The sequence below is a fragment of the Marinobacter sp. EhC06 genome (assembly GCF_001650915.1).
Lineage (GTDB): Bacteria > Pseudomonadota > Gammaproteobacteria > Pseudomonadales > Oleiphilaceae > Marinobacter.
The window spans coordinates 1-46,577 of record NZ_LXYO01000009.1 but is presented as its reverse complement, the minus strand read 5'-3'; the positions used below and the strand labels follow the sequence as shown (position 1 = coordinate 46,577).

Here is a 46,577-nt window from a genome sequence, read left to right as displayed (position 1 = left end):
CCTATAGTGAGGTGGGCAGTTACACAGATTTATTTACAGGCTCTGAAGTTGTGATTCACAGATCCTTCGACACAGCCCGCTTCGTCTGAATTAAACTCTATGTCAACGAGTTGATGGAGCGGCTTTTCCGGGGCCTGAAATCTGAATGGATACCAGCCTTGGGGTACCGAAACCTGCCTAAGGCAAAAAGGATAATGGTGGATATCTGATGGGCTACTACAACCGGCAACGACCTCACACATTCAATGGCGGTGTTTCCCCGTTGCAGCCGAGGAAAATCTCAGAATACTATCCGGAACCAGTTGATCACTAAAGACAGGCACGGTCTGATTAACCAGCGCCTGTCTGATAGGACGCCATAGGGAACATCAAGCTAGAAGCTCATCCGATCATATTCCCTCAAATTCACACAAACGTTTCATAATACAAACCCAGCTCATCGTAGCAAGCCTCGTTGCCAATACCTTAGAGGGCACATCAATACCAGCACGAGCAGCGTAGGTGCGGGCTGACTGAAGGAGTTTTTCGGTGGGCTGCCGAATCCTTTGGTAGTGATCCAAAAAAGCGCTACAGCAGTTTTTTTCTCGTAAGACACGAGAAGGAATCTCTACGGAAAACTCTCTGGCTAAAGCCTGCGCGAATTTAAGCATCCTTTCACTCGGAATGCGCGAATCAAATGCCTCAGGGTAGCCAAACGCTGGGTTCTCGATAAAATACGCTATTTCCTCCACCATGCTATTCCAGTGATGCATTAGGTAGTTATTCCCAATGATTTTCAAAGGAGGGGCAAGCCCCGTTCTCTCTTCAAGCTTTTCAGAGTTGTAGAGTTGCTTATCAGTAGACGGCAGGTTCTTCTGATAGTATTCAACAAACTCTCTACAGGCCTCTGCCTCCAGAAAAACCTCTTTCTTCGGGATCACAAAATGATATTTTACGATCCCCTTGGCGGTACGGAGAAGTTTCTCCGACGGCTTTCGCGTCTTCTTTTTGACCATGGATTCACCTATTTAACCTATAGTAGGGAGAAGTTCCTTCCGCTCGGTAGAGCGGATACCTCACCATGGCTTCGGATAGTCAAAAATTAGAGGACGCAAATTCAGCGTGTGGTCAGTACAAATCTGTCATTTCGACACATTGAGTGAGAGTGACCCACCAAACCCTTCATAAAAACTAATATTCCTCGCGATCACCTTCCCCTTCAGATGGAGCTGACTCTTGATTTTTTTCGATCAATGAAACGTAAGTGTCTGGGCATTGCACCTTGTCAGGTTGATTTGCATAGGTCCAAAGCCCAAGCTATGGTCGCAAAGCGAACGTTCAGGCAAATAGATTTTGGAATATGCGCAGTAGACGGGTAGGCACTCTGCGAATGATCGTGATAACCGGCAAAGACGTGATAGCAAGGTGCCAGGCCGAATCCTGGCACCTTGCTATCGGCGTTACTCACCAAGAGTTCGCTGTTTCCAGAGATAAAAGAGCACAGGAATCACCAGCAGCGCCAGAATGACAGCGGAAATCATACCGCCCACCATAGGTGCCGCAATCCGGCCCATCACCTCCGACCCTGTACCGGTGCCAATCATAATGGGCACAAGCCCCCCGATAATGGCGGCCGCCGTCATCATGATTGGCCGAACCCGCATACCGGCACCGTGTAGTACGGCATGGCGGAGGGTTTCTCGCCTTGGCGTCAGCCCTTTGTCATCACACGTTTCCAGCATTGCGTTATAAGCCTGATTCAAATACACCAGCATGATCACCCCAATCTCTACCGCAACGCCGGCCAGCGCAATGAAACCGACACCGACGGCTACCGAAAAATTATAACCAAGCAGATACATCAGCCAGATAGCACCGATCATCGCAAACGGTAGCGTGCCCATAATAATCCCCACTTCGGCAAAACGGCGGAAGTTAAGAAACAGCAGGATGACGATGATGGCCAGCGTTAACGGCACCACATAGGTCAGTTTTTCCTTCGCACGGAGCATGTACTCATACTGACCAGACCAGTTGATTGAATAACCGGGAGGTAGATCCAGCTCTTCACTCACGGTAACCATGGCCTGTTCAACATAGGTGCCTACGTCGACACCCTCAATATCCACAAAGGTCCAGCCGTTCAGGCGGGCATTCTCACTCTTAATGGCCGGCGGGCCATCCTCCACGCCGATCTCCGCCACATCTGCCAGGGCAATGCGCTGGCCGGATGCGGTCACGATGGGCAGTTGCTCCAGCTTCTCGGGCGAATCCCGGTAGTCTTCCGGATAACGAAGATTAATGGGATACCGCTCAAGTCCCTCGATGGTTCTGGAAACGTTGATTCCACCAATAGCGGAGGCCACTACCTGCTGAACATCAGCGATATTCAGCCCATAACGAGCGGCACGCTCACGATCAATATCCACCTTGATGTAGCGGCCCCCAGCGACTCGCTCAGAGTAAACGGAGGCTGTACCGGGGATGTCGACCATGACTTCCTCAAGGCGTTTACCGATGTTCTGGATGACGGTAAGGTCCGGACCGGCAATCTTGATGCCCACCGGCGTTTTAATACCCGTTGCCAGCATATCGATGCGCGTGATGATTGGCATAACCCAGGCATTGGTTACCCCCGGGAACCGAATCAGAGTATTGAGCTCCTGCTTCAGCTTTTCGGTGGTCATGCCTTCCCGCCATTGATCCCTCGGCTTGAGCTGGATGAAGGTCTCGATCATCGTCAATGGAGCCGGATCGGTAGCGGTATCCGCCCGCCCCACTTTGCCGAACACGGTTTCGACTTCGGGTACGGTGGCAATCAGCTTGTCCGTTTGCTGCAACAGTTCCCGAGCCTTACCAATGGAGATGCCCGGGTAGGTGGTGGGCATGTACATCAGGTCGCCTTCATCCAGTGGCGGGATGAATTCACTGCCGATTTTGGTGGCTGGCCAAAGGCCCACAGCCAATGCCAGCAACGCAACAATAACCGTCGTTTTCGGGAAGCGTAACACCAGCTTCAGCACCGGCATATAAACGCCAACCAGCAGGCGGTTCACGGGGTTCTTGTGCTCCGGCAGCACCTTGCCGCGAATGAAATAGCCCATCAGCACCGGCACCAGCGTCACCGCCAGGGCCGCACTCGCCGCCATGGCGTAGGTTTTGGTGAACGCCAGGGGAGAAAACATCCGCCCTTCCTGCGCCTCCAGGGCAAACACCGGCACAAAACTGACGGTAATGATCAGGAGCGAGAAAAACAGCGCGGGCCCGACCTCAGAGGCTGACCGTGCAACGACTTCCCATCGGTTCTCAGACGTTAACGGGGTTCGCTCCATGTGTTTGTGCATGTTCTCGATCATTACAATAGCACCATCAATCATGGCGCCGATAGCGATGGCAATCCCCCCGAGTGACATGATGTTGGCATTGATGCCTTGCCAGTGCATGACGATAAAGGCCGCCAGAATACCCACGGGAAGGCTGAGAATCGCCACCAGCGACGAGCGCACGTGGAACAGGAAGACGATGCACACCAGGCCCACCACCAGAAACTCTTCAAGCAGCTTGAAGCCGAGATTATTGACCGCCCGCTCAATCAGACCAGAGCGATCGTAAACCGTCACCACCTCGACGCCTTCAGGCAAACTGGATTTCAGGTCTTCCAGTTTCGCCTTCACGCCATTAATGGTTGCCTGAGCGTTCTCACCAAAGCGCATCACCACAACACCGCCGACGGTTTCACCTTCCCCATTCAGTTCGGCAACCCCACGCCGCATCTGCGGGCCAACTTCAACGGTAGCCACATCTTTCAGCAATATGGGGGTACCGTTGTCATCGAGTCCTAATGGAATCGACAGAAGATCCTCACGGGACTTTATATAGCCAGACGTGCGCACCATGTATTCCGCCTCGGCCATCTCGATGACGGAGGCGCCCACTTCCTGGTTGCCTCTCTTAATGGCGTTCTGGATGTGAGCCAGAGGAATTCCCAGCGCCCTGAGTTTTTCCGGGCTGACCTTGACCTGGTACTGCTTCACCATACCGCCTAGCGCAGCCACCTCAGAGACACCCGGCACCGTTTGCAGTTCGTACTTCAGGAACCAGTCCTGCAGGCTGCGCAACTGGCTTAGGTCCTGGTTCCCAGTGCGGTCTACCAGCGCATACAGGTAAACCCAGCCAACTCCGGTAGCGTCTGGCCCGAGCTGAGGCCTTGCAGAGTCTGGAAGGCTGGGCGCAACCTGGGACAGGTATTCCAGTACCCGGGAGCGGGCCCAGTACATGTCGGTGTCTTCATCGAAGATCACGTAAACATAGGAGTCACCGAAGAACGAGTATCCCCTGACCGTTTTCGCGCCCGGTACCGAGAGCATGGCTGTCGTCATCGGGTAGGTCACTTGGTCTTCCACCACCTGCGGCGCCTGGCCCGGGAAACTGGTTTTGATAATGACCTGCACATCGGACAGATCCGGCAGAGCATCCACCGGCGTTTGTTTCAGCGAATAAAGGCCGAGCCCTGTGATAAGCAACGTCGCCAGCAACACCAGGAAGCGGTTACGAATAGACCAGTGAATAATAGCGGCAATCATGACTCGCCCCCGCCATGGCTCATGGTGCTGTGATCCATGCCTTCATGATCCATCCCCTGCTCATCCATATCCTGAGGGGATGACATCCGTTGGAAGTCCGAGGTTTTGCTGGATTCCGAATCGATCAGGAACTGGGCGGATGTGACCACCGTGTCGCCTGGCGAGAGGCCATTGAGTATTTCCGCATACTTGTCGCCGACGCGCCCAACGGTCACGTTAACCGACTTGAAGGCGCCCTCTTCCATCGCCAGAACCAGTCGGTCGCTCTGTCCGGTGCGGATGACCGACTCCCGTGGCACCAGAAACTGCCGCTGTCCCCGTTCGCCCTGAACATCCAGGCGAGCGAACATGCCTGGCATCAGGACACCATCATCGTTATCAAAGCGCATCCGCACTTGCGCCGTCCGGGTTTTCGGGTTCACTTCGGGGTAGACGTAATCCACGTTTCCGCGCCACTCGCGACCGGGCATGTAATCCAGTGTCATCTGCACCCGGTTACCAGCCTCTACGGCGGAAAGCTGGCTTTCAAACACTTCGCCGATCACCCAGACCTCATCCAGCGCGGCAATCGATAAAACCCGGTTTCCGGGCTTGATGAACATACCCTCACGAACATTCAGATTCTCGATCACCCCGGAACCCGGAGCGTAAACCGTCATGGTTCTCTGCACTTCGCGGTTTTGGCGCAGTTGGCCGATCAGACCAGCCGGTACGTTCAGCGCCAACAATCGCTCGGTAGCAGCATCAACCAGTCTCTGATTGCCACGGTTCATCGCGAGAAGCAGTTCTTCCTGCGCATTCACAAGGGTGGGCGAGTAAAGCGTGTACAAAGGCTTGCCTTGCTCAACAGGCTCGCCCTCGGCTTTGACATAAAGCGCTTCGATCCAGCCTTCAACACGAGGGTGCACATGGGCCATCTCGTCTTCGTTGTACTGCACGTAGCCTACGGTAGTAATGTTGTTAGGCAGGCGCCCCTGAATCACCGGCTCCGTTCGAACCCCAAGGTTGTTGACGACCGTTGGTGAAATTCGGACCGTGCCGGCTGGATCCTCAGCTGACCCACCCTCCTCGAATACCGGGATTAGATCCATCCCCATCGGGGATTTTCCGGGTTTGTCACTTTTGAAATTGGGGTCCATCGGGGCTACCCAATACAGCGGCTCCTTTAGACCAGAAGCAGTCATTTCAGCTGCAGGCGTCGAAGTCGCGCCAGTGTCAAGCCAGTACGTGGCCCCTGCACCGGCGAGGCCGCCGAGCAATACAAAGCCCAAAGGGCGAGCAAAATTAGCCATGATGGTCAGTCCTGGTAACGATTCAGTGAAAAGGAAGGTATGTCGGAAGTGTCGGACGTCAGATAACGGAAACTCGCCAGATTCTTGGCCCGCTCGGCCATCATCTGTATCAATTCAACCTGGGTATTAAGCTCTGCAATTCGCGCTCGTACCGCTTCGGCGAAGTCGCCGTCATCGTTGTTGTAAGCAGTCAATGCTGCGCTTGCCTGCGCCTCCATTTGCGGCAGCAGGGTCTGTTCATAGAGCTCTATGCGGTCATCCAGTCGTTCGATCCGGGCCACGGCCGCACGGGCTTTGGCCTGAAGTCCCCGGATCTGCAAAATACGTTCTGTTTTTGCCGCCTCCAGTCGCGCCACTGATGCATTCAGTTTTCGATCCTGCCGGTTGCCTGTAAAGATCGGGAGATCAAAGCCAATGCCTACAGAAAACAGGTCGGCCCTGTCCTGACCGTTTGGTGCCCGCTCCCTGTATCCATATTGTGCAGATACTGACCATTCCGGCTTGTAGGCCTGGCGAGCCAGGTCAACGTCAACACTCTGGGCATCAATCAACTGATCAGTCGCGCGGATTGACGGATGACGGATCAGTGCCTCTGCGGATGTTTCAGCCCAGCCCAGAGGAAACACTCTCAGCAACTCGTTGGGTACATCTTTACTGACAGCCAGCTTGGCTTGGTCCGGGCCTATCCACTCTGCCAGCGCCTCGCGGTTCGATGCCTGTTGCAAATGCAGCACCGTCAGCCGGTCCTCAAGTCGCGTCAGTTCCAGCGAGGCACGGATTACATCCTGCTGCCTGGAACCTATGCTTGCTGAGGTATACCCGGCCTCGGCGACATCCTCTAACTGCTGAAACAGAGCACGATTATCTTCAATCAGTTCGATGCTTTGCTGGGTTCGCCAGACCTCAAGCCAGAGATGCGCTACCGATTCCATGACCTGCGCCCGGCGGTTCTCGCGCCGAAAAGGCTGAACGCCTGCCATTTCCTGCTTTTTTTCACTGGCCAGCTGACGGCTATCACCTCGCGGAATTTGCTGGGTAAATCCAATGGTGGCCTGAGTCATTGCCTCCTGTCCGGTATCGAAAGTATCCGTGGGCAAATTCGCGGCACCAAGCGTCATCCGGGGGTCCGGGAGTGCCCCATCGGCAACAGCTTCTTCCAACAGAGCATCTTGCATCTGCACACTCTGACGCAGCCACGGATCGTTCTCGATGGCCGCATCAATCGCGCCGGTTAACTCAAGTCTGGTTGCCGTCCAAGCGGGCAAACTGGTCAAAACCAGAGCACCGAGAAAGGCCGGCTTTATAAGGTGAGGAAGAAATGACAACGTTATATCTCCATTGAAATGTTTCTGAATCGCAATCTTATAGCGCTTATCTGAAACCAAACTGAATTGCAGAACGAAAATGCGCAATTTGATTTATATCAAGATACTGTTATTCCTGAAAAAATTACTTTATTTTAAATTTTCTTGTTTCTTTCAGGATCAATTCAGAAACCGATGCTTTAATTAACTCACCAACCAACTAGGAGGTGTAAGAATGAAAAATTTACTTATATTTGCAGCAGCAGTTACTGTTTCAACGTCCGTACTCGCCGGCAACATGTCAGACAATAAGGACATGAGGGCCATGCACAGCCAAATGATGGACAAATCATCCATTGAAGAAATACTTAAGAATGAAGAGATGCAGCGCTTGCACAGAGACATGACACGTAATGCGATGTCCGAAGGGGGCTTTGAGGCTCGCGTGCAAATGATGACGGAAGAAGGCCGGGCTTATCACAACGCTCTGAAACAAAGGCAAAAAAATACCGCAGGGTAATTCCTGCGGCAAAGTCAACTCGTGGAGACGCAAGCGTCGGCTGGCTCGGGCTTCGAGCAGTCGACGTCCTGATCACGCTCAAGTAAATCACAGAAAACTGAAACTGAACTGAATTTATTGAACGGTTTAAGGCAATTAAGGAGAGCATCATGAAAAAAATCATTATCGCTGCCGCAGCTGCCACTTTATTTTCTACCATGGCCACTGCCAATTCAGGATTGGCCGATCGGATTAATGAAGCGCGCACTTACCCGAACAAAACAGTCGACACGAAAACCAGAATGATGACCTGTATGAAATACATGCAATCTCAAAAAGATATGAAGGGGTCAAATATCAATCAACAAGAAATAAGATCAGGTAGAAATGCACATCACAATCATACTTAAATAATTCCAGAAAGTCAGAGCAAAATCAGTAGTCGACTGTCTCTTAGAACGACAGTCGACTATTTATTCAATTTTTAACATCCAGAAGATACTTTATTTCACTTCCACGGCGCTTCTTCATTTGGCTCTCAGAGTCAACCATCCAAGAAACATCCATTTGACAACCAGGACCGTTATCAGTGGCAAGAAAACCCATTGTGCAAGAGGAAGTACCCCTGTGCCTGTCCATGTGACTACCGACAATAACTCGCTATAATTCCATCTTAAACCTGCCGAACCATCCAGGCCTCCAGGTCCAGAATTCGGTTTCGATACGCATGGTGAAACGGCCGTGGTTGCTGTCCGACCACAGGGTGCCCTCCATCCCCTCAATCAATGATTCCGCCGAGGGCGCACCACCCAGCGCACTGCCCGGAAAAACACTTAGAAAAGCCACCACCCATAAGCATTTCATACACTGCCTCCTTGAGTTAATCGTCTGATTACCCAGAGAAATCAGAGCCCACTCCTTTCAGACCATGCCTCATAGATCCGCTTGTCCCATTTGCTCTGGAAATAGGCGATAGCGGCTTTTTGATCGTCCCTGGAGAGCTCGTCTGCGAAGGCCGGCATTTTCCCACCCATGGGGGCGCCACCTTGACTAATTGTACCCATCAGCGTGTCGAAGGAATGGTGCCAGGCATGACCTGTTCCGTTGAGCGGTGGCGGCGGGTAAGAGCCATCCTTCAGAGTCTTTTTCCAATTGAAAGCGCCTTGGGCATTGCCGCCATGGCAGCTTGCGCAGTTGTCGTCGAACACCACTGCGCCGCGCTCGACCTCAGCCTGTGTGTACCAGCGGTCATCCACCGTCTGTTTACCGCAGCCGCTGATTAGTGCGACTGCAAGAACGCCTACTGAGATAGTTGCCCCATGCATCATTCTTGTTCCTCGATTTCCTTGCGCCTCAAATTCCTCAATTGCGGAATAAAACGGGGAGTTCTGGCTGCATAGGCCCGCCAATCGGAGCCGAACGCTTTTTCTGTTTCACGCTCCTCGTGAATAGACAGGCGCGAGTACATCCACACCAGCACCGGGAACATGGCCAGCGTCAGCAGCGTTGGCCACTGCAGCAGAAAACCGAACATGATGAGCACGAAGCCGGAATACTGGGGGTGGCGAACGTGGGCATACAGGCCGGTTGTGGCCAACTGCCCTGCCTTTTGCGCGGCATACAGGGTACGCCAGCCAGCCGCAATCAGATAAAACCCGAGGCCAATAAACACTGTGCTCAAGAGATGAAACGGCCCAAAGTGTGGGGAACCCTTCCAACCAAACAGCATTTCCAGCAAGTGGCCACTGTCGTGAGCCAACCAGTTCACGTCGGGATACTGGCTCTGCAGCCAGCCGGAGAGGAAGTAGAGCGTCAGCGGGAACCCGTACATCTCGGTGAACAGTGCCACCAGAAACGCGCTGAAGGCACCAAACGAACGCCAGTCCCGGCGGGTCTGCGGTTTGAAAAAACTGAAGGCGAAGAATATGAAAATCGCCGAATTCAGCACCACCAGGCTCCAAAGGCCATAATCCGATGCACCATCAGTCATCACGCTGCTCTCCACTCTTTCCCGGTTGCTCTGCCTGGTGGTTATGTCCTCCATGTTCTCCATGCCCTCCGTGCCCTCCGTGCCCTCCGTGCATAAAAATATGGATCAGCGGACAAGCAAGCAGTATCAGCCAGGGCAAGGCGCCAAGCAGATGAACCTTGTGTTCTCCCCAGAGTAAAACCAGTGCGATAACGGCAAACATTGCCAAGGTAATTTTAAAGCGTCGATCCATGAGCGGTTCCTTTGCGAAAAAGCCAGTGTCAGAACAGGGTACTAATGGGCCTCAAGGGATATCTGATGGCCTATGCCTCTCAGCGCGATCTCATCAACCACATCGAGGGATTCCGGGTCGAGCACCCAAAGCTTGTTCTCTGCCCGACTGGTCACCAGTAGCTGGCCATCGTAGGGAGAGACCGCAAGATGATAGGGCGCAGGAGCCAGCGGCCTGGTGTGGCGGGCGCCGCTGGCTAGCTCAATCCGGACCACCTGGTTGCCGCCCTGGCTGGTGGCATAGAGGGTCTGGCCATCTGCGCTCAAGCCAACGCCATGGGGCGCCTCCCCAACCTCGTACCGGTTCGCCACCGCGCCTTTGGCAAGCTCAAGGACAAGAACCTGGCCGGATGCAGCATCATTCACGTAGAGCCGCTGGTTGCCGGGGGCAAGCACCATATGCTCTGGGTTGCCGTCAACTCGCAAATTGCGCTCGACGAACCAGTGCTCGGCATCCACTTCGCTGACCGTGCCATTACCGGTATTGCTGACCAGAAGGGATTGGCCGTCGTCGGTTTGCACCAGATAGTTGGGGGCCGGCCCCGTCGCCACAGTTTTGACCAACTGACCGGAATCCAGATCCACAACGCTGATACTGCCACTGGCAGGATGCGTGGAAACGGCATAGCGACCGTTGGAAGTCACCAGCACATGGTGCACCGGCCCCGGCACTTCCAGTTTGCGGTCAATCGTCTTTGTGGCCGTGTTCACCAAATAGAGCAGCCCGGTACTCCCTGCTTCCAATTCAGTAGACTTCCCGCCCCCATGATGAGCGGCGTGTTCATCTTCTGAAACGCCTTCGGGGCGACTAACCGGCTCCTGACGATCATGCGCCGACAAACTACCCACCACCAGATGCCGGCCATCCGGGGTCAGTGCCGAACCGTGGGTATTCAGTGTGCCGCCAATGGACGAAGTCACCTTGCGGTTTTCCAGATCAATAACGCCGACGGCATCCGCCGTGCCCATGGGAACAAATGCCCGGTTCGTGTCTGCGGCCACCATCAGCGAAAAACTCATAGCGACACTGGCCGTAATTCCAGCAATCCACTTCTTGCGCAACGAATGTTTCATAGCGTGCCCTTTTTGGTCAGAGGGTTTCAGTAAGATTTCCTCGCCCGGTAAGCAAGATCCCGAACAGGCATGGTCATTACTTGGCAGTCCATCACACCAAGCTGAAACAGGCCTGAAAACAGTTGCGAAACATGCATCCGTTTGACCAGAATCAAGGTGGAACGATTCACAATGACCATGGACACCCAATGCAAGACGTGCCCCAGGAAAACCAGCGAACAACCAAAACCCACGCCGACCAGCTCAACCGGCAGTGTTACTGCATCACTCTTGACCGAAAAGCGCTCACTGACAGCCTCCGGAAGCAGTTTTCAGGCATTGGGAACGAGCTGCCGACCACTCCTGAACTCCTTCATCTCTTTTCAAACACACCGGTTTTCGTTCCCCAAGCGGACATCGCGACGATGAAACGGATTGTTCAGGCGATCGAATTCGCAGCCGAGCTTCCGCCCTATAAGGAAAGAGCTCTGTCCTGGGCGCCGGACATCGCCGGTTTTGACCCAGGCCCCATCGGGGCCTTCATGGGCTACGACTTCCACCTGGGCGAAAACGGACCTCAGCTGATCGAAATCAACACCAACGCCGGCGGCGCATTTCTGAACACGGTATTGGCCCGGGCTCAACACCGATGCTGTGACCCGTCCCAGCAGACCGCTGGCACCAACCGTGCACTGGATGGGTTCGAGGACGCGGTGTTTGCCATGTTCCAGCAGGAGTGGCAACGGCAAGGTGGCGACTCGACGCCCGGTTGCCTGGCCATTGTGGACGATGCCCCTGAATCCCAGTTTATGTTCCCGGAATTCCAACTGGCCCAGCAGTTATTCCAGGCCAGAGGCATTGAGACCTTGATCCTCGACCCATCGGAGCTTGAGTATGTTGATGGCGCTCTGAGCGCCCACGGCAAGCCTATCGACATGGTGTACAACCGCCTGGTGGATTTTGCCTTGGAGGCCCCGGCTCTTGGGGCGCTGAGGCGCGCCTACCTCGACGGCGCGGCGGTCGTCACGCCCAATCCACGCGCCCATGCGCTGATGGCCGACAAACGGAACCTGATCCTGCTATCTGATGCCCAAACCCTGCGCGACTGGGGCCTGAGTGAAACCGAGGCAGGATTTCTGGATAGAGCTGTACCGAAGACCCGGCTGGTTTCAGCAAGTGATGAGGCGGAGTTGTGGAGCAACCGGCGTAAACTGTTTTTCAAACCGGTAGCGGGCCATGGCAGCAAGGGCGTCTATCGGGGCGAAAAACTAACCCGCCGCGTTTTCGAAGAGATCCTGAAGGGTGATTACATCGCGCAGAACTTCGTTCCCGCCGGAGAACGCACCCTGAGAGTGGATGGCACGGTCACCACCAGAAAGGTCGATATCCGTTTGTACACCTATGCCGGGCAACATCTGCTTGCCGCTGCCCGTGTGTACCAGGGCCAGGCCACCAACTTTCGAACGCCGGGAGGTGGCTTTGCGCCCGTCTTTGAGGTGTGAAGGTGAGCCTCAATTGGAAACATTCAAAGGGATTAAGCCGTCAGCAAAAGTGCTCGGATCTCATAGATCCTGCATTCGGCCAACCTGACGAGCCAGTCTCATCGACTCATTTTCCTCCATCGCCAAAAGAGATTCGAACAGCTCTTTTGCTTCTGGAATTTCGGCTTTTCCAATCAGCGTTTTGTAGAGATCAATAATCTGATCATGAAAGTCGAACACTTCCCGGCAGATACCATCAAAATCAAGCTTCGCGTAAGGCTCGTCGCAGGTTCGATGAGTTTTGATCGGATTATGGGACAGGTAGTCGTACACCCGAGTTTCCAGTGCCTTCTTATCCCCTTGGTGCTCAAACTCGTTCACGATCCGCTCTATTTCCGATTCATGAGCTGCCAGATAATCCAAAAGCGCACGGGCCCGTTCTTCCTCGTGCTTTGTTGCGCAATGGGACAGACAGCTCGCCAGATGTGAGTGCAGATCGCGCGTCCAGTCGATCAGTTGTCCAAAAGTCTTTATATCCATATCTTTTTTCCTTTTTTCCTTTTTTCTTCTCCATAATATGACTGACATCAAATAGGTATCCCGTCGTCAAATGAGGAGTCCTATTTGCATTTCCAGTGTTCAGTTGGGCTATGCGCTCGCCTGGCTAATTCGCTAATCCATTGCAAACCGCAGGCACTGCAGCAAATCGACGCCTCTACCGGCTTCAGATCGATTCCACAACCTCAGAGAGCATATCCCTGACCTTCCCGGCAACCTGCTTGAGCTCGTCATTATCGATGGCGCTCATGGAAGCCAATGGATCCACTGCACTTACCTCAATGCCCTCCGAAACCTCACGAAGAATAACGTTGCAAGGCAGCATGGCACCCACGCGAGGCTCCACACCGATGGCTTCCCAGGCCATGCCAGGATTGCAGGCCCCGAGAATCCGATAGGCCAACATATCCTTGTCCAGCTTTTTCTTCATGGTGGCTTTGACATCAATTTCTGTCAGCACACCGAACCCGTGATCAGTGAGGGCCTGACGCGCTCTTCTGTCCACGTCCTCGAAATCGACATCCTTGATAACTCGATCGATCGTGTATGACATAGCTACCTCCAATGATTCAGAAGTTCATTGCTTTGACCCGAGTTTCACCACCCTCAAACGCAGCGCATTCACAATCACGCTGACCGAGGACAGCGACATGGCGGCCGCTGCAAAAATGGGCGACAGCAGTATCCCGAAAAACGGGTACAAAACCCCTGCCGCTATCGGAACACCGGCGGAGTTGTAAACGAAGGCGAAAAACAGGTTCTGACGGATATTGCGCATGGTCGCCAGAGACAAACGGCGCGCCTCGACAATGCCCATCAGGTCGCCGCGTAGCAGCGTAATGCCGGCGCTTTCGATGGCGACATCGGTCCCGGTGCCCATGGCCACACCGACATCCGCCGTTGCCAGTGCAGGCGCATCGTTTACGCCGTCACCCGCCATCACGACAACACGGCCTTCGTCTTTCAGGCGCTGGACGATCTTGCCCTTATCTTCCGGCAGGACTTCCGCTTCCACTTCGTCGATATGCAGTTTTCGGGCAACTGCTTCAGCTGAAGTGCGGTTATCGCCGGTCAGCATGACCACCCGGATGCCGTCTTTTTGCAGCGCGGAAATAGCGGCTTCGGTGGTTTCCTTGACCGGATCGGCAATCGCCAGCAACCCTGCGACGTTTCCGTCGACAGCAGCAAAAATCACGGTAGCACCATCTTTTCGGAGCTGGTCGGCGTCGCCGTCAAATCGCGTGGTGTCGACATTTTCCGACTCCATGAGAAGGCGGTTACCAAGTAGCACCCGCTTGCCGTCTATTCGACCGGTAACCCCTTTACCATTCGGAGAGTCAAAGTCTTCCGCATCCGGAAGCTTCAGGTCCATGCCCTTGGCTTTATCGAGTATGGCGTGAGCCAGTGGGTGCTCACTGCCTTTCTCCAGGCCGCCTGCATAACGCATGAGACTACTGTCATCGAACCCGTTGGCCGCGACAAGCCGGGTGACTTGCGGCTTGCCCTCTGTCAGCGTGCCGGTTTTATCCACCACCACGGTGTCCACCTTCTCCATACGCTCCAAGGCTTCCGCATCGCGAATCAGAACGCCACTTTGAGCACCGCGTCCGACACCCACCATGATGGACATGGGCGTCGCCAAGCCAAGTGCGCAAGGGCAGGCAATGATCAGAACACTGACCGCTGCAATCAGCCCGAACGCCATAGGCGGCGTGGGCCCGAAGAATGACCAGGCTATAAAGGCGATAATGGCGATCACGATCACCGCAGGCACAAAATAACCCGCCACCTTGTCGGCCAGGCCCTGAATGGGCGCGCGGCTGCGCTGGGCGCTCGCCACCATCTGCACAATCTGGGACAGCATGGTGTCACGGCCAACCTTGTCGGCCCGCATGATAAAGCTGCCCTGCTGGTTGATACTGCCGCCGATCACCTGGTCGCCGGATTTTTTGCTGACTGCCAAAGGCTCACCGGTCACCATGGATTCATCCACGTTGGAGCTGCCTTCAAGCACCTCGCCGTCCAACGGCACCTTGTCTCCCGGACGTACCCGCAAGCGGTCACCGACCTTGACCTGATCAAGCGACACATCGGATTCGCTGCCATCGTCGTCCAGTTTTCTGGCCGTCGCCGGTGCCAGATCCAGCAGGGCCTTGATGGCACCAGAGGTTTTCTCTCTGGCGCGCAATTCCAGCACCTGCCCCAGCAGCACCAGCACCACGATGACAGCAGCCGCCTCGAAGTAGACGGCGACCGACCCGTCTTCCTGCCGGAAGGCGCCTGGGAAGATCTGCGGCGCCAGGGTCGCCACCAGGCTGTAGATCAGCGCGACGCCGGTACCAATGGCAATGAGCGTAAACATGTTCAAGTTACGGCTAACCACGGATTTCCAACCCCGGACGAAGAAGGGCCAACCGCACCAGAGCACCACAGGCGTTGCCAGCACCAGTTGAATCCAGTTGGACATCTGCGGGGCTATAATGTGATCGAGTCCGGTGAGGTGCCCACCCATCTCCAGTACCAGTACAGGCAGGGCCAGCACCAGGCCGATCCAGAATCGGCGGGTCATGTCTTTGAGTTCTTCCGAAGGCCCGTCGTCCAGGCTTACCTGCTCGGGCTCCAGGGCCATGCCGCAGATTGGGCAGTCCCCTGGCCCTTGCTGCCGAATCTCGGGGTGCATGGGACAGGTATACATAGTGCCCGGCGCTACCGGCTCTTGCTGTTTCTTTTCCCAATCGAGGTACTGCTCAGGGTCCTCGTCGAATTTGGACTGGCAACGCGACGAGCAGAAGTACCAGGTTTTACCGCCATGCTGGCTGCGGTGTTCCGCGGTATGCGGATCGACTGCCATGCCGCAAACCGGATCCTTGGCGGTGTGCCCGCCAGGTTCTTTATCGGCGTGGTGATCGTGGTCATGGGCGTGATGGTGCTCAGCCATTCTGATCTCCTGTTTTATCGGCGGGCCAGTCTGCAAATGCAATGAAATACAGCAGAACCAGATTGACGATAGGGATCAGTATCAGTACACCCATCCACCCCGGATACCCCGTGCGCTGGCAAATACGCCAGGCCGGAATGACGACCACAATGGCAATCACCAGCATCCACAGCCAGTGGCCTGCCCACATGGTGTTCCCGAACATGTTATCTCCCATCATGGCAATAGCCTCTCTTCCTGATTCTGGTTAATGGTGACGATGCGCGTGACTCTCTTCCTGTTTCGCTTGCGCGGATTCCGGCGATCTTTTCAGGAAAATCTGCTCGGAGACTGCAAGCACAATCATGGTGACCACTGCCACGCCGATGACGAACGGGTCCGTATTCAGTTTTACCCAGACAAAGCCGCCCAGAGCCAAAAGATCCAACAAGATGGCTGTAGTTGGCACCCAGGTGTTGGCCTTAATGTCTTTGCGAAGATAGCGCAGTACACCCCAGTGAATGGCAATGTCCATAATCAGGTAAAACACGATACCCAGCGCGGCAATTCGTGACAGATCAAAGAAGGCGGTGAGGATCAGCCCCAGGACAACGGTATACACCAGTGTGTGTTTCTGGATGCTGCCGGGCATGCCAAAATGCCGATGTGGTACGAGCTTCATCTCCGTCAGCATCGCCAGCATGCGGGATACCGCGAAGACGCTGGCGAGAATACCGCCCGCCGTGGCCATCATGGCAATAGCGACAGTAAACCAGACACCGTAATCGCCGAGAGCGGGACGCGCAGCAGCAGCGAGGGAGTAATCCTGCGTTTCGATAATTTCAGCCAGTGACAGGTTGCTGGCGACCGCGAAGCCCACCAGCGTGTAGATCACCACGCAGGCGGCAATGGAAATCACGATGGCGCGCCCGACGTTTCGCTTTGGGTCTATTACTTCCGAACCACTGTTGGTGATGGTCGTAAAGCCTTTGAACGCCAGAATCCCCAGTGCGGTTGCGCCCAGGAAGTTGCCCAGCGCTCCGGCTTCACCGGGCTCCGAAAAATCAACCGAGACTGAGTCGGCAATCCAGATCCCGACCAGACCGAAAATCAGTATGCCGCCGATTTTCAGGATCCCGATAAAGGAAGCCACCCCCTGAATCATCCGATTGCCGAGCAGGTTGATCAGAAAGGCCGCAAGAATGAGCGCCACGCCGAGAATGGGCACCATGCGGCCACTGTCATCCCCGCCGAATAGTTGCATGGTGTAAGAGCCAAAGGTGCGGGCCAGGAAGCTCTGGGCGATCACCATGGAAAAGTACATCAACAGGGCGTTGAAAGCCGTTGGCAGCCGGTTTCCGTAAGCCTTGTGCAGGTACATGCCGATACCGCCGGCGGACGGGTAGGCATTGGAGATCTTGATGTAGGAATAGGCGCTGAAGCTGACAATCACCGCCGCCGCGAGAAAGGCCAGCGGGAAAAGGACACCGGTCATCTGGGCCATCTGCCCTGTCAGTGCAAAAATACCGGCGCCAATCATGACGCCGGTACCCAGCATGACTGTCCCTGGTAAAGTGAGACTGCCCTCCTGGTAGCGGGTAGTTCGATCTTCCTCCCTGTTCATTCAACCTCCTGTTATTTTTTCATGGGTGGAATCTTGGAACAGCAGAACGGCTCATGCTTGGCATTTGCCCGGACGTTGTCGTCGGTAAACCGGTACCAGGCCAGTTTGCGCCGGGTCCACCATCCGGTTTTCAATTGGCCACCGTAAGCCTTGATCAGTTCCAGTAATTCATCGACGGACCAGTGGGTTCCGTCGTACGTCACCTGCAATGTGCCATTTGGCTTACGCTCGGCGAAATCAACGCAGGGGTGGCGATTAAGATCGTGGATGAGCCCATCCCACTGATCCTCTCCAAGCCCCTCGACGGCCATTTTTCGGCGCAACAAAAACTGCTCCTGATTGGTTGCTTTGTGTGCTTTGGTCATGGGGTGACACCTCTCTTCCTGATGACTTCTCCCTGTATCAAAACACTTCAACCTGAACTGCGACTGAAAATGGACACATGCTTTCGGTGGATTTGAGTTACATCAAATCATAGACGAAAAAGGGCCGTGGGTTTCCCCATGGCCCATCAGCATCAGAATGCGATTCGAGCGCCGATCACGGCAAACCAGTCTTCTGTGCCACCGCCGTCCGCCTCGGCCAGGTCGGCGCTATCGCCATACTTACGCTCGTGCACCACACCCACGTAGGGTGAGAACGCACGGTCGATCAGGTCGTAGCTGAGCCGGAGGCCGGTTTCGGTGGAAACCAATCCCTTGCCGACGCCGATCTCTTCATCCTCACTGAACGCTACTGAGGCATCCAGCGTTGCCGCCAGAATCCAGTAGTTGGTGAACAGCAATTCGTACTCAGCGTCCAGTTCAGCTGACGTATCGCCATCCTTGCTGACATACAGATTTGCATCGATCTCAAACCATTGGGGCGCCAGCCCGGCCACACCGAGAACCGCATACGTACGGTCCGGCCCCTCGGGCGTATCGAAACGCACGCCCGCTTTGGCGTCGAAGAACTTGGAGATAGGGATCTGGCCGACCAGCTGGTTTTCCAGCGTTTCGTAGGCCTGCTCCTCTATCTCGTACTCCCCGGTTGTGAGCAGCCGGACTTTAAAGTCGTCGGTGCCATAGAAGGCATCCGCATTCCAGACGCCCAGCTCCTCGTCATCGTCGCTGTAGCGGTACTCAAATTCCTCGAATTGAACGCCCCAGGTTGTGAGCGGCTGTTTTCGAGCGGTCGTGTCGGAGATCATTTCCTGAGCTGTCACCGCCGTTGAGACACCAATAGAGGCAAGGAAGCTGACTGCGACAATTGATCGAATACAGCTCATACCTCACCTCCATCTTTGGCAATCACGTCTGTTTTGGCCTGCGTCGACTCTGGCCCACCTTCAACAATGACCTTGCGGAACATACCAGCGGCCGCGTGATAGGACAGGTGACAGTGGAACGCCCACTGACCGGGCTCGTCGACCTCGGTTTCCATGTAAACCGTGGTGCCTGGCTGCACACTGACCGTGTGCTTGATCGGGTTCCATTGGTCTGCACCAACATCGAGAATGGACCACATACCGTGCAGGTGCATAGGGTGAGTCATCATGGTCTCGTTCACGAATTTGAAGCGAACTCGCTCACCGTATTTGAGACGAATTGGGTCTGCGTCTTCGTACTTGACGCCATTAATGCTCCAGGTATAACGCTCCATATTGCCGGTCAAACGAAGCTCAATTTCCCGGGTCGGTTCGCGGTCTTCATACAGTGGATCTTGGGCCTTCAGGTCAGCATAGGACAGGAACTTGCCGCCATTGGCTGCCGTGGGTACAAGGCCACTTCCCTTGGCGTAAAAGGGGTCGCTTTGGCCGCCTTTTCCCATCGCCATGGAACCATGATCCATGCCTTCCATGTTGGAATGATCCATTCCGGACATCCCTTCTGAGCTATTCATATCCATGTCGCCATGATCCATACCGGCCATGTTGCCATGGTCCATGCCGGGCATACCGCTCATGTCTGCCATAGTCAGGCGCGCCGGATCACGCAGTTGCGGAACAGCCGCTTCCATACCTTCTTCGGGGGCCAACGTTGCCCTGGCATAGCCGGACCGCCCCATGGATTCAGCAAAAATGGTGTAGGCCTGCTTGTCTCTCGGGCGAACGATCACATCGTAGGTTTCCGCCACACCAATCCGGAATTCGTCCACATTGACCGGCTGAACGTTGTTGCCATCAGCCTGGACAACCGTCATGTCCAGACCAGGAATCCGGATGTCGAAGTAGGTCATCGCAGAAGAGTTGATGAATCGCAGCCGAATGCGTTCGCCCGGCTCAAAGAGTCCCGTCCAGTTCTGGTCCGGGCCTTTGCCGTTGATCAGGCCCGTAAAGCCCTGCACGTCTTCAACGTCCGCCTTCATCATCCGCATACCCCCCCAGGCAATACGGTCACTGACGGTGTTCATCAGGCCATTCTTTGACACGTCCGAGAAAAACTCGCCGACAGTTTGCTGCTCGCGGTTGTAGTAATCCGGCATCATTTTCAGGTTGCGCATGATGCGGTCACCGGAATGGGGGTGCTTGTCAGTCAGCTGCACCACGTATTCACGATCGTAGCGGAATGGCTCACGGCCCTCGGGCTCGATGACAATGGCACCATAGGCGCCGTCCGGCTCCTGAAAACCAGAGTGGCTGTGGAACCAGTAGGTGCCTGCCTGCTGGATAGGAAACTCATAGGTAAAGGTTTCACCCGGCTTGATGCCCGGGAAACTGATACCAGGCACACCGTCCTGGTTAAAAGGAAGGATCAGGCCGTGCCAGTGAATGGACGTCATCTCATCCAGGTTGTTGGTCACGTTGATCCGGACGTTCTCGCCTTCCTTGAAACGCATTACCGGTCCCGGAGATGCGCCGTTGTATCCAATGCCTTCCTTCACAAAATCGCCGGTATCAATTTTTACCCGGTCGACCGTAAGGTCGTATTCGCCGGCCAGAACCATGGCTGGCATCAGCAGGCTCAAAAGCCCTGTCAAAAAGCGTGGTTTCATCTGTGTTGCTCCGAACTACACGTCATTGAAGCCGGGCCGAGAAACGTGTCTCAGCCCCGCGTTCGCGGACCTCAGTTAAGCGAGTTACTCGAAATTGACCTCACCGTACATCCCGGCCTGATAGTGGCCCGGCACGTTGCAGGCAAATTCGATATTGCCTTTATCAGAGAACTTCCATACCACTTCTTTACTTTGGCCCGGTTCCAGCAACACGCTGTTCGGGTCGTCATGCTTCATGGAATGGCCATTCCCCATATCCATATTCATCATGTCGTGGTTCAGCTTGCCGCCCTGGATGACGCCATGCTCAACCATCATCATCATTTCCTCTTGATGAGCTTCGTGCATGTCGGGAGTGCCAACATTGAACTCATGGACGAGGTTTCCCTTGTTCTCCACCACGAAGCGAACGGTTTCACCCGGCTTTACACTGATTTCTTCGGGTTCGTAGTAGTTGTCGTACATCTCGACAGTTATGGTTCGGCTGGCCTCCGACGTTTTGCCAGGTTCACCGCTTGTAGCGCCGTGCCCGTGGCCACCATCATGGGCGCCAGCCGCAAACGCTGTTGCCGACATTGAAAGCGCCATACCCGCTACGAATAGTTTTGATGCATTCATCTTTTTATCCTCTGTAAAATATTGCTCGAAAAACACTGCAGGATTGAGCCCCAATCTTGAGCAATGTCCAGAATCGGTTGTTACCTTCTCTCACTAACCTGAATTCTTTCTGAAAAACTCGAACTATTTTCCGTTCAGGCTGAATTCAGGTTAATCAGTCACACTTTCGACCGCGGACCATACAGAGAAGGAAAAACTCATGCGTTTACTGCTCGTCGAAGATGACCGCTTGCTTGCTGAGGGTCTGGTCAGGCAGTTGGGAAAAGCAGGTTTCAGCGTTGATACAACTCCCAGTGCCCGAGAAGCCGTCGTTCTGGGTGAGCAAGAGGATTACCGTGCTGTTGTTCTGGACCTGGGTCTACCTGATGGCAACGGGCTGGACGTATTGAGAAAGTGGCGAACGAATCACGTCAGCTGTCCGGTCTTGATTCTGACCGCGAGAGGCGATTGGCAGGATAAGGTTAACGGCTTGAAAGCCGGGGCAGACGATTACCTGGCAAAACCTTTTCAGACAGAAGAGCTAATCGCACGCCTCAACGCACTCGTGCGTCGAAGTGAAGGAAGGGTCCATGCTCAGGTTAAAGCCGGCCGCTTTGAACTGGACGAAAACCGCCAAAGCCTCAAGATGGACGACGGCGTGGAACATACACTTACCGGCACCGAATTCCGGCTGCTACGTTGTTTGATGAGCCGCCCTGGCCACGTCTTTTCCAAAGAACAACTAATGGAACAGCTTTACAACTTGAATGATAGCCCGAGTGAAAACGTCATTGAGGCGTATATTCGGAGGTTAAGGAAGCTAGTGGGCAGCGAAACCATCTCAACACGACGCGGCCAGGGGTACATTTTTAATGCGATTCCTTAAAAAGCCTGCGTCCGTAAAAGGAACCTTGCTTGCGCTGTTACTGCCCGCCGGAATTGGTCTAATGGGGGTAGCGTGGTTGGTCCATGGTTTGCTACTCGACCGAATGTCCCGGGAGTTCGTTGAAAGCCGACTGAAAGATGAAGTCGCTTTCCTTGAACACCAGATTCGCGACGCGAATGGTGAAGTTGACACTCTCCAGACGGGCGATTATTTCCAGGATGTTTTTCATCATGCCTTTGCCATACATACACCCGAACAGACCATCATTTCACCCGATACTTGGGAGCCCTTGTTAACGCCTCTGATTGAAAACGAAGAAGACGGAACCGTTCGCGTAGAAGATGCCGAAACCACTGATACTCCCTTAGACATCCTCGCCTACCGAAAGTCTTTTCAGGTCGGTGAAACACCCATCGTCGTAATCGTTTCTGAAGATCTGGGTGCGCTGAAACGCAGCCAAGCTGCACTTCATGCCTGGACCGCCGTAGTATCAGTTCTGTTGATTATGCTCTTGGTCGCCGTGCTCTGGTTCGGTATCACGATGTCCATGCGACCGGTTGTCACACTCAAAGCCGCATTAAAAAGACTCCAGGACGGAGAGATCTCCCGAATCAACGTTCAGTCGCCAGAGGAGTTCCACCCGCTGGTTCTTCAACTAAATCAGTTGCTGGACTCCTTAGATCAGCGACTGGAGCGCTCCAGGGACGCTCTCGCAAACCTGTCTCATAGCGTCAAAACCCCCATCGCAGCCGTCCGGCAGATACTGGAAGACGACACACGTCCCCTCGACACTACTCTTAGGCACCAGATGGTGGAGCGACTAAGCGATATCGATAGGCAATTAGAGGCTGAAATGCGTCGAAGCCGTTTTGCAGGGCCCCAGATTGGGAAAAGCGCCTACCCCATAAAACAGGCACGGGATCTTTTGTGGATGCTCGGTCGTTTATATCCGGAAAAGTCGTTTGAACTATCGAGTTCTCTGCCTGAAGACAGCCGATGGCCGATAGAAGAACATGATCTTAATGAAGTATTGGGCAACTTACTGGACAATGCTGGCAAATGGTCTTCGAGATGCGTAGAGCTCTCTGTGGAACAAGGCAGCGGCTTCAAGCGAATAGTTGTTGCTGATGATGGCCCAGGGGTTAATCACAAGGATTTAGCCAGTTTGGGCCAAAGGGGTCTGCGGCTAGATGAGCAAACACCTGGGCACGGTCTCGGCCTTGCTATCGTTCGAGATATAGTGACTCGCTATGAAGGTAAAATCAGCTTTTCGACTAAGTCCTGTAGCGGTTTACGCGTTTCTATCGAATTATTAAGATAAAATCGAATGTTCGCTTTTGTTTAGCTGAGCCCGGAGTGTGCCCAGGGTTCGCAAAGCGGACATTCAGATCAAAGGCCTAAGGGCTCGCTTTGAGTTATGTTGATTTGGAAGCCAACACACCAGCTGCACCCAAGTAGAACGACGCGACGATCTTATTGGCCCATTTGCTCCCCCGCAAATGCTTGCCCAGCTTGGATGCTCCCACTATGTAGGTCGCGTATATGGAAAAAGAAATCGCCATTGCGACTGCCACCAATGCTACCGCTTGAGAGATATAAGTGCCGGAAGACGTGATGAATAGCGGGTAGATCATCAGACTCGCCAGCAGTGCTTTAGGATTTGTCAGTGAGACTGCCATTGCGCTTAGCATCATTTTGCTGACAGTCATTGTCTGAGAGGAAACGGTTACAATATTTACCCCGGACCTGAACGCCTTTATGGCGAGATATACCAGATAAGCAACCCCACACCACTTCAGCAATACCAGTGCACCTGCATAGCCTTGTATCAGTACGCCCAGTCCGGATAACACGAGTATCCCGTGGACGCAGGTTGCCAGCATAAAACCCACTGCGACTGCCAGCGACTTCCGTGCGCTATACCTAAGGGACTGTCCTACGGCAAATGCAGCGTTCGGCCCAGGCAGAGCCAGGATTGACGCGAAGGTTGTAGCGAAAGTGATTAAAAGTCCCCAATCCACTTAAAACCCTCCGCTTTTACTCCATTTGTATTGACAGTCGTGGAGCGACATTTGCGTCACGATAAATCCAGCTCATCAATCAAGTTCGCCAGTCGTCGACGCCCCTCTTTATCAAGGGTTTTGAGCGGCAGCGGTAGACACGGAGACTCGGCAATTCCCTGCAATTCAGCAGCAGCTGCGACAACCCGCAGGCTTCCTCCAGATTCGTTGAACAGTTCCCATAAGGGCTGTAATCGTTTCGATAAACGTGTCGCTTCCTGCGCGTTCCCGGCCTGAGCTGCGCGGGTAATCGCAAGTGCTGTAGCGGGAAACACGCCCCCGATCACTGAGTACCAGGCGTCACATCCGGCATTCAGACCGGTCGCGGCGAAGGCATCTCCGCTTACACCCAAAGTGACATTTGATGGAATGCGTGCTCGAAGCGCTTCAACCCGCGACCTTGCTTCAGTCGGGTCCTCAGGCACTCCGGGAATCTTAATGGACGCCACGTTCGGAAGATGCGCGATTTGTCCGTGAAGCTCGTCGCTGAAAATAAACTGAGTAGTGCCGGGATTGTCGTAAACACAAAGCGGGACCGACAGTGCGTGGGTTACGGTTTCATAGAGCCCGAAAACTTCGTCTGGAAGCAGTTTCTGATAGGACATTGGCGCCAGCAGTACCCCGGAGGCACCAGCTACCTCGGCATCCTCGGCCAGCGTAAGTACATCGCGCGTGCGCAGCGCACCGATACCTACCATCACAGGGACATCCCCTGCGTGTTCAATGGCAAGTCTTACGACACGTGCACGCTCGTCCATGGTCAGATAGGCATAGTTTCCAGTCGAGCCCAACACGCCTATTGAATCAACGTTTGCAGTAACGAGCTGTTCGATCAATCGAACAAATGCCGCCTCGTCTATACCTTGCTCACTCATAGGGGTTAAAGGAAATGCGCTGAGGCCCGAAAACATAATGAATCCTCCGAAATCATGGAACAGACGGATGTCTTACCCGTTAAAGCCAGCCTATCAGAACAGAGGCCGATTAGTGCCCATATGCTAATTCAAATGCCGCTTGCCAGAGACTGGGCTACCAACGACTTACAGGCCTGGCTGGCGATTGAGTGTCATTCGACGAAAAATCTTTCCCATGAGGAGCAATAATAGGCATCCCAGATTGTCATCCTGAAGGTGCGCTACAAACTCAGATCGCTCTGAGTGGTTGGCATGTTTCGTCAAATCCAGAAAGCACTGGGGTCGCAAAGCGAACATTCAGGACCGAGTCCGAAGAACTCAGTTTGAGACTAGACGCCATCTCCCTGAAGAGCCTTAAGCCGCTGAGATGAACGGCTGTTGAGCGGGATCGTTTGGGAAAGCGGCTGCCTGGTAAATCCTACAGCCCACGCGACCGCTTCCAGGCCGTACCTACCAGGTCTCCCGATACGGTCGCACCTCAGCGAGAAAACTCCAGGCATCGCGCGGCTGATGAGCAAGGTGGAATACCTCAGCCGCTATGCTTTTGGGTTGAATAAAAAAGTCATCTGGAGCGTCGCTGTGAACTTTTCGTGTCCATGGCACGTCAATGACCGCATCGATCACCAGATAGGCAACGTGTATGCCTTTCGGGCCCAGGTCGCGGGCTAATGACTCGGCAAGAATGCGTTGCGCAGCCTTAGTGGGTGCAAAGCCGGTAAAGTTGGGCTTGCCACGCAGGGCCGACGTGTTGCCCGTTACGATGATAGCCCCCTCGCCGGCCTCTATCATTGCCGGGGCGATCTTCTGCGCCAGTTGCAGCAGCGCCATGGTATTTATCTCGAAATTTTTCTGTAGCACCGCAGGGTCCGTTTCCTGGAATGGCGCAAAAGAGCCACCAACAGCGTTATGAACAACCACCTTTGGCGCTCCGATTTCCTCGAGAACCTGATCCAGAGCCTGAGCGTCGGTCACATCGCAAGGCATTGCAAAAGCTCCGGGGACCTCGGCCCCGATCTCGGCAAGACGGTTCGCATCGCGCGCGATCATCGCCACGCGATAGCCACCCTCTGCAAAACGGCGGACAAGCGATGTACCGACCCCGGGGCCAACGCCGGTTACCAGGGCAAGCGGTTGTTGGGTTGACTGGCTCATGAGGTTTGCGCTCCTGTGGTCACTGGCTTGGTTTCGGAATCTAAAGGTTTGCGGAATTTCAATGTCATCCGATCACTCTCGCCGATGGCCCTGTAGCGCTCCTCGTCACCTGAGTGCAGGGACGGGAACAGTGACCAGATCCCGTGCGGATGGTCCGTACTATCCAGGGAATTAGCGTTGATCTCGCTGGATGCTTCAAACTCGAACCCAGCACGCTGGGCGATTTCTTTGACATAAGCTTCCGTGACATAACCGCTTGTGCGCATGCTGCTCATATCCGCCCCGGGGCGGGCGCGGTGCTCCACAATGCCAAGTACGCCACCCGGCTTTAGCGCCTTGAAAAAGGCGGTAAAATACTCGTGCTCCTGATCGGCCATGATCCAGTTGTGCACATTACGAAACGTTAGGGCCAGGTCCGCAGTACCGGGCGGTGTGACGCTGACTTCCTTGGGCGGATTGATGTGCCTCACGGTGACTTTGCCAAAGATCTCCGGTTGGCTGACCATTCGGTCTTCAAAAATCTTGAGTGCTTTGGGCATGTAGGGCATGAGCCCATCGGGCGAAAAATGGGCAACGTACAAGCGACCGCTCTCCGCCAGGTACGGGGCGAGTATTTCCGTGTACCAGCCTAAGGCGGGCAAGATTTCGAGTACCGTCATATCGGGTTTCAAGCCGAAAAAGTTCAAGGTCTCGACGGGGTGACGTGCTTCGTTGCGCGCGATGTTCTGCTCGCTTCGGTGTTTACCTGCCACTAGAGCTTCAAGCGTTTTATCTGTCATACCTTTCTCCTGGACACGAATCTGTTGTTAATCATTCTTCAGCGTTACCCCTCTCAGGTTTCAGCATCCATCGAACGTTCTCATCCGCACCAGGCCCGGGGCGAATACAGATCCGCTCTCGCGGGACAACCTGCCCAGTTTCGGGATCGACAAGAGCCAAGCGCAATTCGCGTCCGGTTTCTCGGTCAACGACTTCAACAGTCGGCGAGCCGAAACCCGATGCATCCCAGCGGTCACCCCACTCTCGAAGAGCTGTGGTGACCTTCCAAAGGTCACGCCCTTTTTCGGTCAGATGGTATTCGTAGCGTGGTGGTCGATCGCTATACCGGGATCGCTCAACAACACCCTGCTCCTCCAATACTTGAAGGCGCTTCGATAGCGTGGTCGTTGGAATGCCGCAGCTTTTCCTGAAGTCGTCGTACCGCTTCAGGCCGAGCCCGAGATCCCGCAGCAACAAGAGGATCCAGCGGTCGCCCACAATCTCCAGGGCGCCGGCCACTGAACAGCGCATACCTGCAAAAGATTTAGCTTTCATTTGACTTTCCCCTAGTGACTCTTATTATGAGAGTTACAGTAGTTATGGAGCTTGTCAAGATTTCCCCATTGGCAGACCCAAACAATCCAGGGAACAGCACTCCTGGCTTGAAACTCATCTACCACTAAGGAATGTGAGTGAAACGTCCGCCTGAATCAACGCGAGCGCTGACCGGTCTGGCTCTTTTCCAGCTTGCGGGCCTGGCCGCACTGGGAGCGCTTGCGACCAATATCATCCTTCCGGTCTTTCCGGACATTGGTGCTCACATGGACGTGGAGGCACGCGACCTGGGATTGACGTTAAGCAGTTTCTTTATCGCCTTCGCGGTGGGACAACTGTTTGCAGGCCCGCTAGCTGATCGCTTTGGTCGCAAGCCTATTGTCGTAACGGGTCTAGCGACGTTTATTGTCGGCAGTACCGTGTGTGCGCTCAGCTCGACTCTCGAAGTATTAATTGTGGGTCGAGTCATACAATCGCTGGGTGCCGCCGCCGCATTCGTTCTGGCGAGGGCAATAGCCCGAGATCTTTTTGATGGCAAGGCATTAGGGCGGGCATTGGCAATGATCATGATCGCCATGGCGGCCGCCCCAGGGTTTTCGCCACTCATCGGCACCGGGCTCGGTACGATGATGGGGTGGCGCTTCCTATTTACCGGCGTCGCCCTATTTGCATTGGTACTGGGCATTTTCTATGTGCGCAATCTGGGTGAAACGCTCCCAGGAAGCGACAGACAGCCGCTTTGCCTGAGCAATGTTGTCCAAACTTATGTTGGACTGACCCGCGATCGCCGGTTCATCTTTCCCGCACTGTCGGTCAGTTTAACGCTCGGCATGCTTTACGCCTTTTTCGCGGCGGCACCAGCCAGTTTTATCAGCGAGCTTGGTTTGACTGGTCTCCAGCTTTCTCTCTATTTCGCAGGAACAGTATTCGTTGTCTTTGGCGCGGGCGTCCTTGCACCGAGGCTGGCACACAGATGGGGGCAAGCCTGGGGCGCCATGATCGGAGCGGTCCTCTCTCTCGCGGGCGGTCTTGTTATCCTTAGCCTCGCGTCGACGCCCAACCTGATGTTCATCACGGGCGGCATCAGTTTGTTCCTTCTTGGGATTGGGATCATCAATCCGCTGGGAACAGCGATCGCGCTGCAGCCTTTCCGGCAACAAGCCGGATCCGCCTCGGCACTTCAGGGCTTTCTTCAGATGGCCTCTGCCGCTATCGGCTCCTCCGTCGCCAGCACTTTGCCACTGCCTCCAACGCTTGCCTTAGCCGTCACGATGACAGGCGGATTAATCCTGGCAGTTCTTTTTGTATTCCAGTCACTACCCCCCGAACTGAAAATAAGGTTGCACTGTCATGAAGGCATTCGTTGTCAATCAGTACAAGAAAGCGGCGGCCCGGCATATTCGCGATGTGCCAATGCCGGATATCGGGCATGATGAGATTCTCGTCAAAGTCCACGCTACCAGCGTCAATCCGTTGGACATCAAACTCGCAGCGGGAGAGTTCAGGCCCATATTGCCATACCGTGTCCCTTTTATTCTTGGGCATGACCTGGCGGGTGTCGTTGAGCAGGTGGGTGCATCCGTCAGTCGCTTCAAGACTGGTGATGCCGTTTTCGGGCGACCGCGTGATGGCCACATTGGCACTTTCGCCGAATTCATTGCGGTCAACGAGGCCGATGTTGCCCCCAAGCCAATAAATCTGACGATGGAAGAGGCGGCTTCGATACCGCTTGTTGGGCTCACGGCCTGGCAGGTTCTGGTCGAACGAGCCAACGTCAAAGCTGGCCAGAAAGTTCTGATCCATGCCGGCTCGGGCGGGTTTGGAACCATTGCGATCCAGCTTGCAAAACATTTGGGCGCCGAAGTCGCAACAACCACCGGGCCAGCCAATCAGGTGCTTGTGAAGAGCCTGGGTGCAGACGTGGCCGTGAACTACAGGGCCGAGCACTTTGAGACGAAGCTTACCGGTTATGACGTCGTCATCAATACCCAAGATAAAGCCACGCTCGAAAAATCGGTGGGGGTCCTGAAACCTGGAGGGCACCTCATCTCCATTTCCGGGCCGCCGGACGCGGATTTCGCGAAAAACAAAGGACTGAATCCGGTACTAAGACTCGTGATGTGCACCTTGAGTTCAGGTATTCGACGCAAGGCAAAGCGCCACAACGTCCACTACGCCTTTCACTTCATGCACGCCAGTGGCGAGCAACTGGGGAAGCTAAAGCCACTGTTGGAGAACGCGACGATTCGCCCCGTGATCGACCGAACGTTTCCTTTCGCTGAGATTGCAGATGCTTTCAACTATGTCGAATCCGGGCACGCAAAAGGAAAAGTTGTGATCAGCATGGTTTGATGTCGCCTGTGTAAAAAACGCAGAGCAGTTTGTTGCGCAAGTGCGTAAACAAATCGGCCTTTCATTGATTCAGGAGAACGGTTCTATGAATGTAAACAATATCCATCCCACCCTTAGCGGGCTGGAACAACTCCAGGCAATGCTGGCTAGCGGGAACGGCGCACCGATCGGCGAAACACTCAAGTTCCGTCTTGTCGAAATTGATGACGGCCACGCTGTTTTCGAAGCCGAACCGGGCCCTCATGCCTACAACCCCATCGGCAGCATACACGGCGGATTTGCCGCAACGTTGCTCGACAGCGCTTGTGGCTGTGCCGTCCATTCAAAACTCAGGGCTGACCAGATTTACACGACCCTGGAACTCAAAACTGCTTACCACCGTGGGATGACGGCCGAAACCGGTACGGTGCGAGCCATCGGTTCCGTGGTCACGATAGGCCGCCGCACAGCCTTTGCAGAGGCCCGTCTTGTTGATGGAAATGACCGACTTCTGGCGTCCGCAACGTCGACCCTGCTCGTAATGGAGCGCCAATTCTGAAATCTGGTTGTTGCCTGGATTCGAACCGACACCTGGAGAACTGACGTTATGAAAGATATCAAGCAATGGGTGCTCATCACGGGCGCCTCAAGTGGTCTCGGCACGGTGTTTGCTCGCGAATACGCGAAGAAAGGCTATAACCTTGTATTAACTGCGCGACGGATCGACGCCCTGAAAAAGCTGGCTGATGAGCTCACCACAGCACACCGCGTCGAATGTCACGTAGAACCAGCGGATCTTAGCACCGTTGGTGCGGCGGCCAAGCTTAAGAAAGCGCTGGACGCCATCCCGATCAATGTCGATGTCCTGATCAACAACGCAGGGATGGGTATACATGGCGATTTTCTTGAGAGTTCGCACGAGAAGCTCGCGTGTATGCTGCAGCTCGATATTGTTGCACTGACGGAACTGACCCATGTCTTTGGTCAGTCGATGGTGGGCCGTGGCGCAGGGAAAATTCTGCTGGTATCCAGCGTACTGGGATACCAAGCTGCGCCGGGTTATGCCGCTTATGCGGCCAGCAAAGCGTACGTGCTGTCTCTGGGTGAATCGTTGCACGAGGAACTTAAAACCTCGGGAGTCACTTTGACGGTGCTGTCGCCCGGTCTGACCAACACCGATTTCATTTCCGTTGCTGAGCAACCGGTGTCACCTGCGATGAAGAGAGTGATGATGGAGCCCGTGCCGGTCGTAAAAGCTGGCATAAGGGCTCTTGAGTCTGGCCGGGCGAGCGTGGTTCCCGGTTGGTTTAACCTCATCTCCTCCCAATCTAATCGTTTTACTCCAAGGTCCTTGCAGAGGCGGTTTATGGCTCGGGCATTGAGAGGGCACTAATTCATTCAATCGATTTGAGCGCGTATCATCTTCCGGAATTACCCAGTGACTGTGGTCTCAAACCCATTGCTTGGGCATTTGCCCGCCACCTCATCATCATGACCCTGACCCCCTATTAGGTCCACCCAGAGTTGGAAAAATCCGGCTCCAGTTGCTTCTGTTTTCTTCGTGAAACCGCATGTTTTCTGGCGTAGTCCGAGGGCGTGCACCACTCCAATGCAGAATGGGGTCTGACTTGATTATAGAATGTTCGCCACGCTTCGATTTTCCGCTCATACTTGCTTCAGGAGCAACAAAATCAGGCTGCCTGAAAAACGTGACTTCTTCAGGCAGAATCTCCCTGCGTTTAGCTTACGAAAGGTTCTACTTTTGAAAACTGCTATTTTTCGACAAGATTACCGATGACTCCTAAAATGCGCTTTCCCCGAATGGGTCCAAAAAATCCGGAGAAAGCGACTTGAACAACCGCTTACATCGATTTCGACCTGGTGCGTTGAAGCAGTACGGTCAATCGGTATTCCAAAACAATCTCTTCATTCGCTCGCGATAATTCGACATGAAACTCAACCCATCCATCGCCCAATCTGGTTCGATGAGGCCAGGCAGTTGAGACTGTCGCTTTCAGATGTAAGTGGTCACCTGGAACCACAGGCAGTCTCATTCGAAAATCGTCAACACCGCCACCTGCTACCACATTTGTTTGCAGCAGGACGGCCTCACACAGGAGGCGTTGCGCGATGCCAAATGTATGAACACCACTTGCGCAAAACACCCCCAGCGGAGTGTGCCGTGCACGCTCGGGGGAAGTGTGTAATTCCAGAGGATCATACTTCCTAGCGAACTGGATGATTTCTTCCTGCGTTACTAAATAAGAGCCATGGGTCCAGGCACTGCCGGCAGCAAAATCCTCCCAAAACAAACGCTTTGTACTCACCCTGGTCTTCAAACAGATGTCCCCGCTTTAAGTTGAGCCGACACCAACCACGCCGCGGATACAGAACGTGACAATTCGCTCTGCACGCTTCATTCTCTCTTTCTCGGAGAGCTCGGCCTGCAACGCGAGCGGACCTACCAGGCCCTCAAACAGCGCGCCCACAATACAGCCTGCTGACACTTCTGGGTCCTGCTCAATGATTGTCCCTTCATTCATTCCCTCTCTGATCAGCGTTTCATAAACACGCTCCAGCCTGCGGCGATAACGAAGCCGTTCCATTTCAATATCCGCGTCTACAGGCTCAGCGACCAGAGCGTGAGCAAGCCTCCAGCCACGCACGGCACGCTCAGCGAAGGTCCTGACGGAAATTTCTAAACGCATTATCGGTGTACCTTCCGACATCGAAGCACCAGCAGCAGCATTCACTTCCCGGCCTGCGACCCTTGCAACCACCTTTCTCATCAATTCGTTCTTAGAAGGGAAATAGCGGTACAAGGTGCTCAATGCCAAACCCGATTTCTCCGCTATCCCACTCATTTGAGCGTTTCGAAATCCATTTTCGGCAACAAGAAGCACTGCAGCGGAAACGATACGGTCCGATTTATCGTTTGGCATCGGAACGGAAAAAGGAAGATTCGAACCCGTCGGGAGCTCCGCTGAACCGTTTGCAAGCTCCGCTGGCAAATCAGAGCTTTCACTGGCCTCCACAAGCTTAACGAACCAAAGTGTCGCGAAACGTTGAGCCTCTGCAAGATCCTCGGTGCGTGAGCTCACCCGGTGAATCTTGCCATCCACACTGCACTGACACTGCCAGAAACGGCTGTTCTTGCGCCTGTGAATACTGACCCGACCTCCGGCTGCAGAGGCTTTGGAATCAGATGCGTGTATGTTGGCTTCGGTTGTCATTGGATACTCTGATTGGTTTCAGGAACGATGGCCGGTAGCGGAATGTATACCACCTGGCGCCACCGTTCCATGGTGGCCTTTTCCTTCATTGGTCGTTATTCGCTCGCTGGAACAGGGCGCTTGCGATTGAGAAACGTACCTACTCCGTCGCGAAAAACAGAAGAACTTGCGAACCCTTCCAGCGTCGCGATTTCCATCTCCAGCATGGAAGTGAGCGACACTTCATCGGTCAGGGCCAGTAGGCGTTTTGCCCTAAGAACCGCATCCGGATGCCCGACACTCATCGAACGTGCCAGCTCCACGGCCCTAGTGTCCAGGCTTTCCGGGGACACTACTTCAAGACAGATTCCCCAGTCCAGTGCTTGCTGGGCATCGATGGCAGCCGCGCTAAGTATCATCCACCGGGCCCTCGCTCGCCCGATCACACGATGAAGACGGGCCGTCGAGCCGCCACCGGGCAAGAGACCATTCGCCAGATGTGCATCGCCTAAAGTCGCATCCGTTGAAGCCACGACTGCGTCACAGGCCAGCAGTAGCTCCAGCCCGCCCGCCCGGGCAGCGCCTTGCACCGCCCCAATCACCAGTAGATGCGATCGTTCGAAGCGTTGGGTAGCTTCCCGAAAGAGGTTCAGTAATTTACGCACACTCTTGGATCCATTCTCGCTGAGCTCACGGAGATCCGCACCCGCACAAAAGTGTTTACCCATGCCCCTGAGAACAATGGCGCGGGCATCCGGCTCACTTTCGGCTGCGTCTATTGATTCAAGCACAAGGGAGAGCGTCTCAGCGTTGAGAGCATTTGCAAACTCTGGCCGAGAGAGCGTAATGGTAACGACGTTACCCTCTATCTGAGCAATCCGGGTCAAAAAACCGCTATCTGTTTTTTGAGACATCATCGTTAAACCTCTACCGCCAAAGCCAATGCTTCTCCGCCGCCCAGGCAGATTGCGCATACACCACGTCCACCACCACGTTGCCGAAGTGTCGCCAGAAGGGTTGTCAGAATACGGGCTCCACTGGCGCCAATTGGATGGCCCAGCGCGCAAGCACCTCCGCGAACGTTTAATACCTCATAATCAATACCCAGTTCCCGATGGGCAATGATGGGTACCACCGCAAATGCCTCATTGATCTCAAACAGGGCAACATCGGACACTTTCCACTGAAGTCGATCCAGAAGTGAGTGAATAGCACCTACAGGAGAACTGCAGAATTTCCCCGGTTCTTGGGCAAAGACAGAATGGCCAACGATCCAGCCCGCAGGAGTGACACCACTTTGTTGACGGACCCATTGCTCGCTAGCCAAGGTGATTGCCGCGGCACCGTCGGAAATGGAGGAAGCATTGCCGGGCGTAACCAGGCCCTGCTCCGAGAATGCGGGTTTCAACTTCGGAATCGCCTCCAGTTTTGCACGCCGGGGCTGCTCGTCACTGTCTATTTCCACGGTGCCGGCTTTGGTGGTAACAGACACCGGAGCGATCTCGTCAGCCAGTATTCCCGACATTGCGGTCTCCTGGGCACGCGCCAGCGACTGACAGGCAAATTGATCGGCCTCCTGGCGCTCAATGCCGAACTCCTTGGCGGCCTCGTCAGCAAATGCGCCCATTGACTTACCCCGGGTATAGGCGTCTTCCAGGCCATCTCTCTGCATACTGTCTACCAGGGAACCATGGCCGAACTTGCTCCCCCGGCGATGATCAGTCAGGAGGAATGGCGCATTGCTCATACTTTCCATGCCTCCACAGACAAGGCTGTCTGCGGCCCCGGAAAGTAGCGTCGAATGGGCAAGTATGACGGCCTGGAGCCCGGACCCACACATCTTGTTGACGGTGGTGGCCGGCATACCGATACCCAGCCCGGCACTCAACGCCGCCTGGCGAGCCGGCGCCTGACCTAGCCCGGCCGGGAGCACGCAGCCCATGATGACGCCGTCGGGGTTCAACTCAGATATGCCGGCACGCTCTACGGCCGCGTTGATCGCGTGAGCGCCCAGATCTGTCGCGGAAAGCGTCGACAGCTCTCCCAGCAAGCCTCCGATCGGTGTTCGGGCAAACGATAATATCGCCGTTCTCATCGTTATGATTCCTCGCTTTAGTTCAGTCTTGCGCCGCCGTCCAGCCGAATACAGGAGGCGTTAAGGTAAGAATTGGTGATCACGTGATGCACAAGCGCCGCAAATTCAGATGGGCGGCCTAGTCGATCGGGATACAGCATTGATTTCTTCAGCGCGCTAACCCCCTGTTCTGGGATGTCATCAAAAATCGGTGTTTCAAAGAGCCCGGGAGCTAAAGCCACACATCTGACAGCAAACTCTTTCAGTTCGCGCGCGACGGGCAACGATAGGCCAATGATTCCGGCCTTGCTTGCCGAATACGCGGAATGACCTCTCTGACCATCGAAAGCGGCAACTGAAGCCGTATTTATGATGACGCCGCGCTCACCGGTCTCTGCATCAGGGCTATTTCGAACCATCCGCTCCGCAGCCAGACGCATTACATTGAAAGTTCCGGTGAGATTGATATCAACGACTCGCTTCCAAAGCTCGTAATCATGTGCCACTCCTCTGGATACAATCTTTGCCGACGACGGGACACCAGCGCAGTTAATTACGAATCGAATATCCCCGAACTCTTTCTCACAGAGGTCAAGACCATTTGATACGGCATCCGGATCCCTGACATCGGCAAGTGCCGCCAGGGCATTCTCACCAAGCTCAATGCACGTCTCAGCTAGGTTTGATTCGTTGAGATCAAGCAAAACAACCTTTGCCCCTGAAGCAACCAGGTTCTCTGCAACGCCTTTGCCTAATCCGGAACCGCCGCCTGTGACGATTCCGGCCACGCCCTCCAGTCTCATGCCTGAGCTCCTTCATTCCTTTCCTCTTCAGTCAGCTCCTGACGCAGACGGAATCTTTGAACTTTTCCAGAGGGTGTCTTAGGCAACACAGACTTGTAATGAATGCGGCGTGGATAGGCGTGAGCGGCATATTCTTTTTTCACCTTCGCCTGCAACTCTTGCGTTAGTTCATCGCTGGGTACGACGTCATCCGCCAGAGCTACAACTGCTTCTAGAACCTGCCCTCTGAGTTCGTCAGGGAGTGCGATTACCGCACACTCCACCACTGCTGGGTGAGTGACCAGTACCGACTCCACTTCAAACGGCCCGATCCGATACCCAGCCATGATAATGACGTCATCATCACGGGACGAAAAATAATACATCCCATCTTCGTCGACTCTGGCGATATCGCCAGTGAGATACCACTTGCCGTCGGGGGTGAGACGTTCTGCGGTCTTTTTCGGCGCATCGATATAACCTTCAAACCAGGCCATAGGACTCTTCGACAAATCGAAAGCAAGCAGACCTGGTTGATTCGGGCCCAATGGTCTCAACGTTTTTTCATCGAGGATGGCAGCGCTCCATCCAGGCATCGGCCGCCCCATGGATCCGGGGCGAATTGGTTCGCGCAATTCGGGATGATGATGGTTGTTTACGATCATGCCCGCCTCCGTCTGCCCGAAATGGTCATGCACTTCCACTCCAAGCGCTTCCGGCGCCCACCGATTAACGTCAGGAGTCAGTGGCTCTCCAGCAGCGGATGCACAGCGTAGTCGGATAGACGGAGTTTGGCCTTCAAAGGTTCTGAGTGACCGATAGACCGTTGGCGCAGCAGTAAAGTTGGTAACCTTTTCCTGCTCCAAGATCTTGAAAGTAGCCTCCGGAGAGAACTTACCCGTATAGAGCAGTCCTGCAACGCCTGTGGTAAGTACGGCAAGGATCCCGAAGTAAAGACCGTACCCCCACCCGGGATCCGCCGCATTCCAGAAGACATCGTCCGGACGAACGTTCAATCCAAATTCGGCGTAGGCCTGAAATGATGCCAACGCCTTTATGGGTACTGGTACGCCTTTTGGTGTGCCAGTGGTTCCAGACGTGTATATTTCGATAAAGGTGGTATCACCATTTCCGACATAGGGCGCGTAGCCAGGTCGCCCCTTGGCCATCAAGTCTTCAAAACGGAAGTCAGCATCGCCAACTTTTTCGCTTGATACGACAACCCAGTTCTCGCCTTGCCCGGACGCACGGATTTGCTTCAGTTTGTCCAGGTGAACTGCATCGCTAAACACCACTTTAGCGCCGCTTGAGGTCAGGCGCATTTCAATGGCTGGTCCGGCAAACGCTGTAAAAAGCGGAACATGAACGGCGCCCAAGCGCCAGATTGCCAGAATAGTTTCAAGGTATTCCTGGCTTTTGCCCATCAATGTCGCTATCCGATCGCCCGACCGAAACCCTTCTGAATAAAGGGCCTGTGCTAATTTTTCTGAGCGAGTACGGAGTTCACCGAATGTAATCGCTTTTGTTGAAAAATCTTCACGGATGATACGGAATGCGAGGTCATTAATCGGGTGGTCGTCGCACAGCAGGCCCGCTGCGGCCCGTGACGGCCCAGAATAAAGTGCGATCAACTCATCCACGCGTTGGTCGACTATGCTTGTTGTATTTTGCTTTTCCATTGTTGTTCTCCTGTCACGATCTTATTGAATTTGATCCGGTAGCCAGTGCACGATTTCGGGAAATACGGCAATGAGCAGCAGGTTAAGGAGTAGAATCGCCACGAACGGGAGAGCACCCATGACGATATCCCGGAACGAAACTTCGGCACTGATGCCCCGCAGGACGAAAAGAATGATGCCAACCGGTGGCGTAATCAGCCCTATCTCAATCACGATCATCAGGGCAATGCCGAACCAGATCTCGTCATAACCCGCCAGGGCAACAATCGGGAAGGTCATGCTAACCGTCATCAGAATCATCGAAATTGGATCGATGAACATGCCCAGAACTATGTAGACAATCGTGATGCAAAGCATGAGAACCCATGGAGTGAGATCCTGAGCCTCGACGAAGCTAACCAGTGCTTGTGGAATACGGGCATAGTCAACGATCCAGCCAAGAATCCCCGCACCCACAACAATCACTAACACGGCGCTAGTAAGAATCGCAGTTTCTGACAGGGCCTCTCCCAGCATTTTGACGTTGAGCCTGCCCTTCAGTGCGGCGATCAGGGCCGACATTGCGGCACCTACCGCCCCGGCTTCCGTTGGCGTTGCGATTCCAAGGTAAAGCACTGAGAAAACGCCAATAATCAGAGCCATAAACGGTAGAACCGAAACCAGAGCAGTTGTTTTTTCACGCCAACTGTAACGTCGAGTGGCACCGGTGGAGCCTGGAACAAACTTCGCCCATGCAAATACCAGTAACATCATGCTCAACAGCGCCATAAGGCCAGGTATCATGCCTGCGGCAAAGAGCTGCGTTACCGGTGCGCCGACCATCGCTCCATAAATAATCAAGGGAATGCTCGGAGGAATAAGAATGCCTAGCGTTCCACCACCCGCGATCGCGCCCATGGAAATTCTGGGGCTGTAACCGCGGGACATCATTTCCTCACCCGCCGTCTTACCAATCGTAGCGGCAGTAGCGATACTGGAACCGGAGAATGCCGCGAAGATACCTCCGGCCCCGATAGTTGCGTGGGCCAGACCACCAGGCAACCTGCCAGTCCAGGCAGCAAGTGCAGTGAAGAGACTTCCCGTGATGCCGGAACGCATCAGGATGCTTCCCATCAGGATGAACATAGGAACGGCAGCGTAGGTGAAGCTGTTGATCCCATTCCAGTATCGATCAGCAACTGCCGTCAATTGGGGCAGTGGTAGCAGAAAAGCGAGCCCCAGAAGACCAGCCAATCCCAAGCCAAGTGCCACCTCCATACCGAGGCTTAGCAAAACCAATACTGTTCCGAGAACAACCAGTCCAACCACCAGCGTCGAACTCTCAGCTGCAGCCACAAATGCGAAGGCGCCAACCGCCAATATCAAGGCCAGAATGCTGGCTGTCTTGAAGCCATTGGTCAGTGCGGCTCCAAGTACGCAGAATACGGCAATCAATGGCATCCCGACGTTAATGCGGACGCCCAAGGTTTCAACCGTGGAATTGCCTATAGCAAGGGCGAGCCCGCACCCGGCTATGACCAACCATGGCGCGAAGGCACGAAATCGCAAGGGTGATAATTCACTAGCCTCATCGTGCATCCGCTTCAGCATAGCCATCAGGAAAACGGCTAAACCAGCGACTATCGGAACCTGAGGCATCCACAAAGGGACCGAAAGCAAACCCCAACTTCTTGAATCGGTGACGTACTCCGAAAACAGGTAAAGGGACATTTGCCATGTTGAAAGAACAACAAATGTTACCCCCAACCATTGAGCCAAGCTCGACACTCCAGGGCGGACTGAATCTGGAAGTAGGTCTACTACAAACTCAATTCTGATGTGCTCTTTGCGCCTGTAAGCCCACCCTAAGGTAAGAAATACACTAGCGATAACCAGGTAAGTTGATAGCTCTGTTACCCAATAGGTTGGAGAATTGAAGAGGTATCGAGATACGACTTCAAAGATAATGATCCCGAGCAGTCCGGCGACGGAAGCACCCCCCAGCGATCCTGTAGTAGCGATGAGTTTTTCTATAACGAAGGATTGTCGACCATGACTCCGGTGAAACGCTGGAGCCATGGCTGAGTCCTGTCGAGAATCAACGTATTCCGACATTTCTCTTTCTCTCTAACTTTAGCCTATCGGCAAATTAATGCAGTTCATTTCCGGTAGCGTTCCGAGTCTGTTCGATGATGGACTGGCCATCAAAGCCCTTCTCCGAAGCCCGCTGAACCCACTTATCCACGACCGGGCTAACGGTTTCCGGAGTGAAAATCTGTTCCCGCTGCTCTTGATCAATGTTGACCACAGTCAAGCCGTTGTTACGCATGCCATCGATACATTCTCCAGAAGCTTCCGCGAAATTCTTCCACATGGTTTCTTCTAGCTCTTGGCCAATGCGCTTCAAAATTTTCTGGTCTTCAGATGAAAGGCTGTCCCAGACATCCCGATTAACCAGAACTGCCCACCCTTGAATGGGACCAATTCCCCAGTCTTGGATATGAGAAACGCTGCGCCACAACTCCTGGTGGTAGGCATAACAAGCCGGCGTGAACAATCCATCGATCAGGTTACGCTCCAGACCAACGGCAATTTCACTTGCGTCCAGCGGCGTTGGACGAGCGCCAAGGTTCGCAATAAATTGGGCGGTTTCGGGGTTATGAACTCGGATCTTCATACCTTGAAAATCTTCTGCACTGGTAACGGGCTTGGTTGTAAACAGCACATGCGTGGACCAGGCACCTTCCACCAAGGGGACGGCGTTCCAGTTCTCTCTCCAAACCTGATCCAGCTCGTCCCGCCAAAAAGCGTCCATCACATTCTGATAATCAGACTGGGTCTGAATCAGGCCTGGAAGACTCTGCAACCCCATAAGGGGCTCCGAACCAGAGATGTATGGGTGAACACCCAATACCAGATCCACACGACCATCTCGGACCGCGGGCGATAGTTGGGCGCCCTTTAGGAGGGAATCGTTCACGACAATGGATATACCACTACCTCGTAAGGCTTCGTTGGCCTTCTCGGCAAAGCCGTGGGAAACCGTCTCCACAGTGGTCCCCGGCACCGCCATTGTGGCCATTGTGAGCTGGCGCTCTTGAGCAAATGCGCTATTGATGGTGCCGACCAGCGCTGCAATCAGCCCAACACCCAATACTTTCGATTTACTAACCATGATGCTTACCCCTTGTTGTTTTGTTTTGAGCAGGGCCGTTGCTCCGACCTTACTCTTCGCAAACCATAGCACACACAAGCACAAAGTGTGTATTTTTAGAAATAGTAATTTTCTCTATGTGTTCATTAATTTTAATTGAATAAAACAATGGTCGCTCACGGAAATTCCGGCTTCCTGATCTTTTGGACTACAGAGATAAGCTACCGAGATCGATCACTAAAATTTCTATCTAACTGTATGCAATAGTTATTTTCTTGAGAATTTCGGACAGAAGGTAGCGAAACTGCCCCTTAAGGAACCCTCGTGTAAAGCTTGTACGATTTTGTCAGAGCATCGCCGTAGCGTGACAACACTTAGTAAATTTCTCTTGAACACAATTCAATATCGATATTCAATAATTCGTTTTTTGCACATTTGTGAGAAAGAAGCTAGGCTTCAACGGGCAAAGAGGAAGATGAGCCTTGCCTCATCGTCTTCTCAGCACAAAATCAACAAAAATGGGGATCATCAAAGATGAGCAAGCGAATACAAAATGACTACCCAGGAGTTCGTTTGGCTTTGGTAGCCGGACTGGCCCTTTTCACCGCTGTTCTCACGGGTTGTAACGATGACGATGGCAGCGACACATCATCGCTGAGCGATGCACAAGCAAAGTGCGCAGACTTCCAGGGTAAGGCGTTCGGAGAAGCAACGATAACAAGCACGACTTTTGTCCCAGCTACTGAGGAGGCTTCCGAGCACTGTCTGGTCTACGGCGAAATGGATAAAGATCTAGATTTTGAAGTACGCATGCCAACTGATTGGAATGGCCGGACCGTTTTTGCAGGGGGAGGTGGATTCGATGGCAACATTACTAATCCTACGTCCCAGACCGAAGTGGGGACTGCTTTAGCACTGTCTCCAGATCTCGTCAAAAGAGGATATGCGACGATAGCCACGAATCATGGTCATAGTGTGGAAGATTTTCCTGACCAGTCATGGGCCCTGGATGAACAAATGCTCAAGGACTATGCGTACCAGTCGGTCCCAAGGGTAATGTCACCCGCAAGCCAAATTCTGACTACACAGTATGGAGGGTCTTGGGGAAGCACGAAAACCATTTACGAAGGCTGTTCAGGTGGTGGAAGGCAAGCTTTAATTCAAGCACAGCGACACCCCGACCTATTTGATGGAATTATCTCCCGAGCTCCAGCCAACGACTTCAATGCGCAGTTCCTCTGGTACCACAAGGTACTTAATCAGTTAGCCCAACCAGGAGCAGGACTGACTGACGCAAAAGTCCAAACGGTTCGCAATGCAATTATTGCAAAGTGCGATGCAAACGATGGACTAGAGGACGGAATACTTGGAAATCCCGAGTCGTGTGACTTCGATCCCTCTGAACTTGCATGCACTGGAATGGAAAACAACAGTTGCCTGACGGATCCCCAGATTGAGTCCGTACGATCGTTTTTCGCCCCCACCAATATAGCCAATGGTCGCTATACATGGCCTGGTTTTCTACCTAGCAGTGAGTTCAGACCCCTCGGCTGGGCCGACGATGGAACGGGCACCCGCCGTTCTTCAGCGGCCTGGCAACTAACGGAGGGTTACATCAAGTACATGGTTGCTCGCGACCCTTCTATCGACCCATTGGCACTTGACCCAGCGCAATTCACAGATCGAATCGACGAACTGGTGAACTTGATCGATGCCACTGACCCAGATCTGACAGAATTTAAAGACCAGGGAGGCAAACTCATCTTATGGACAGGTCTGTCAGACTCACTGATTACCGCAAACAATGCCACAGCCTATTACCAGAACGTGGTTGAAGAAATGGGCGGTGAAGAGGTTGTTCAGGAGTTTATGGAATACTACACCACGCCCGGCGTTGCACATTGTTTTGGCGGGGAAGGTGCAGACAAAGTCGATCTGGTCGGACCAATGTTCGAGTGGCTGGAAAATGGTACGCCACCAAGCAGCGAGCAGATTGTAGCGACCCAATGGTTTCCATCAGAAGGTGAGCCTGCTTTGAATCGTCCCGTTTGCCAGTATCCGAAATACCCAAGATACATTGAAGGCGGCGATCCTACTGCTGCGGCAAGCTTCGAATGTGTCCTGCCTCAATAGTCGTGCCATAACAGTGCGAATTTGTATGGACTCTCAAGGTATATAGAAGTTCTGTACTACCCGCAGTGCTGATGCTCTATTCAATGATTCGAGCATCAGCACTGTGAGAGTCAGCATGAGTGCAGTTCACTCGCAACGTACAAACGCACATCAGTTTGACCGCTTTCCCATACGGTTGATCGGTTAGCCCAGTACTCGAACGACAGAAAGACAATAGCAAGTTAATCGAGAAAAAGAACAACAGGAATGGACAGACTCACATGACCGTTAAAGCTCCCAGTTTATCCTGGCGCCAGAAATTCCTGGCCTTGATGATACTCACCCCAATCGGCCTGGCATTCATTGGAGGCGCTGTATTTTGGGGTTTGGAACGCGTTTCGCAGTCCTATGAGTCGATCTATAAAGTCATGCGCTATGGAAATGAAGTGGGCAATCTAGTGACCGAACTGAACGACATAGAAAAAAAGATCAGTTCACTTACAACAGAAAATATAAACGCCACGAGGACTGATCTGAATCAGCTGATAGCAGAAGCCACCCAAATAAAAGAACAAGGCAGGGAGGTAGGCGATGCAGGAACGCTAAACTACGCCGATCAGATTCAAGAAGAGATACGACGCTACGTTGAGCTCAGAAAGCAATGGCTGAAACAGATCCAAACTCTGGGGTTATCTGAAAACGAGGGTATTCGACACGAAGTCGAGAAGGTTCTAGTAAAGCTGCAAAACCTCTCCATGACGGCGACAGACGAGGCCGTTAAGGACATCGCTCAAACTAAACAGGGTTACGTCGACTATCGAAACTCGGACTTTGCCGATTCAGCGAACGAAGCCGTCGCTGAACTCGAACAGTTGGTTGAAGAATATGGTTGGCAAAATAACGTCATCGGCGAAACCGCCCACAATTATCGCCAAATTTTTGACCGAGCAGATGCGCTTCTTAGATCTGCTGGCGCCACAAAAACCAATGGGGATAGGATCGGTAATACGATACGAGACTTGGTCGCAGCTCAACAAGACTCTCTTCAATCCGGACTTATTGCCCAATCTATTGCCCGCGCTGAAGCTGCTGGAACTTCCGCCGAATTCGTTAGTTTAGGGGCTATCGCTTTCTGCGGCCCACTACTGATTCTGGCTCTCTTCCTGATTTCCCGTGCGTTGGTCAACCGACTTTATGAAGTGGTTGATTTGCTCTCCCAAGTTTCGGACGGCGACCTGACGCAGAAGCTGGCTCTGGGCACTAATGCGCGTGACGAATTCAATACGCTCGCACGAGCCACGAACCAAATGGTCGATAACATCGGCAAACTCATGAATGAGTCGATCGCAGGCACTGAAAACCTGCTCGAAGTGCATGGCGAACTCGATAAGACCATGTCACGCCTGGTCAAAAATAGCGAAACGGTGGAATCGCAAACTATTCAGGCCGCTGCTGGCAGCCAGCAGATCGCCGTCACCCTTAACGACGTTGCCGAGCGTACCAACCAGGTAGGTGTCTCGACACAATCTGCCAACGATGCAGCTAAAACCGGTGCGCAAGTTGTACATGCCAGTGTCGAATCGATGCGTCGTCTATCGACGCTGATCCAGAGTACGCATGGACACGTGAAGCAACTAACCAAAGCCAGCGCCAATGTCACGGGCATCATCGATGTCATTAATGGTTTGGCTGAGCAAACCAATCTGTTGGCACTTAACGCAGCCATCGAGGCTGCTCGCGCAGGGGATGCCGGTCGCGGGTTCTCAGTTGTGGCAGACGAAGTGCGAACCCTCGCTCAGAAAACCGTTGCGGCAACCACAAATATTACGAGCATTATCGAAGATCTGAACTCTCAGACGATCAGCATGGACGCACTGGCGACCGATGGCCTGAGTATTGCCCAGGAAGGTGAAAAAAGCGCGAGTCTGATCGCCACCACCATGGGGAATATTACCGATTCCATTGAAAACCTAAATTCCGAGATGGATCAGGTTGTCGTCGCCGTGGAAGAGATATCTGCTACCAGCGAGGAAATTGCGCAGAAAATGGAAACTATTCGCGGTCAGAGCAGTGAGACACAGGCTATCGGGAAGGATCTTGGACGGCTGAACGAACGTCTCTCACATCAAGCTGGTTTGATTGCCGAAAGCACACGACGCTTCCGGATTGATGAAAACCGTCCTGATTGCTAAAGAACGCCTACGTTGGCCTCGATGAAATTACATTCCTTTTCCTGAGTTTAGAAAGAGGTCTGCTGGAATTCATGAGTAATTGAACAATATGCAACAGCCGCCAATAGATAACACCTCCACGCACCCCCTCGTTTGGTCGGCTGCTATGCCGGGGCTTTTTATTTTACTGTGGAGCACCGGCTTCATCGGGGCGCGCCTTGGGCTACCGCACGCTGATCCTTTTACCTTTCTCGCCCTGCGCATGGCGGCAGCGGCAGTTGTGCTATTGTTAGTTGCCCTCGCAACCCGCGCTTCCTGGCCGACCAGCCCAGTTAGCATTCTGCACACGGTAATTGTAGGGCTGCTGGTGCATGGTGCTTTTCTCGGCGGCCTCTTCTGGGCAATCGATCATGGCTTATCCGCCGGCGTCGCAGCTATTATCGTTGCGATCCAGCCCCTACTAACTGCCGTGCTCGCAGGATTTTTTCTCGACGAGCGCCTACTCGCCAGAGAGTGGGCAGGCTTGTTACTCGGTCTGGCCGGCGTCTTACTGGTGGTATCAAGTCGGGTTGGAGTCGATGGTGTGAGCCCGATAGCTATTAGCGGGGCGGTAGTAGCACTATTTGGTATCACCGTGGGCACTTTGTATCAAAAGCGGTATAGCGCAACGATGGACCTCCGAAGCGGGGGCTGCATTCAGTATTTTGCTGTGTCGTTAGTTTTTACGATCATGGCAATCACCATGGAAGATATGCACGTTGCATGGACTGGAGAGTTTACCTTCGCCCTAGTTTGGCTAACTCTAGTACTTTCCTTGGGCGCTGTTGGCCTGTTATTTACACTGATCCGTCGTGGCGCAGCGTCTAAAGTAGCCAGCCTCTTCTACTTGGCCCCACCATTTACCGTTGTCCTTGACTATCTTTTGTTCGACGAAGTGCTTGAAAAACGCGCAATCCTGGGGCTTGTTGTTGTGTCGATCGGAGTAGCACTGGTCAATCTAAAAACTATGCGATTTCAAAAATAGCACTATCTCAATGAGATCCTGCAGCAGGAGTGAGCACTTCCAAACCGATTAAGTCCAGATAACTGTGATTTTCGTTTGTACTTAAAAGCCCGTTTTCTCAAGCTAGAAATCCGGTAATTCTTTAACATGTCAACCACTACGCAAATCAAGAATTTCCGAGATCTGGGAAATGGGGGTGACTACAGTTCGCCACAAAGGCTCACCTGGTAGAAACTGCGACAATTGAAAAGACCGCCAGAGATCGTACAGGACCGCGCCACTCACCAGATCATTACTTCAAAATTTTACAAGTGTCGTTCATACGGAATAGACGTTCTGACTATCGACGCCGACAGGCGCATTTCCACAGTTGATCTCCGCCTGAGAACGAAAAAATCGCTTCTACGGTATTTGGGGAGCACCACATGGTCTCAGGCAGAATCAAATTGGCAGGGAGAATGTGGGTCATCAACCATTAAATCCGTATACCCCATTATTTTCAGAGGGAAGTTATCGGTAGAGATGAAGCCCGGGACCCTAAGACCCCGGTCATTCACCAAGCTTCATTAATTAACTAATATTCAATGGGTTTGTAACCATCCCCTAAAATCGGTGCATGCGTAATTAGAGTTCT

44 protein-coding genes are annotated in these 46,577 nt (G+C 53.7%); 12 read left to right on the top strand and 32 right to left on the bottom strand.

Annotated features, from left to right (window positions below):
• Nucleotides 1-389: 389 nt before the first annotated feature.
• The 4 genes from A8B84_RS05125 to A8B84_RS05110 all read right to left on the bottom strand — a co-directional run bounded on the left by A8B84_RS05125 (nucleotide 390) and on the right by A8B84_RS05110 (nucleotide 7,128).
• Nucleotides 390-995, bottom strand: a complete 606-nt coding sequence (locus A8B84_RS05125) for a hypothetical protein (protein ID WP_064226813.1) — start codon at nucleotides 993-995, stop codon at nucleotides 390-392.
• A gap of 444 nt (nucleotides 996-1,439) precedes the next feature.
• Nucleotides 1,440-4,562, bottom strand: coding sequence for an efflux RND transporter permease subunit (locus tag A8B84_RS05120; RefSeq protein ID WP_022990635.1), 3,123 nt, complete (start codon nucleotides 4,560-4,562; stop codon nucleotides 1,440-1,442).
• Nucleotides 4,559-5,854 (bottom strand): efflux RND transporter periplasmic adaptor subunit, encoded by a 1,296-nt coding sequence (locus tag A8B84_RS05115; protein WP_041338086.1) that lies wholly within the window; start codon nucleotides 5,852-5,854, stop codon nucleotides 4,559-4,561. The genes A8B84_RS05120 and A8B84_RS05115 overlap by 4 nt, the downstream gene beginning before the upstream one ends.
• A gap of 5 nt (nucleotides 5,855-5,859) precedes the next feature.
• Nucleotides 5,860-7,128 carry a TolC family protein gene (locus A8B84_RS05110; protein ID WP_227512601.1) on the bottom strand — a complete coding sequence of 423 codons (1,269 nt, stop codon included), beginning with the start codon at nucleotides 7,126-7,128 and terminating at the stop codon, nucleotides 5,860-5,862.
• Between the two features lie 265 nt (nucleotides 7,129-7,393).
• On the opposite strand from A8B84_RS05110, the gene A8B84_RS05105 reads away from it, so the two are divergent.
• Entirely contained in the window at nucleotides 7,394-7,678 is a 285-nt protein-coding gene (locus A8B84_RS05105) for a hypothetical protein (RefSeq protein ID WP_064226812.1), read from the top strand.
• Nucleotides 7,679-7,827: 149 nt separating this feature from the next.
• On the top strand, nucleotides 7,828-8,067 hold the full coding sequence (locus tag A8B84_RS21575) for a hypothetical protein (protein WP_062785087.1): 240 nt from the start codon (nucleotides 7,828-7,830) through the stop codon (nucleotides 8,065-8,067).
• 250 nt (nucleotides 8,068-8,317) lie between these two features.
• Here the strand turns inward: A8B84_RS21575 and A8B84_RS05095 are convergent, their stop codons facing one another.
• From A8B84_RS05095 to A8B84_RS05080, 5 genes are read right to left on the bottom strand one after another with little or no spacing between them, the layout of a single operon-like run.
• Nucleotides 8,318-8,521 (bottom strand): hypothetical protein, encoded by a 204-nt coding sequence (locus A8B84_RS05095; RefSeq protein ID WP_064226811.1) that lies wholly within the window; start codon nucleotides 8,519-8,521, stop codon nucleotides 8,318-8,320.
• 41 nt (nucleotides 8,522-8,562) lie between these two features.
• Nucleotides 8,563-8,985: a c-type cytochrome gene (locus A8B84_RS05090; RefSeq protein WP_022990666.1), complete on the bottom strand. Its 423-nt coding sequence runs from the start codon at nucleotides 8,983-8,985 to the stop codon at nucleotides 8,563-8,565.
• Nucleotides 8,982-9,647, bottom strand: coding sequence for an isoprenylcysteine carboxylmethyltransferase family protein (locus tag A8B84_RS05085; RefSeq protein ID WP_064226816.1), 666 nt, complete (start codon nucleotides 9,645-9,647; stop codon nucleotides 8,982-8,984). Before A8B84_RS05085 ends, A8B84_RS05090 begins: the two co-directional genes overlap by 4 nt.
• Entirely contained in the window at nucleotides 9,640-9,879 is a 240-nt protein-coding gene (locus A8B84_RS21230) for a DUF2933 domain-containing protein (protein ID WP_082905085.1), read from the bottom strand. Before A8B84_RS21230 ends, A8B84_RS05085 begins: the two co-directional genes overlap by 8 nt.
• 41 nt (nucleotides 9,880-9,920) lie before the next feature.
• Nucleotides 9,921-10,991, bottom strand: coding sequence for a YncE family protein (locus tag A8B84_RS05080; RefSeq protein ID WP_064226810.1), 1,071 nt, complete (start codon nucleotides 10,989-10,991; stop codon nucleotides 9,921-9,923).
• Between the two features lie 404 nt (nucleotides 10,992-11,395).
• On the opposite strand from A8B84_RS05080, the gene A8B84_RS05075 reads away from it, so the two are divergent.
• Complete coding sequence (locus tag A8B84_RS05075) at nucleotides 11,396-12,472, top strand: hypothetical protein (RefSeq protein WP_227513976.1); 1,077 nt, start codon at nucleotides 11,396-11,398, stop codon at nucleotides 12,470-12,472.
• Nucleotides 12,473-12,532: 60 nt separating this feature from the next.
• On the opposite strand, the gene A8B84_RS05070 is transcribed toward A8B84_RS05075, so the two are convergent.
• The 9 genes from A8B84_RS05070 to A8B84_RS05030 all read right to left on the bottom strand — a co-directional run bounded on the left by A8B84_RS05070 (nucleotide 12,533) and on the right by A8B84_RS05030 (nucleotide 21,141).
• Entirely contained in the window at nucleotides 12,533-12,991 is a 459-nt protein-coding gene (locus A8B84_RS05070) for a hypothetical protein (RefSeq protein WP_022990672.1), read from the bottom strand.
• A 184-nt stretch (nucleotides 12,992-13,175) separates the two neighbouring features.
• A complete protein-coding gene (locus tag A8B84_RS05065; RefSeq protein ID WP_022990673.1) occupies nucleotides 13,176-13,562 on the bottom strand; it encodes a DUF302 domain-containing protein in 387 nt (128 codons plus the stop codon).
• Nucleotides 13,563-13,586: 24 nt separating this feature from the next.
• Nucleotides 13,587-15,947, bottom strand: coding sequence for a heavy metal translocating P-type ATPase (locus A8B84_RS05060; protein WP_022990674.1), 2,361 nt, complete (start codon nucleotides 15,945-15,947; stop codon nucleotides 13,587-13,589).
• On the bottom strand, nucleotides 15,940-16,167 hold the full coding sequence (locus A8B84_RS05055; RefSeq protein ID WP_022990675.1) for a hypothetical protein: 228 nt from the start codon (nucleotides 16,165-16,167) through the stop codon (nucleotides 15,940-15,942). Before A8B84_RS05055 ends, A8B84_RS05060 begins: the two co-directional genes overlap by 8 nt.
• Nucleotides 16,168-16,194: 27 nt before the next feature.
• Nucleotides 16,195-17,550, bottom strand: a complete 1,356-nt coding sequence (locus A8B84_RS05050; RefSeq protein WP_082905084.1) for an APC family permease — start codon at nucleotides 17,548-17,550, stop codon at nucleotides 16,195-16,197.
• An 11-nt stretch (nucleotides 17,551-17,561) separates the two neighbouring features.
• On the bottom strand, nucleotides 17,562-17,915 hold the full coding sequence (locus A8B84_RS05045; RefSeq protein ID WP_064226808.1) for a hypothetical protein: 354 nt from the start codon (nucleotides 17,913-17,915) through the stop codon (nucleotides 17,562-17,564).
• 152 nt (nucleotides 17,916-18,067) lie between these two features.
• The gene (locus A8B84_RS05040) at nucleotides 18,068-18,817 is read right to left on the bottom strand and encodes a copper resistance protein B (protein ID WP_058340741.1); all 750 of its coding nucleotides are present in this window, start codon (nucleotides 18,815-18,817) and stop codon (nucleotides 18,068-18,070) included.
• Nucleotides 18,814-20,523 carry a copper resistance system multicopper oxidase gene (locus A8B84_RS05035; protein ID WP_064226807.1) on the bottom strand — a complete coding sequence of 570 codons (1,710 nt, stop codon included), beginning with the start codon at nucleotides 20,521-20,523 and terminating at the stop codon, nucleotides 18,814-18,816. Before A8B84_RS05035 ends, A8B84_RS05040 begins: the two co-directional genes overlap by 4 nt.
• An 84-nt stretch (nucleotides 20,524-20,607) precedes the next feature.
• A complete protein-coding gene (locus tag A8B84_RS05030) occupies nucleotides 20,608-21,141 on the bottom strand; it encodes a cupredoxin domain-containing protein (protein WP_064226806.1) in 534 nt (177 codons plus the stop codon).
• Nucleotides 21,142-21,340: 199 nt separating this feature from the next.
• Between A8B84_RS05030 and A8B84_RS05025 the strand changes: the two genes are divergently transcribed.
• Both A8B84_RS05025 and A8B84_RS05020 read left to right on the top strand, forming a co-directional pair.
• Nucleotides 21,341-22,006 carry a response regulator transcription factor gene (locus A8B84_RS05025; RefSeq protein WP_022990681.1) on the top strand — a complete coding sequence of 222 codons (666 nt, stop codon included), beginning with the start codon at nucleotides 21,341-21,343 and terminating at the stop codon, nucleotides 22,004-22,006.
• Nucleotides 21,993-23,327, top strand: a complete 1,335-nt coding sequence (locus A8B84_RS05020; RefSeq protein WP_064226805.1) for an ATP-binding protein — start codon at nucleotides 21,993-21,995, stop codon at nucleotides 23,325-23,327. Before A8B84_RS05025 ends, A8B84_RS05020 begins: the two co-directional genes overlap by 14 nt.
• Nucleotides 23,328-23,421: 94 nt before the next feature.
• On the opposite strand, the gene A8B84_RS05015 is transcribed toward A8B84_RS05020, so the two are convergent.
• The 5 genes from A8B84_RS05015 to A8B84_RS04995 form a co-directional block, all read right to left on the bottom strand.
• On the bottom strand, nucleotides 23,422-24,027 hold the full coding sequence (locus A8B84_RS05015) for a LysE family translocator (RefSeq protein WP_064226804.1): 606 nt from the start codon (nucleotides 24,025-24,027) through the stop codon (nucleotides 23,422-23,424).
• Between the two features lie 56 nt (nucleotides 24,028-24,083).
• Nucleotides 24,084-24,977: a dihydrodipicolinate synthase family protein gene (locus A8B84_RS05010; RefSeq protein WP_064226803.1), complete on the bottom strand. Its 894-nt coding sequence runs from the start codon at nucleotides 24,975-24,977 to the stop codon at nucleotides 24,084-24,086.
• A 453-nt stretch (nucleotides 24,978-25,430) separates the two neighbouring features.
• Nucleotides 25,431-26,132, bottom strand: a complete 702-nt coding sequence (locus A8B84_RS05005) for an SDR family NAD(P)-dependent oxidoreductase (RefSeq protein ID WP_064226802.1) — start codon at nucleotides 26,130-26,132, stop codon at nucleotides 25,431-25,433.
• A complete protein-coding gene (locus A8B84_RS05000; protein ID WP_064226801.1) occupies nucleotides 26,129-26,911 on the bottom strand; it encodes a class I SAM-dependent methyltransferase in 783 nt (260 codons plus the stop codon). Before A8B84_RS05000 ends, A8B84_RS05005 begins: the two co-directional genes overlap by 4 nt.
• 31 nt (nucleotides 26,912-26,942) lie before the next feature.
• A complete protein-coding gene (locus A8B84_RS04995) occupies nucleotides 26,943-27,446 on the bottom strand; it encodes a winged helix-turn-helix transcriptional regulator (protein WP_064226800.1) in 504 nt (167 codons plus the stop codon).
• Nucleotides 27,447-27,583: 137 nt separating this feature from the next.
• Here A8B84_RS04995 and A8B84_RS04990 point away from each other — a divergent pair, with 137 nt between their 5' ends.
• From A8B84_RS04990 to A8B84_RS04975, 4 genes are all read left to right on the top strand, one after another.
• Entirely contained in the window at nucleotides 27,584-28,879 is a 1,296-nt protein-coding gene (locus A8B84_RS04990) for a Bcr/CflA family efflux MFS transporter (RefSeq protein WP_064226799.1), read from the top strand.
• On the top strand, nucleotides 28,797-29,798 hold the full coding sequence (locus A8B84_RS04985; protein WP_064226798.1) for an NADP-dependent oxidoreductase: 1,002 nt from the start codon (nucleotides 28,797-28,799) through the stop codon (nucleotides 29,796-29,798). Before A8B84_RS04990 ends, A8B84_RS04985 begins: the two co-directional genes overlap by 83 nt.
• An 85-nt stretch (nucleotides 29,799-29,883) precedes the next feature.
• Nucleotides 29,884-30,336: a PaaI family thioesterase gene (locus A8B84_RS04980; protein WP_064226797.1), complete on the top strand. Its 453-nt coding sequence runs from the start codon at nucleotides 29,884-29,886 to the stop codon at nucleotides 30,334-30,336.
• A gap of 48 nt (nucleotides 30,337-30,384) precedes the next feature.
• Nucleotides 30,385-31,170 (top strand): SDR family NAD(P)-dependent oxidoreductase, encoded by a 786-nt coding sequence (locus A8B84_RS04975; protein WP_064226796.1) that lies wholly within the window; start codon nucleotides 30,385-30,387, stop codon nucleotides 31,168-31,170.
• Nucleotides 31,171-31,285: 115 nt separating this feature from the next.
• Here A8B84_RS04975 and A8B84_RS22115 read toward each other — a convergent pair whose 3' ends face one another.
• From A8B84_RS22115 to dctP, 9 genes are all read right to left on the bottom strand, one after another.
• A complete protein-coding gene (locus A8B84_RS22115; RefSeq protein ID WP_138102989.1) occupies nucleotides 31,286-31,435 on the bottom strand; it encodes an integrase core domain-containing protein in 150 nt (49 codons plus the stop codon).
• A 204-nt stretch (nucleotides 31,436-31,639) separates the two neighbouring features.
• Nucleotides 31,640-32,104, bottom strand: coding sequence for a MaoC/PaaZ C-terminal domain-containing protein (locus A8B84_RS22110; protein WP_227512602.1), 465 nt, complete (start codon nucleotides 32,102-32,104; stop codon nucleotides 31,640-31,642).
• Nucleotides 32,105-32,131: 27 nt separating this feature from the next.
• A complete protein-coding gene (locus A8B84_RS04970) occupies nucleotides 32,132-33,010 on the bottom strand; it encodes a TetR/AcrR family transcriptional regulator (protein ID WP_201257860.1) in 879 nt (292 codons plus the stop codon).
• 95 nt (nucleotides 33,011-33,105) lie between these two features.
• A complete protein-coding gene (locus tag A8B84_RS04965; protein ID WP_201257859.1) occupies nucleotides 33,106-33,876 on the bottom strand; it encodes an enoyl-CoA hydratase/isomerase family protein in 771 nt (256 codons plus the stop codon).
• A gap of 32 nt (nucleotides 33,877-33,908) precedes the next feature.
• On the bottom strand, nucleotides 33,909-35,084 hold the full coding sequence (locus tag A8B84_RS04960; protein ID WP_064226794.1) for a thiolase family protein: 1,176 nt from the start codon (nucleotides 35,082-35,084) through the stop codon (nucleotides 33,909-33,911).
• Nucleotides 35,085-35,101: 17 nt separating this feature from the next.
• Nucleotides 35,102-35,866: an SDR family NAD(P)-dependent oxidoreductase gene (locus A8B84_RS04955; RefSeq protein ID WP_064226793.1), complete on the bottom strand. Its 765-nt coding sequence runs from the start codon at nucleotides 35,864-35,866 to the stop codon at nucleotides 35,102-35,104.
• The gene (locus A8B84_RS04950; RefSeq protein ID WP_064226792.1) at nucleotides 35,863-37,524 is read right to left on the bottom strand and encodes an AMP-binding protein; all 1,662 of its coding nucleotides are present in this window, start codon (nucleotides 37,522-37,524) and stop codon (nucleotides 35,863-35,865) included. The genes A8B84_RS04955 and A8B84_RS04950 overlap by 4 nt, the downstream gene beginning before the upstream one ends.
• Before the next feature lie 21 nt (nucleotides 37,525-37,545).
• Nucleotides 37,546-39,582 carry a TRAP transporter large permease subunit gene (locus A8B84_RS21215; RefSeq protein WP_161487074.1) on the bottom strand — a complete coding sequence of 679 codons (2,037 nt, stop codon included), beginning with the start codon at nucleotides 39,580-39,582 and terminating at the stop codon, nucleotides 37,546-37,548.
• A gap of 70 nt (nucleotides 39,583-39,652) precedes the next feature.
• The gene (gene dctP, locus A8B84_RS04940) at nucleotides 39,653-40,678 is read right to left on the bottom strand and encodes a TRAP transporter substrate-binding protein DctP (protein ID WP_064226791.1); all 1,026 of its coding nucleotides are present in this window, start codon (nucleotides 40,676-40,678) and stop codon (nucleotides 39,653-39,655) included.
• A gap of 513 nt (nucleotides 40,679-41,191) precedes the next feature.
• Between dctP and A8B84_RS04935 the strand changes: the two genes are divergently transcribed.
• The 3 genes from A8B84_RS04935 (at nucleotide 41,192) to A8B84_RS04925 (ending at nucleotide 45,964) form a co-directional block, all read left to right on the top strand.
• Entirely contained in the window at nucleotides 41,192-42,790 is a 1,599-nt protein-coding gene (locus A8B84_RS04935) for a tannase/feruloyl esterase family alpha/beta hydrolase (protein WP_082905081.1), read from the top strand.
• 260 nt (nucleotides 42,791-43,050) lie between these two features.
• Entirely contained in the window at nucleotides 43,051-44,961 is a 1,911-nt protein-coding gene (locus tag A8B84_RS04930; RefSeq protein ID WP_064226789.1) for a methyl-accepting chemotaxis protein, read from the top strand.
• A gap of 88 nt (nucleotides 44,962-45,049) precedes the next feature.
• Entirely contained in the window at nucleotides 45,050-45,964 is a 915-nt protein-coding gene (locus tag A8B84_RS04925) for a DMT family transporter (RefSeq protein ID WP_064226788.1), read from the top strand.
• Nucleotides 45,965-46,577 lie beyond the last annotated feature (613 nt).

Bases quoted from the DNA above. Each gene is read 5' to 3' on its own strand.
- A8B84_RS05035 (WP_064226807.1), bottom strand. From the start codon at position 20,523: ATGAAACCACGCTTTTTGACAGGGCTTTTGAGCCTGCTGATGCCAGCC.
- A8B84_RS05020 (WP_064226805.1), top strand. From the start codon at position 21,993: ATGCGATTCCTTAAAAAGCCTGCGTCCGTAAAAGGAACCTTGCTTGCG.
- A8B84_RS04995 (WP_064226800.1), bottom strand. From the start codon at position 27,446: ATGAAAGCTAAATCTTTTGCAGGTATGCGCTGTTCAGTGGCCGGCGCC.
- A8B84_RS04970 (WP_201257860.1), bottom strand. From the start codon at position 33,010: ATGACAACCGAAGCCAACATACACGCATCTGATTCCAAAGCCTCTGCA.
- A8B84_RS04985 (WP_064226798.1), top strand. From the start codon at position 28,797: ATGAAGGCATTCGTTGTCAATCAGTACAAGAAAGCGGCGGCCCGGCAT.
- A8B84_RS05090 (WP_022990666.1), bottom strand. From the start codon at position 8,985: ATGATGCATGGGGCAACTATCTCAGTAGGCGTTCTTGCAGTCGCACTA.
- A8B84_RS05065 (WP_022990673.1), bottom strand. From the start codon at position 13,562: ATGTCATACACGATCGATCGAGTTATCAAGGATGTCGATTTCGAGGAC.
- A8B84_RS05085 (WP_064226816.1), bottom strand. From the start codon at position 9,647: ATGACTGATGGTGCATCGGATTATGGCCTTTGGAGCCTGGTGGTGCTG.
- A8B84_RS05095 (WP_064226811.1), bottom strand. From the start codon at position 8,521: ATGAAATGCTTATGGGTGGTGGCTTTTCTAAGTGTTTTTCCGGGCAGT.
- A8B84_RS21230 (WP_082905085.1), bottom strand. From the start codon at position 9,879: ATGGATCGACGCTTTAAAATTACCTTGGCAATGTTTGCCGTTATCGCA.
- dctP (WP_064226791.1), bottom strand. From the start codon at position 40,678: ATGGTTAGTAAATCGAAAGTATTGGGTGTTGGGCTGATTGCAGCGCTG.
- A8B84_RS04950 (WP_064226792.1), bottom strand. From the start codon at position 37,524: ATGGAAAAGCAAAATACAACAAGCATAGTCGACCAACGCGTGGATGAG.
- A8B84_RS05005 (WP_064226802.1), bottom strand. From the start codon at position 26,132: ATGAGCCAGTCAACCCAACAACCGCTTGCCCTGGTAACCGGCGTTGGC.
- A8B84_RS05010 (WP_064226803.1), bottom strand. From the start codon at position 24,977: ATGTTTTCGGGCCTCAGCGCATTTCCTTTAACCCCTATGAGTGAGCAA.
- A8B84_RS05080 (WP_064226810.1), bottom strand. From the start codon at position 10,991: ATGAAACATTCGTTGCGCAAGAAGTGGATTGCTGGAATTACGGCCAGT.
- A8B84_RS04955 (WP_064226793.1), bottom strand. From the start codon at position 35,866: ATGAGACTGGAGGGCGTGGCCGGAATCGTCACAGGCGGCGGTTCCGGA.
- A8B84_RS21215 (WP_161487074.1), bottom strand. From the start codon at position 39,582: ATGGCTCCAGCGTTTCACCGGAGTCATGGTCGACAATCCTTCGTTATA.
- A8B84_RS05060 (WP_022990674.1), bottom strand. From the start codon at position 15,947: ATGGCTGAGCACCATCACGCCCATGACCACGATCACCACGCCGATAAA.
- A8B84_RS05070 (WP_022990672.1), bottom strand. From the start codon at position 12,991: ATGGATATAAAGACTTTTGGACAACTGATCGACTGGACGCGCGATCTG.
- A8B84_RS05025 (WP_022990681.1), top strand. From the start codon at position 21,341: ATGCGTTTACTGCTCGTCGAAGATGACCGCTTGCTTGCTGAGGGTCTG.
- A8B84_RS05055 (WP_022990675.1), bottom strand. From the start codon at position 16,167: ATGATGGGAGATAACATGTTCGGGAACACCATGTGGGCAGGCCACTGG.
- A8B84_RS04980 (WP_064226797.1), top strand. From the start codon at position 29,884: ATGAATGTAAACAATATCCATCCCACCCTTAGCGGGCTGGAACAACTC.
- A8B84_RS05075 (WP_227513976.1), top strand. From the start codon at position 11,396: ATGAAACGGATTGTTCAGGCGATCGAATTCGCAGCCGAGCTTCCGCCC.
- A8B84_RS05125 (WP_064226813.1), bottom strand. From the start codon at position 995: ATGGTCAAAAAGAAGACGCGAAAGCCGTCGGAGAAACTTCTCCGTACC.
- A8B84_RS05040 (WP_058340741.1), bottom strand. From the start codon at position 18,817: ATGAGCTGTATTCGATCAATTGTCGCAGTCAGCTTCCTTGCCTCTATT.
- A8B84_RS05050 (WP_082905084.1), bottom strand. From the start codon at position 17,550: ATGAACAGGGAGGAAGATCGAACTACCCGCTACCAGGAGGGCAGTCTC.
- A8B84_RS05000 (WP_064226801.1), bottom strand. From the start codon at position 26,911: ATGACAGATAAAACGCTTGAAGCTCTAGTGGCAGGTAAACACCGAAGC.
- A8B84_RS04935 (WP_082905081.1), top strand. From the start codon at position 41,192: ATGAGCAAGCGAATACAAAATGACTACCCAGGAGTTCGTTTGGCTTTG.
- A8B84_RS05030 (WP_064226806.1), bottom strand. From the start codon at position 21,141: ATGAATGCATCAAAACTATTCGTAGCGGGTATGGCGCTTTCAATGTCG.
- A8B84_RS05115 (WP_041338086.1), bottom strand. From the start codon at position 5,854: ATGGCTAATTTTGCTCGCCCTTTGGGCTTTGTATTGCTCGGCGGCCTC.
- A8B84_RS21575 (WP_062785087.1), top strand. From the start codon at position 7,828: ATGAAAAAAATCATTATCGCTGCCGCAGCTGCCACTTTATTTTCTACC.
- A8B84_RS04975 (WP_064226796.1), top strand. From the start codon at position 30,385: ATGAAAGATATCAAGCAATGGGTGCTCATCACGGGCGCCTCAAGTGGT.
- A8B84_RS04960 (WP_064226794.1), bottom strand. From the start codon at position 35,084: ATGAGAACGGCGATATTATCGTTTGCCCGAACACCGATCGGAGGCTTG.
- A8B84_RS04930 (WP_064226789.1), top strand. From the start codon at position 43,051: ATGACCGTTAAAGCTCCCAGTTTATCCTGGCGCCAGAAATTCCTGGCC.
- A8B84_RS04925 (WP_064226788.1), top strand. From the start codon at position 45,050: ATGCAACAGCCGCCAATAGATAACACCTCCACGCACCCCCTCGTTTGG.
- A8B84_RS05045 (WP_064226808.1), bottom strand. From the start codon at position 17,915: ATGACCAAAGCACACAAAGCAACCAATCAGGAGCAGTTTTTGTTGCGC.
- A8B84_RS05120 (WP_022990635.1), bottom strand. From the start codon at position 4,562: ATGATTGCCGCTATTATTCACTGGTCTATTCGTAACCGCTTCCTGGTG.
- A8B84_RS05105 (WP_064226812.1), top strand. From the start codon at position 7,394: ATGAAAAATTTACTTATATTTGCAGCAGCAGTTACTGTTTCAACGTCC.